Origin of the sequence: Gallibacterium genomosp. 1, assembly GCF_000771875.1 — a bacterium.
Lineage (GTDB): Bacteria > Pseudomonadota > Gammaproteobacteria > Enterobacterales > Pasteurellaceae > Gallibacterium.
This window is the reverse complement of record NZ_JPXX01000013.1, coordinates 1-50,824: the sequence shown is the minus strand read 5'-3', so window position 1 is coordinate 50,824 and position 50,824 is coordinate 1. Positions and strand designations below refer to the sequence as shown.

At 40.2% G+C, this 50,824-nt stretch carries 30 protein-coding genes and 1 pseudogene; 12 read left to right on the top strand and 19 right to left on the bottom strand.

What is annotated here, in order from left to right; translation table 11 throughout:
• Positions 1–68: 68 nt before the first annotated feature.
• The 3 genes from JP36_RS05055 to JP36_RS05045 all read right to left on the bottom strand — a co-directional run bounded on the left by JP36_RS05055 (position 69) and on the right by JP36_RS05045 (position 2,736).
• Positions 69–392, bottom strand: a complete 324-nt coding sequence (locus tag JP36_RS05055) for a hypothetical protein (RefSeq protein ID WP_039135692.1) — start codon at positions 390–392, stop codon at positions 69–71.
• Entirely contained in the window at positions 389–1,672 is a 1,284-nt protein-coding gene (locus tag JP36_RS05050) for an agmatine deiminase family protein (protein WP_039172593.1), read from the bottom strand. The genes JP36_RS05055 and JP36_RS05050 overlap by 4 nt, the downstream gene beginning before the upstream one ends.
• 170 nt (positions 1,673–1,842) lie before the next feature.
• Positions 1,843–2,736 carry a LysR family transcriptional regulator gene (locus JP36_RS05045; protein ID WP_039172590.1) on the bottom strand — a complete coding sequence of 298 codons (894 nt, stop codon included), beginning with the start codon at positions 2,734–2,736 and terminating at the stop codon, positions 1,843–1,845.
• A 181-nt stretch (positions 2,737–2,917) separates the two neighbouring features.
• On the opposite strand from JP36_RS05045, the gene JP36_RS05040 reads away from it, so the two are divergent.
• Complete coding sequence (locus tag JP36_RS05040) at positions 2,918–3,895, top strand: alpha/beta hydrolase family protein (protein ID WP_052119449.1); 978 nt, start codon at positions 2,918–2,920, stop codon at positions 3,893–3,895.
• 133 nt (positions 3,896–4,028) lie between these two features.
• Here JP36_RS05040 and JP36_RS05035 read toward each other — a convergent pair whose 3' ends face one another.
• Positions 4,029–4,538 (bottom strand): GNAT family N-acetyltransferase, encoded by a 510-nt coding sequence (locus JP36_RS05035; RefSeq protein WP_039172588.1) that lies wholly within the window; start codon positions 4,536–4,538, stop codon positions 4,029–4,031.
• Between the two features lie 409 nt (positions 4,539–4,947).
• Here JP36_RS05035 and JP36_RS05030 point away from each other — a divergent pair, with 409 nt between their 5' ends.
• Positions 4,948–5,631, top strand: a complete 684-nt coding sequence (locus tag JP36_RS05030; protein ID WP_039172586.1) for an alpha/beta hydrolase — start codon at positions 4,948–4,950, stop codon at positions 5,629–5,631.
• A 127-nt stretch (positions 5,632–5,758) separates the two neighbouring features.
• On the opposite strand, the gene pnuC is transcribed toward JP36_RS05030, so the two are convergent.
• Positions 5,759–6,442 carry a nicotinamide riboside transporter PnuC gene (pnuC, locus tag JP36_RS05025; RefSeq protein WP_039172582.1) on the bottom strand — a complete coding sequence of 228 codons (684 nt, stop codon included), beginning with the start codon at positions 6,440–6,442 and terminating at the stop codon, positions 5,759–5,761.
• Between the two features lie 236 nt (positions 6,443–6,678).
• On the opposite strand from pnuC, the gene rapA reads away from it, so the two are divergent.
• Positions 6,679–9,597, top strand: coding sequence for an RNA polymerase-associated protein RapA (rapA, locus tag JP36_RS05020; protein WP_039172577.1), 2,919 nt, complete (start codon positions 6,679–6,681; stop codon positions 9,595–9,597).
• Between the two features lie 3 nt (positions 9,598–9,600).
• A pseudogene (gene rluA / locus JP36_RS05015) lies at positions 9,601–10,247 on the top strand (bifunctional tRNA pseudouridine(32) synthase/23S rRNA pseudouridine(746) synthase RluA).
• 4 nt (positions 10,248–10,251) lie between these two features.
• Here the strand turns inward: rluA and phoR are convergent.
• From phoR to JP36_RS04970, 9 genes are all read right to left on the bottom strand, one after another.
• A complete protein-coding gene (gene phoR, locus JP36_RS05010) occupies positions 10,252–11,553 on the bottom strand; it encodes a phosphate regulon sensor histidine kinase PhoR (protein WP_039172574.1) in 1,302 nt (433 codons plus the stop codon).
• 3 nt (positions 11,554–11,556) lie between these two features.
• Complete coding sequence (gene phoB, locus JP36_RS05005) at positions 11,557–12,246, bottom strand: phosphate regulon transcriptional regulator PhoB (RefSeq protein WP_013745898.1); 690 nt, start codon at positions 12,244–12,246, stop codon at positions 11,557–11,559.
• Between the two features lie 28 nt (positions 12,247–12,274).
• Positions 12,275–13,051 carry a phosphate ABC transporter ATP-binding protein PstB gene (gene pstB, locus JP36_RS05000; RefSeq protein WP_039172571.1) on the bottom strand — a complete coding sequence of 259 codons (777 nt, stop codon included), beginning with the start codon at positions 13,049–13,051 and terminating at the stop codon, positions 12,275–12,277.
• A 10-nt stretch (positions 13,052–13,061) separates the two neighbouring features.
• The gene (gene pstA, locus JP36_RS04995; RefSeq protein ID WP_039172597.1) at positions 13,062–13,910 is read right to left on the bottom strand and encodes a phosphate ABC transporter permease PstA; all 849 of its coding nucleotides are present in this window, start codon (positions 13,908–13,910) and stop codon (positions 13,062–13,064) included.
• On the bottom strand, positions 13,910–14,860 hold the full coding sequence (pstC, locus tag JP36_RS04990) for a phosphate ABC transporter permease subunit PstC (protein WP_039172568.1): 951 nt from the start codon (positions 14,858–14,860) through the stop codon (positions 13,910–13,912). Before pstC ends, pstA begins: the two co-directional genes overlap by 1 nt.
• Positions 14,861–14,923: 63 nt before the next feature.
• On the bottom strand, positions 14,924–15,964 hold the full coding sequence (gene pstS / locus JP36_RS04985; protein ID WP_039172565.1) for a phosphate ABC transporter substrate-binding protein PstS: 1,041 nt from the start codon (positions 15,962–15,964) through the stop codon (positions 14,924–14,926).
• Positions 15,965–16,104: 140 nt separating this feature from the next.
• On the bottom strand, positions 16,105–16,950 hold the full coding sequence (rpoH, locus tag JP36_RS04980; RefSeq protein WP_039135686.1) for an RNA polymerase sigma factor RpoH: 846 nt from the start codon (positions 16,948–16,950) through the stop codon (positions 16,105–16,107).
• A gap of 124 nt (positions 16,951–17,074) precedes the next feature.
• Entirely contained in the window at positions 17,075–19,240 is a 2,166-nt protein-coding gene (gene uvrD, locus JP36_RS04975; RefSeq protein WP_039172562.1) for a DNA helicase II, read from the bottom strand.
• Positions 19,241–19,263: 23 nt separating this feature from the next.
• Positions 19,264–20,268, bottom strand: a complete 1,005-nt coding sequence (locus JP36_RS04970; RefSeq protein WP_021461636.1) for a LacI family DNA-binding transcriptional regulator — start codon at positions 20,266–20,268, stop codon at positions 19,264–19,266.
• A gap of 161 nt (positions 20,269–20,429) precedes the next feature.
• Here JP36_RS04970 and idnD point away from each other — a divergent pair, with 161 nt between their 5' ends.
• The 7 genes from idnD (at position 20,430) to JP36_RS04935 (ending at position 41,304) form a co-directional block, all read left to right on the top strand.
• Positions 20,430–21,452, top strand: a complete 1,023-nt coding sequence (idnD, locus tag JP36_RS04965; protein ID WP_031204852.1) for an L-idonate 5-dehydrogenase — start codon at positions 20,430–20,432, stop codon at positions 21,450–21,452.
• A complete protein-coding gene (idnO, locus tag JP36_RS04960) occupies positions 21,452–22,219 on the top strand; it encodes a gluconate 5-dehydrogenase (protein ID WP_267881917.1) in 768 nt (255 codons plus the stop codon). Before idnD ends, idnO begins: the two co-directional genes overlap by 1 nt.
• An 18-nt stretch (positions 22,220–22,237) precedes the next feature.
• Positions 22,238–23,251, top strand: coding sequence for a TRAP transporter substrate-binding protein (locus tag JP36_RS04955; protein WP_021461639.1), 1,014 nt, complete (start codon positions 22,238–22,240; stop codon positions 23,249–23,251).
• 61 nt (positions 23,252–23,312) lie between these two features.
• Positions 23,313–23,846 (top strand): TRAP transporter small permease subunit, encoded by a 534-nt coding sequence (locus tag JP36_RS04950; protein ID WP_021461640.1) that lies wholly within the window; start codon positions 23,313–23,315, stop codon positions 23,844–23,846.
• 2 nt (positions 23,847–23,848) lie between these two features.
• Positions 23,849–25,168, top strand: a complete 1,320-nt coding sequence (locus JP36_RS04945) for a TRAP transporter large permease (RefSeq protein WP_039135691.1) — start codon at positions 23,849–23,851, stop codon at positions 25,166–25,168.
• Between the two features lie 498 nt (positions 25,169–25,666).
• Positions 25,667–26,194: a hypothetical protein gene (locus tag JP36_RS11745; protein WP_039172559.1), complete on the top strand. Its 528-nt coding sequence runs from the start codon at positions 25,667–25,669 to the stop codon at positions 26,192–26,194.
• A complete protein-coding gene (locus JP36_RS04935; RefSeq protein ID WP_234702150.1) occupies positions 26,083–41,304 on the top strand; it encodes an Ig-like domain-containing protein in 15,222 nt (5,073 codons plus the stop codon). The genes JP36_RS11745 and JP36_RS04935 overlap by 112 nt, the downstream gene beginning before the upstream one ends.
• 80 nt (positions 41,305–41,384) lie before the next feature.
• Here the strand turns inward: JP36_RS04935 and hslO are convergent, their stop codons facing one another.
• The 5 genes from hslO to mltF all read right to left on the bottom strand — a co-directional run bounded on the left by hslO (position 41,385) and on the right by mltF (position 46,509).
• Complete coding sequence (hslO, locus tag JP36_RS04930; protein ID WP_209434474.1) at positions 41,385–42,269, bottom strand: Hsp33 family molecular chaperone HslO; 885 nt, start codon at positions 42,267–42,269, stop codon at positions 41,385–41,387.
• 60 nt (positions 42,270–42,329) lie between these two features.
• Positions 42,330–43,523, bottom strand: a complete 1,194-nt coding sequence (gene nhaA / locus JP36_RS04925; protein ID WP_039172551.1) for a Na+/H+ antiporter NhaA — start codon at positions 43,521–43,523, stop codon at positions 42,330–42,332.
• Between the two features lie 90 nt (positions 43,524–43,613).
• Positions 43,614–44,261, bottom strand: a complete 648-nt coding sequence (pyrE, locus tag JP36_RS04920) for an orotate phosphoribosyltransferase (protein WP_039172548.1) — start codon at positions 44,259–44,261, stop codon at positions 43,614–43,616.
• An 18-nt stretch (positions 44,262–44,279) separates the two neighbouring features.
• Positions 44,280–44,999, bottom strand: a complete 720-nt coding sequence (rph, locus tag JP36_RS04915) for a ribonuclease PH (RefSeq protein ID WP_039172546.1) — start codon at positions 44,997–44,999, stop codon at positions 44,280–44,282.
• Between the two features lie 46 nt (positions 45,000–45,045).
• Entirely contained in the window at positions 45,046–46,509 is a 1,464-nt protein-coding gene (gene mltF / locus JP36_RS04910; protein ID WP_039172543.1) for a membrane-bound lytic murein transglycosylase MltF, read from the bottom strand.
• 152 nt (positions 46,510–46,661) lie between these two features.
• Here mltF and purL point away from each other — a divergent pair, with 152 nt between their 5' ends.
• Positions 46,662–50,570, top strand: coding sequence for a phosphoribosylformylglycinamidine synthase (gene purL / locus JP36_RS04905; protein WP_039172540.1), 3,909 nt, complete (start codon positions 46,662–46,664; stop codon positions 50,568–50,570).
• The last annotated feature ends 254 nt before the right edge of the window (positions 50,571–50,824 follow it).

The following is a 50,824-nucleotide window of genomic DNA, read 5'->3' as shown; positions in this document are numbered from 1 at the left end:
ATTTTGTCTACTATGCCTAATAAAAGTGCGGTCATTTTTTCAGTCGTTTTCAGAGGATTGAAGCCTCATCAAATAAACAAGGCAAAAATCAAGCCACCAAAGGTTAAGATGAGACTGGAGAAATAGAGCCGAAAGGTGGTTTGGTAGTGGCTGGCTTGTTGCATTCGCTCAGGGTGGGCGAGCAGGCGGTAAAGCACGCTGAGCATCATCACTAGCCCCACTAATAATGAGGCGGTGATGAGTAAATCAGAGAGGCTATTTACCGCAGGTTGGCTATCGTCTGCAGCCGCCCAGCCTGCGAGGAAGTTCAGCAAAAAGCCCATTACGATGCCGATGGAGGCAATCATCGGCTGGCGTAAGTCTTTGAAATTGGGTTGTTTTTCTTCACTCATTCGGGAATTTCCTGCTGGGTGGCACAATGGATTGAGCCGCCGCCGTTGGCGATGCCGTCTGTGGCGATTTGTAGCACAGTGCGGTCTGGGTGGCTTTGGTTGACAATGTCAAAGGCTTCACGGTCGGCATCAGGGTCGCCAAATTGTGGCAAGATGATGCAGCCGTTGGCAACGTAAAAGCCGATGTAGCCTGCGGCGAAGCCGTCTTCATTGAAGCGGAAGCCTTTGTATTGGCGGGCTTCTACGGCGGCTTGCACGGTTTCGTAATTCGGGGCGTGTAGCTCAATCACATTGCGGTGGTGCTGTTTGAGAACACGCAGATTATCGCGGGTTACTGAATAATCCGGTGATTCTGGTTCATCATCAATAGCACAGAGTACGCTGTCGTCGTCGGTGAAACGGGCGTAGAAATCAATGTGGGCATCGGTGATGTCACGGGCTTTTAAGCCTTTGAGCCAAGTGATGTTGTTCACGCCCAGCACACGGTGTAATTCTTGTTCCACTTCGGCTTTGCTACGGTTGGGGTTGCGATTGTCATTAAGAATGCAGCTTTCGGTACAAATGGCATTGCCTTTACCGTCCACTTCAATGCCGCCACCCTCCATCACTAGCCAGGTTTTCACGAGGGACGAGTGGGTGTATTTGGCGACAAAAGCAGCGACTTTTTGGTCTTTGCCGATGGGCTGATCTACAATGCCGTGTTCGCGTTTAGTTGGGTCTTTTCGCCAGCCTTGCGCACCTGTGTCTGCCTGTCCCCAGCCGTTGAAATTGAAATCCACGGCGGCACGCTTGCCGTTTTCATCACGCACAAACAGCGGAGCGGTGTCGCGTACCCATAAGTCATTGAGCGGTGCGGCGATGAGGTTGATTTTTCCACCTGTTTCGATGTTGGGAATGGTACGCCCGTTGGTGAACACGCCTGTGGCGCTGTATTCACGCAAATCCGATTGTGTCAGCTCGCCTTTCACCTCTGCCAATACGGCACGGGCTTCCTCCATTTCATTGGGGTTCACCAGCATATTCACGGGTTCAAAACGGGAAAGGTTGGCGGCGATTCGCATTAAATCTGCCCGTGCCGCACGGCGTGCCATTCCATACACCCCTGTCGTCCCCCACGCACCAGCTGTTGCACCATATGCCATCCAAGTGGCTTGATGTGGCGCACTTTCAGACGGCATAAAATATTGGATTGCTCCGCTATTAGTTGCTTGAGCGTGTCGTAAGAAATAAGGCGAAATGGCTAATGCACTCGCTCCAAGTAAAAAATCACGACGTTTCATAAGCTTCTCTCTATAAAAAATTCGGCGAATTATACAACGGCATAAAATGGCAAGCGAGGAAAGTTTGAGGGCTGATGACAAAAGTGCGGTGTTTTTTTTTTCGGTGATTTTTTATGTTGAGCAAGGGATTAAAGCACCGCATTTCGCCGTGACGAGATGATTTTCTCACCTCACCCAAACCGCCCTAGCAAAATCTCCGCAAGCAAATCAAATACGCGTTTGACTCGTGGTGGTTCGGCTTGGCGTTTAGGGCGATAGAGGTAACACGGCCATTGTTTGCGGGGCAGTTGGGGGAAAAGTTCCACCAATTCACCGCGTTCAAGATAAGGTTGGCACAGTTGGCGGGGGATATGGGCGACGGTTTGCCCCGCCAGCACGGCGGAAAGTTCGCTGCTGATGTTGTTGGTGAGCAGTTTGGGCGGGTTGGGCTGATGGCGGTGTGTGCCAATTTCCCATTGCCAAATGCGTCCGTTGTTGGGGTTAATCAAGGCACTTAAGGGGTAACGGCTAATGAGGTCTTGCCAGTTTTTTGGCTCGCCATAGTGCTGTAACAGGTTGGGGCTGGCAACGATAATGTCTTGTTCTTGCCCGACTTTTTTCACTATCAGACGGCTATCTTGTGGGTTGCCAAAGCGTATGCCCACATCAATTTTGCCTGCCACCACGTCAATCAAGGCGTTGTCGGTTCGCCAATGCAGTTGAATATCGGGGAAATCGCTTAGGCGGATCAACAGTTGTTGCAACACCTCGTTCATTAAGATGGGGTAATCAGGCAGGGCAATGCGGACAGTGCCACTCAGTGCGTGATTTGGTTGAGGGTGAATCAGCGCTTCGGCATCGGCAAGTAGGCGTTGGGCACGGGGCAAAAACTGGCGGGCAAAATCCGTGAGTTGCACTTGTCGGGTGCTACGCTGAAACAGCACTTCGCCCAAAGATTGTTCCAACTCGCTGATGCTACGGGTAACGCGTTGTGGCGAAATGCCCAGCTCGCGCGCGGCATTTTTAAAATGCAAGGTGTTCGCCACCGTGCAAAAAATATGGAGCAATTCCAGCCTGTTTTTCATCGTCTTTGTTCCTCTTGATGGTGAAAAAAATCATAGCAAAGTTCTTCAATTATTCCAAATACAGAAATAATAAATTCCATTTTCTATCATTTTGTTTGCCATTCTGAAAGGCTATAATGGCGACTGTTCATTCAGGGCGTTATACATAACGCCCTATTTTTTAAAGCCATAAGGAGTATTTATGTTATCCAACCGTTTACCAGCCGACCGCCTTGCTTTGGCGTTGGAACAAGAAAAAACCATTTCCGCCGCCGATTATGAAAAAGTTAAAGCCTTGGCGGGCATTGTTCGCCCTTTACGTAGCTTTATTTTCAAAACCCCAGCCGCTTACGATATGCCTTTTGAAGAATGGGTGATCCCCTCTGAAGACGGTGTGCCGCTCGAAGCGTGGTTTATCCCAGCCAAAGGCGGAATGAGCGATAAACTGGTGATTTTTAACCACGCCTTGCCGATGTGCCGTGCAGGTTTCCCCGGTCATTTCGGGCAGCCTTGGGCGAGCTTTGATGATTGCGAAATCGACTTCGTGATTCAATACAAACACCTCACCAATGCTGGCTACAATGTGCTGACCTACGACATTCGCAACCACGGCAACAGCGGAGCGGCGAATAATGGCGTTTGCGGTATTGGCAACTGGGAATGGCGTGATTGCGTGGGCGTGAAAAAATTTGTCGATGCCCACCCTGAGCTTTCCAAAATGAAAGTGGCACTGTATAGCCAATGTATGGGCGGTAATTCGCAATATCGCGCCATTATGGAACGCCCTGATTTATTTGAAAATGTGCGTTGTATGGTCAGCCCGATGGTGGTATCGATGGCGGCGATTTATGATGCCTTTTCTGAATTGCAAGGCGTGCAACAATATCAACCCTTGATTGATTTAGAATTGCTCAAAATGGGCGGTTTCACCATGGCAGAAATGACCCCGCATCTGTGGGCGCACGCGGTGAAAATGCCCACAATGATTGTGCAAGTGCTGGAAGACGCGTGGACACGCAATCCCGAAGACGGTCAAAAAACCTTTGATCTGCTCGGTGCGAAAGAAAAAGAATTGCTGTGGATTGAAAACACACCGTATCGCTTCAAAGACGGCTATAACTACTTTGGGCGTTACCCTGAAAAAATCCTCGCCTTTATCAATCGTTATATGGCGGATTAAGCAGTAAACGGAAGAAAAAGTATGGTTATTTATAAAAGGCGAACATTTTGTTTTTTATGAGGAAATACTCCATTTTTCAGAATAAGAATAAATAGAAATATAAAATTCCGTAGAAAGAACCATATTTTTCTTTTTAATTTAATCCAAATGCAGTAGCGTAATGAATTTCTCCTTGTGGCACGTTTTTCACCAAGGGTAGCACGCGTAATACGCCTTCAGGTAGCTCAAATGGGGCGCTGATATTGTAGTTCTCTGCTGGCAGATAACCAAAGCGGGCGTAATAATCAGGGTGTCCTAACACTACAATTGCTGCATAGTTCATAGTCTTAATCTGGCGATGTGCGGCTAAAATCAATGCCTTTCCTACGCCTTGCCGTTGCCATTGTGGAGCAACAGAGAGAGGCGCTAATGCTAGCACAGACTGTCCACAAATAGTTGCAGGGCTAAATAAAATATGCCCGATGATTTCTTCTGCTTGCACAGCTACTAATTCTAATACTACATCGTGGTTAGCATTCAAATTGTGAACTAAGAGCGATTCTTGTCCGTCGCTTAAAGGCATATCAGCAAAAGCTGCTTGGATTAAGTTTTCAATCGATTGGGTATCTTCTGGACGAGCTTTTCGAACGGTGAATGTTGTCATTTTGTATCCTAATGATTTTTTTTGATAACTCTGAATTTTAGAGGTTTTGATGGTAAAAGACAAAATAAAATGATGTTATTTCTTTAACATCTGATTTGTGTTCATTTCGCCGTTTTTCACTATGTTTGTGGCAAATAAGCATTGTTGTAGATTGACATTGCACTAATTTCCGACAGAGATGAATGTGGGCAGTCTAGTAAGATGGCGTGTTGTAAATGTTTGAATAGTATATAAGATACACAGGAAGAGTATCGCAATACTATAAAGGGAGTGAACAAATAACTGAGTTCTTAAAATTTAAGAAGATACCTATTAATATCACTGTTAAAAACTTATTTTACCTATGTTGTTCCTACAATAGGGGATAATTTAGAATGAATTCAACAATGTTTTTAATTTGGAGGATAAAATGAATAAACCAGCTATCGTATTAGTTCACGGATTTTGGGGTGGTGCAGCTCATTGGAATTTAGTGATCAATGAACTCAAAAAACAAGGTTATACTGATGTTTTTGCTGTGGAAAATCCACTGACCTCACTTCAAGATGATGCGGAACGAACTCGTAAAATGGTGGCTCAGATTCCACGACCAGTTGTATTGGTTGGACACTCTTACGGTGGAGCAGTAATTTCAGAGATGGGGAATATGCCTAATGTGACGGCTTTAGTGTATATTGCGGCTTTTGCACCTGATGTTGGTGAAAGTGCAGGAGAGATTAGCCAAAAATTGCCACCACAAGCTTTTTCGGCGATTGAAGGGGATAGTGATGGTTATTTATGGATAAAGCGTGAAGAGTATCACCAAAGTTTCTGTCAAGATATTGACGAAACCTTGGCTTATCCGATGTCAATCACACAAAAAGCGCCTATTGCTTCGACTTTCAGTGATATAGTTACACAACCAGCTTGGAAAGTAAAACCGTGTTGGTATCAAATTTCTTCTCAAGATCGAATGATTCATCCAGACAATCAAAGAATGATGGCGCAGAGAATGAAGCCTCGTAAGCTCATTGAATTAGATGCTAGCCACGCCTCTTTAGTTTCGCAGGTTGAAGCAGTGTCTGCTCTTATTATTGATGCCGCTAATTCGTAGCTAAAAGCCGAAAATCACTATACATTTGTTTTTTCATAAAAAACTGCACCTCTTAATGTTGAATAATGAATCCAACTTTTGCGGTGCAGATAATTGATCAAAAAACAGTTTTTATCAAAGCAATAGTTTAAGCATTTGCTGTTTTAGCAAGTTTAGTCCAGTTGTAATAACCATAAAGGGAATTTAATAAATAAGCAGCATACATAATATACATTGCTGCAGTGTCTGCCCATAAGGCAATCGAGAGGACATTGATAATAATCCATAATACCCACTGTTCTCGATAACGTAATAACATTAATAATTGCGCTGCAATTACCATTACGGTGGTAACGCCATCTAGCGATACAGAATTGCCGTCAGTGGTTTTTAAATAGGAGATGAATAGCAAAGAACAGATAGTGATTGCTGAAATGGTGATGAGCCACCCTTTAAAATTCAATGCTTTAGCAGCAACGATTTCACTTTCACCATCTTTCTGCATATTGGCTTTCCATAAAAAATAACCGATAAATTGTGCCGGAATATAAACATACAATGTTGTTGTCATTTCACCGTAAAATTTGTTATCCCAAGCGACATAGAAATAAGTATAAGCAAAGATTAGACCGAAAAAGAAATTACTTATTTTCCCTTTACCAACAAATATAACACATAAAATACCGGCAATACCGGAGATCATTGCTAATAGAGAATCAGGCTGATGGATATAGGTTCCTATCTGTAATGTAACAAAGAGTACTAGCCAGAAACTCTCAAATTTTGTCCAACCTCCGAACAGCTCTTGTTGAATATTTTTTATAGTTAACATAGGTTCTCCAGTGAATATCATTTTTTCTATTACATTCTATATTTTTTGTTGCAAATATGCATTATTTTTTTCTATAAATTAAATGTTTTCTGTATAAATATAGCTGATATTTTACATTGCTCTCAATGTAAGGAGATTACTGATAAATCTTTTTGGTTTTCCAGACTATTCAGAGTACAATCCGCGCTTATTTTTAAATTGAATAATCAATACAAACAAAAGAGAAGAACAATAAAATGTCATTTACGATTGGACAACGTTGGATTAGTGAAAGCGAAAATAACTTAGGATTGGGATTAGTCACTGCTGTAGACCAGAGAACGGTAACATTTTTGTTTCCTGCAGCGGATGAAACACGAGTTTATTCCCTTGCGGTGGCACCGATGACGCGAGTATTGTTTCAGCAAGGTGATGTGATTACTCATCACGAAGGTTGGCAAGCGGAAGTATTGGATGTGATGGAAAATAATGGGGTTGCTCTTTATTTAGCGAAAAGAATCGATACAGACGAAGAAGTTGTAATTAAAGAACTAGAACTAGCGCATCAAATTACTTTTAGTAAACCTCAAGATAGACTATTTTCTGCACAAATTGATAGAAATGATCGTTTTGCATTGCGTTATCACGCATTACGACATCAGCAACAGCAATTTCAATCACCATTTAGAGGGTTACGTGGTACAAGAGCTAGTTTAATACCTCATCAGTTACATATTGCTCAGGAAGTTGGAAATCGTTTATCACCAAGGGTATTGTTGGCAGATGAAGTCGGATTGGGAAAAACTGTAGAAGCAGGAATGATTCTACAACAACAGCTATTCTCTGGTAGAGTTGAACGGGTGCTAATTTTAGTGCCTGAAACATTACAGCACCAATGGTTAGTTGAAATGTTGCGTCGTTTTAATCTGAATTTTTCATTATTTGATGAAGAACGTTGTCAGGATTTTGATCGTAAAGAAGAAAATGGAAGAAGTGTTAAAGTAAATCCTTTTGATACTGAATCATTAGTAATTTGTTCTTTGGATTGGTTAGTTACACAAGAAAATCGGATGACAGAAGTATTGGCAAGCCATTGGGATATGCTGATTGTTGATGAAGCGCACCATCTTGAATGGCACGCAATGGCGCCAAGCCGTGCATATCGTTTTGTTGAGGAGTTGACGCAGAAAATCGCTTCGGTTTTGTTGCTTACGGCAACACCGGAACAGTTGGGGCAGGAAAGCCATTTTGCACGTTTACGGTTATTAGATCCTCATCGTTTTTATGATTACAATGCCTTTGTTGCAGAGCAGAAACAGTACCGTCCGGTAGCAGCGGCAGTGAATGATCTGTTGTCAGATAAAAAATTAAGTGCCGAAGAGCAAAATGTGTTGGCTGAATTACTGCCGGAGCAGGATATTGAACCGTTATTGCGAATTATCAACGGTAGCAACAGTTCTGACGAGCAGATCCAAGAGGCGAAACAAGAGCTGGTTACTAATTTAGTGGATCGCCACGGCACTAGCCGATTATTATTTCGTAATACGCGTCAAGGAGTGAAAGGCTTTCCGAAACGTATTTTACATCAAGTGAAACTGGAATTACCGAAGCAGTATGCTAATGCGATTAAAGTAATGAATTTACTTAACAAGACAGTGCAACAAAATTCATTATATCCGGAAGTTCTATTTCACCAGCTTAATCCGGAGGCGGCGTGGTGGGATTTTGATCCGCGTATTGAATGGTTATTGACCTTTCTAAAAAATCATAGCCAAGAAAAGGTATTAATTATTTGTCAACAAACCGAAACTGTATTGCAGTTAGAGAAGATTTTGCGCGAAAAAGAGGGAATTCGTTCTGCGGTATTCCACGAGAAAATGTCGATTGTTGAGCGTGATCGGGCGGCAGCCTATTTTGCACAACAGGAAGATGGAGCAAAAGTGCTGTTAAGTTCCAGTATTGGTGCGGAAGGGCGTAATTTCCAATTTGCTTGCCGATTGGTATTGTTTAATTTACCACTAAATCCGGATGTCTTGGAGCAGTCTATCGGTCGTTTGGATCGTATCGGTCAAACTAGAGATGTTCAAATTTATGTTCCTTATTTTAATCAAACATCACAGATGATTTTGGTGGATTGGTATCAAAAAGGCTTGGGAGCATTTGAACAGACTTGTCCAATGGGAGCAACGTTATTTGCTAAATACGGTAAACAACTACAGACATTTATTGATAACCCAAATGAAGATGAGGTGGGATTTGCTCTCTTTATTGATCAAGTGGCGAAAGAGCGGATACGTCTGCAACAGGAGCTAGAACAAGGTCGTGATCGTTTATTAGAATTAAATTCTAATGGAGGTGAGAAGGCACAGCAGCTTGCTATAGATATTGAATTACAAGATGGACAACCGGAGTTAATTAATTTCTGTTTGAATTTATTTGATGTGATCGGTCTGGAACAGGAAGATCTTGGTGAAGATTCAATAGTTATTCAGCCGACAGGTCATATGTTGGTTCCTGACTTTCCGGGATTAAAAGAAGAGGGAAGTACAATTACTTTTAATCGTTCATTAGCATTGGCACGCGAAGATCTTGAGTTTTTAACGTGGGATCATCCAATGGTACAAAATGGTATTGATCTGATTACTTCTGGTGATATTGGAAAAACGGCAGTGAGCTTATTGCCACATAAAGGGTTACCGGCAGGTACATTATTGTTGGAGTTAATTTATGTAGTTGAAGTGCAGGCTCCGAAATCATTGCAGCTAACCCGTTTCTTACCACCGACGCCAGTACGCTTATTATTAGATATAAAAGGTAATGATCTAGCAGCACAGGTTTCTTTCCGAGGTTTGGAAAAACAGCTTAAACCTATTAATAAAAATATGGCAAATAAAGTGGTTAAAATGATGAAAACGGAAATTGAGCGTCTGATTAAGCATTCTCAAACGTTGATAGAACCTTATGCTGAACAGATTATTGCAGAAGCTATTGAAGTAGCAGATAAAACATTGTATAGCGAATTACATCGTCTTACAGCACTTCAAGCAGTAAATAAGAATATTCGTCAGGATGAAATTGAACAACAGGAACAATTGATTACGCAATCATTAGCATATCTTCATCAAGCTAGCTGGCGATTGGATAGCTTACGCGTGATTGTTAGTAATAAAGAGTAATTTATGGCATTAATTGAGTACAACCCACCGCAAGGGTTAAATATCTTATATCAGGATAATTATATTGCGGTGATTAATAAACAGAGCGGTTTGTTGTCAGTTCCTGGTAATCAACCACAATATCAGGATAGTGCAATGACACGTGTGGCAAATAAATTTGGCTTTACTGAACCAGCACACCGTTTGGATATGGCCACTAGTGGTATTTTGCACTTTCAAAAGCGGCAGAGAAAGAACTGAAACGACAATTTCGGGAGCGTGAACCGAAGAAACAATACCAAGCTGTTGTTTGGGGGCATTTAGAGCAAGATAGCGGTATTGTCGATTTACCATTAATTTGTGATTGGGAGAATAGACCGCGACAACGTATAGATTTTTTAGTTGGCAAAAAAGCACAAACGCAGTATCAGGTTTTAGCGCGTTATCCGAATAATACAACTAGAGTGAAACTTACGCCGATTACAGGTCGCTCTCATCAATTACGGGTGCATATGTTGGCACTCGGACATCCAATTCTGGGAGATAAGTTTTATTCTCCTCCGGCAGTACGAACAATGGCAACGAGGCTATGTCTACATGCAGAAAGCCTTACTATTGCTCATCCAATTACTAAAGAGAAGATGACATTTACTTGCTTACCAGACTTTTAAATTATTATGCTAAATAGACAATCAAATCGGGTTTAATTATAAAAGAAAATTCACTGCCTTTACCGACTTCGCTTTGGATTTCAAGATAGGATTGATGTTGTTCCAAAGCGTGTTTAACAATGGCTAATCCTAGACCGCTGCCGCCGGTTTTATTATTGCGTGATTCATCCACACGATAAAAACGTTCGGTTAAATGGGCAAGATGGCGAGCCTCAATACCGATACCGTTATCGCTGACACAAAATCTTGCTCCTTGTTTACAACGTTGCCAACTGATGTGAATAATCGCCTCTTCGCCCGCGTGACGAATAGCGTTATAGACCAGATTGGAAACAGCACTTTGTAATTGATGTTCATCCCCAATAATTTTCAAATCCGGCTCGATTTCAAAAATAATTTGCTGTTTTGCTTGATGGATAACGGCAGTATTTTTTTGTAAAGAGAGGATTAATTGTGACATATCAACCACTTCGTGTTCGGCACTATTGATATTTTCAATTTTTGCCAATAAAGATAGCTGTTGTAGCAATGTCGCCATTCTCTCGCTTTGTTCTTTCATCGCTTGCAATGCTTTTTGTTGAAAAGGCGATTTTTCATCGATCTCACCCTCAAACATTTCTAAATAACCTTGCAGAACTGTTAATGGTGTACGTAGTTCGTGGTTCATATTCGCCAGAAAAGTTTGACGGGAGTGCATTAAGCGAATAAACGAGGTCGCATCGCGTGCGATAATTAAATAGGATTCGCTGTCGTAACTATTGATATTAAACTCAATATAGCGTTTATTGTGAGTCAATAAAACTAAAGGGCGATTGCGTCTGTTAAAGGTTAAATGACGAAAATAGTGTTTAAATTCGGAGTAGAAAATCACCTTAAAAACGCTCTTTTTCATTTTTTTATCCCAAATAAATTCAAACATCTCCTGTGCTGCTTGGTTACACCAAGAAATATCGCCGTTGTGTTCACAAATTAATACCGCATCAGGCAAAAATTGAATATTGCGATTTAGCTTGGAAAGTAGGCGTAAAGATTTAATTTTTTCGCGGCGAGTTCGCTCATTGTAGTAGGCAGCGGTTTGTGAAATATGCTCAAGTGCAGTAATTTTCTTTTTGCTTTTAGGTGGTTTATTTGGATTGATGATTTGTAACAAACTGAATTCGTTATAGTGGTGCCAAATCAGCAAAATAATTAGAACAGTAATTAACCAAAAAGAGAGATCTTTGCTGAATAGACTCAATAATGAAGCAATTCCGACAGCCAGCAGCACTTCAATGATTAAATGCTTTAATGACAGATTTAGTTTCATTAGTTAATCCTGAAAATGGTTGGAAAAACGATAGCCGAAGCCACGAACAGTTTGTACATAGCGATCAGCTTGAAAAGGTTCTAAACTACGGCGTAGACGGCGAATATAGGAATCGACAGTGCGATCTTCAACATAAATATCATCGCCCCAAATATGATTCAATAGCTGTTCACGGCTATAGACTTTTTCGGGATGCGTCATTAGAAACAGCAGTAATTTATATTCGGTTGCGCTTAATTCCACAAATTGATTTTCCACGCTAACACGTTGCGCCTGCTGATCGATTTGTAAATTTTCAAAACTGACAATTTGGCTCGGCGGATCATAACTGCGTCGCCATAACGCTTCGATTCTGGCTAATAAAATTTTCGGTGAAAACGGCTTGGTAATGTAATCATCGGCACCGGCGTTCAGACAGGTAATGCAATCCTCTTCCGCACTGCGTGCCGTGAGCATAATGATTGGAATTTTAGCGGTTTGTTCCTGTTTTTTTAGATATTCAATAAACATAATGCCGGAACGACCGGGCAACATCCAATCCAACAGAATAAGCTGCGGTTGTTCCTCAAGGCGATTTACCGCACTTTGATAATCCTCCGCTTCAATCACCTCATAATTTTGCTTCAGTAAGTAAAGTGCAACCATTTCACGGATCGCACGTTCATCTTCAACAATTAAAATTTTGCCCGCCATAAGCCCTCATTTTATTTGAGTTGCTGCTTTAACCCATTCTACCTGTAATGTAATCTTCTGTCCGTTGGAATTTTGGTTTGTCAAAAATTTTACTGGTTTGATCGAATTCAATCAGCTCACCAAGATACATAAAGGCGGTGTAGTCGGAACAACGCGCCGCCTGTTGCATATTATGCGTGACGATGGTAACAGTGTAATCGTGTTTTAATTCGTTGATCAGCTCTTCGATTTTCATTGTTGATATTGGATCGAGTGCCGAGCAGGGTTCATCCAATAACAACACTTCTGGTTTAACCGCAATACCGCGTGCAATACATAAGCGTTGTTGTTGTCCACCGGATAAGCTATCGCCGTTTTGGTTCAGTTTATCTTTCACTTCATCCCACAATGCGGCTTTAGTTAGCGCCCATTCAACACGATCATTTAGTTCTGATTTTGGAAGTTTTTCAAATAAACGAATTCCGAAAGCAACATTATCATAAATCGACATTGGAAACGGGGTCGGTTTTTGGAAAACCATCCCGATTTTGGAACGGATAATGGCGATATCAGTATGTGTGGTTAATAAATTTTCATTATCTAAATTAATTTCGCCGGTAGCGTATTGGTTCGGATAAAGTTCATACATCCGGTTAAATATGCGTAACAGTGTAGATTTACCACAGCCTGATGGTCCAATAAAAGCAGTGACTTTATTTTTTGCGATTTTCAGGTTGATATTTTTTAAAGCGTGAAAATCATCATAATAGAAATTGAGATTCTTAATAGTTAGCTTTGCATCAATTTGATTTGGCGATGTATTCATTTGTTTTTCCTTATTTATGTTTGTTAGCACAAAATCTGGTTAAAATATTCAAAGATAAAACAAAAATTGTAATTAATACTGCACCTGCCCACGCCAGTTTATTCCAGTCATCGAAAGGGCTGGCGGCATATTGGTAAATGACCACCGGCAAATTTGCCATCGGAGCATTCATATCAAAAGAAGTAAATTGGTTTGATAGTGCGGTAAATAGTAATGGTGCTGTTTCTCCGGAAATACGAGCTACAGAAAGTAAAATACCAGTCAAAATTCCGGGACGAGCTACGCGATAACAAATCATAATAATCACACGCCATTGTGGACAACCTAGTGCAACAGCGGCTTCACGCAAATTATTTGGTACTAGATGTAACATACTGTCGGTAGTTCTCACCACAACCGGGATCACAAGCATTGCCAAAGCAAAGGAGCCTGCCCAACCGGAGAAGTGTTTGATTTGAGAAACATAGATAGCATAAATAAATAATCCGATAATAATGGAAGGAGCTGAAAGTAAAATATCGTTCAGAAAACGGGTAATTTTAGCCAATTTGGTATAACGTCCATATTCGCATAAATAAGTTCCTGCTAAAACGCCAATCGGTGTGGCGATAAAGGTGGCAACTGCTACCATCATAATTGAACCGATAATAGCATTGATTAAACCTCCGCTTTCGTTCGGTACAGGGGTTGCTTTTAAGAATAGATCGAAGGAAAGTGCCGGAATACCTTTGATAATTAAAGTGTATAAAATCCAAATCAACCAAAAAAGCCCGAATAGCACTGCCAAATAGGCAAGACTTAACATTAGAAAATTGCTACTTTTACGCTGGTAAAAACGTTGGTTTTTATATTTATTCATCATTTTTTTCCCTCCAGTCTGCTCATTCTTATCACTAATAAACGTGCAATTGCTAATACTAAAGTAGTAATCAAGAATAGGATTAACCCTAACTCCATCAAGGCTGATTTCTGTAAACCGCTGGCTTCATTAAATTCATTGGCAATCGCAGAAGCAATGGAGGTGGATGGTGCAAAAATGGAGTTTGGCAGTTGAAAGGCATTGCCAATAACGAAAGTTACAGCCATTGTTTCTCCCAATGCCCGCCCTAACCCAAGCATAATACTACCGATAACACCGCCTTTAGTATATGGAAGAACGATTTTCCAAATTACTTCCCAAGTGGTTGCTCCTAAGCCGTAAGCGGATTCTTTCAACATTGGAGGTACGACACTAAAAACATCTCGCATTGTTGATGAAATAAATGGAATGATCATAATGCCCAACACTAACCCGGCAGTGAATAGTCCGATGCCGAAAGGTGCGCCGGAGAAGAGAATGCCTATTAAGGGTAAATTATCAAACGTATCAATGATATAAGGTTGAATATATTCTTGAAAAAGTGGTACGAAAACGAATAATCCCCACATCCCGTAAATAATGGAAGGAATAGCCGCTAACAACTCTATTGCCGTACCAATTGGCTGTTTTAACCATTGAGGTGACAATTCAGTGAGGAATGCGGCAATACCGAATGAAATCGGAACGGCAATTAGTAAGGCAATAGTCGCAGAAATCAACGTTCCTATGACCGGTACCAATGCACCATAATTTTCTTGCACCGGATCCCAATCATTTGTCCATAAAAATTTAAAATGAAATTTAGAAATAGAATCCCAGCTACCAATAACTAAAGATAATAAAATAGCGGAGAGAACGATAAAAACAAAGATTGCAAAAAAACGGGTGGTGTTCTTAAAAACATTCTCCAACCAAGCGTGATTTAAACATTTATTATCGATTTTATGCATTTTTTCTACCTTGTAAGGTAAGGGCTATGCGAGAGCATAACCCTTTGATATTTCAATAGAATATTAATAGATGGTTTTTCCTTGCGCATCTTTCACTTCACTGTGCCAACGAGCTTTAATTTTTTCGACAACAGTGTCCGGTAATGGCACATAATCCAGTTCTAAAGCAGCGTCTTTACCGTTTTTAAATGCCCATTCAAAGAAACTGAAGACATTTTTGGTGTTTTCGGCATTGTCGGCATTTTTGTGGATTAAGATGAAACTTGCCGCAGTGATTGGCCAAGATTGATCGCCCGGTTCATTTGTCAAAACTACGCCCATTCCGGCAGCTTTCTCCCAGTCGGCATTGGCTGCCGCTGCCATAAAGCTGTCACGAGAAGGTTGCACAAATTTGCCGGCAGCATTTTGTAAAGTGACCCAAGTTAATTGATTTTGTTTGGCATAAGCATATTCCACATAACCGATAGAATATTTAAGCTGTTTAACGTAAGCGGCAACGCCTTCATTACCTTTTCCGCCTTGTCCGACCGGCCATTTAACGGATTTTCCTTCACCCACTTTTTCTTTCCATTCAGCAGAAACTTTGGATAAATAGTTCGTCCAGCCGAAGGTTGTGCCGGAACCGTCTGAACGGCGTACTACCAGAATATTTTTATCCGGCAAGGCAATGCCGTCATTCAGTGCGGCAATCGCCGGATCGTTCCATTTTTTGATTTTGCCGAGGAATATGTCAGCAATTACCTCACCTGAAAGTTTTAATGCGCCGGCTTTGATTTCCGGAATATTGACAACAGGAACGGTGCCGCCAATGATGGCAGGGAATTGTAATAACTGGTGTTCTGTAAGCGCGTTTGCTTTCATTGGATCGTCTGAAGCACCGAAATCAATGGTCTTAGCGATAATCTGTTGCTGACCACCACCGGAACCGATGGACTGATAATTGATTTTATTGCCGGTTTGTTGTTGGTAAAGCCCTGCCCATTTGGCATAAATCGGATAAGGGAATGAAGCGCCTGCGCCGGTAATTTCGTGGGCATTTGCTTGAGCGATAAAAGGTAATGAAATAGCAACGAGAGCAAGTTTTCTAAGGACTTTCGGTAACATAGGTTTCTCCTAACAGAATGAATTAACATTTGACGTTAGGAAGTTTAGCGATGAAATGTGACAGTTTGATGACAGCGGAAGAAATACAAAAAATAACCCCATATTCCGAGTGAAATATGGGGTATTTTTATAGAGGGAATTTAGAATGTTACTGCATTTCTTAATTTTTTCAATGCATTGCTTTCTAATTGTCTGATACGTTCGGCTGAAACGCCATAATGATCAGCCAACTCCTGCAATGTGGCTTTATTATCATCCAACCAACGGGTTTGGATAATATGACGACTTCTTTCGTCTAATTGTTCCAATGCTTCACTAAGTTGATCGGTTGCTTGATTTTCAAAGTTTTCTTCTTCTAATTCGGCAGCGAAGTTTGAACTTTTGTCTTCTAGATAAAGTGCCGGAGAATAGGTTTCTTCGCTATCATCAGTAGGTAAATCGAAACCCATATCTATACCGCTCATACGTGATTCCATTTCTTGTACGTCTTCTGCAGAAACACCGAGCTCGTTAGCAACCATATCTACTTCATTTGCGTTGAACCAACCTAGACGTTGTTTTGTTTTACGCAAATTGAAGAATAATTTACGTTGAGCTTTAGTGGTGGCGACTTTAACGATACGCCAGTTGCGTAACACATATTCGTGAATTTCTGCTTTAATCCAATGCACAGCAAAAGAAACTAGGCGAACACCAACTTCAGGATTAAAACGTTTCACGGCTTTCATCAAACCAACATTACCTTCTTGAATTAAATCGGCTTGTGGCAAACCATAACCGGAATAACCACGTGCAACGTGAATCACAAAACGTAAGTGGGATAAAATTAATTTTTTCGCGGCATCAACATCTTGATGATAATACAAACGTTCTGCCAGCTCCTTCTCCTCTTCTGCAGTAAGCATTGGATATTCATTAGCTGCTCGAATATAGCCTTCTAAACTACCTTGAGGAACAAGCATCATGTTTTGCATTTCTTTTGTCATTAACTACCTTCTTATATTAAAAAATTTGTTTCCGTTATAGCACAGTTAATGCCTAATGTAAAAACTGTCTTAACTTAACGAACGCTTTATTTGACCTATTATAATGCAAAAAGTTTCATATAGATCACAATTTTTCTAAATTTGCTAAGTGAGCAATTAGCCATTTTATGCCTTGATTTTGAAAGGCAATTTGTAGCCGGCAGTTTTTATCACTACCTTCTACATTAATAATTGAACCATATCCGAATTTATGATGTTTTACGCGTTGACCCGGCTTCCATTCTGAATTTTCTAAAATTGATTTTGCTGTACCAACCGCTGCAAGGTTTACTGCTCTTGTTACTGTACCTCTTAAGCGAATCTCCTGAATATTTTCTTCCGGCAATTCATTAATAAAACGCGAAACAATACGTTTTTCTTCTTGAGAATAAACACGGCGTTGTTCAGCATAACAAAGCGTAAGTTTTTTCCTTGCACGAGTGATACCGACATAAGCCAAACGGCGTTCTTCTTCGATTCTGCCTTCTTCTCCTGAAGCACCGCTCGGGAATAAGCCCTCTTCCATTCCAACGATGAAAACACGATCAAATTCCAAACCTTTTGAAGAGTGCAACGTCATTAAATCGACACATTGTTGATGTGGCGAGGCTTGTCCTTCACCGGCTTCCAATGAAGCGTGAGTCAGAAAAGCAATCAGGTCGCTCATATCTTCCGCCTCATCTGGTTTTTGAAAATCTCTTGCAGCGAAAACCAGTTCATCTAGATTTTCTAAACGCACTTCACCTTTTTCGCCTTTCTCTTTTTGGTACATCTCTTTCAGACCGGAGTGTTCAATCACGAATTCGGTCTGTTCTGTCAACGGTAGATCAAAAGTGTCATTATCTAAGGCGTTGATCAATTCGATAAAACGCAACAAAGCAGAAGCAGCGCGACCTTGCACCAATTTCTCTTCCAATGCTAAATGCGTTGCCTGCCAAAGCGTTAATGTTCGTTTACGAGCAATATCTCGCAAAATTTCAAGTGTTCTATCGCCAATGCCACGGGGTGGTGTGTTGACTACTCGTTCAAAGGCAACATCATCTTGACGATTTGCTAAAAGACGCAGATAGCCGAGAGCATCCTTAATTTCTTGACGTTCAAAGAAACGTAAACCACCATAAATACGATAAGGCAGACCGGATTGTAAAAATGCTTCTTCTAAAATTCGTGATTGGCGGTTACTGCGATATAGCACTGCACATTGATCATAATTACCTCCTTCATCTACCCACTGTTTAATCTGTGAAGTCACAAAACGTGCTTCATCGTGTTCATTAAATGCACGATAAATTCCGACAGGATCGCCTTTATTGCCTTCCGTCCAGAGATGCTTACCTAAACGTCCCTCGTTATTAGCGATTAACATATTAGCAGCTTGTAAAATATTTTCCGTAGAACGGTAGTTTTGTTCCAAACGGATCGTTTCTGCATGATAATCAGTTAAAAAACGATAGATATTATCAATTTTTGCACCACGCCAACCATAAATAGATTGGTCGTCATCACCGACAATCATCACATTGGCACTATTTCCAGCTAATAATTTAACCCATTCATACTGAATATTATTGGTGTCCTGAAATTCATCCACCAAAATATGCTGAAAACGTTGTTGATAACGTTGCAGAATCAACGGCTTTTTCTGCCAAAGTTCATAAGTTCTTAATAATAATTCGGCAAAATCGACCAAACCGGCACGATCACAGGCATCTTGATAAATTTTGTAAATTTCAATCCAACTGTGATCTTCTTTATTGTGAATTTCAATTTGATCTGCACGTAAGCCAAGATCTTTCTTGTTATTGATATACCAACAAATCTGTTTAGGTGGATACAACCCTTCATCCAGATTGTAGGATTTTACTAATCGTTTTACTAACCGTAGTTGATCTTCAGAGTCTAAGATCTGAAAATCTTGTGGTAAACCGGCATCCAAAGCGTGGCGACGTAAAAGACGATGTGCCAAACTGTGAAACGTTCCGACCCACATTCCGAAAGGTGGTGTGATTTGATCCTGTAATAAATTTTCAATGCGATGACGCATTTCAGCAGCTGCTTTATTAGTAAAGGTTACCGCAAGAATGGCATTGGGGCTGATATTCTCAACACCGATTAACCAAGCAATGCGATAAGTTAGTACACGTGTTTTTCCACTGCCGGCTCCTGCGAGTACTAAATAATTAGCTAAAGGAGCTGCAACTGCTTCACGTTGTCGTTCATTTAAACCATTTAATAATTCTGAAAAGTCCATAGGAGATCCTGTTATTGTTAGACCTAAGCACTTTGTCTGCGCATAAATCTAAAAGGTAATTCAATGATTTGTTGAGAAGGGAGTTGTTTAGATGTTAAAAATTGAATTAATATTTCGGCACCCATTTTTCCTATTTCAAATCTAGGTGTAGCAATTGTAGTTAGGCTCGGATTGAGTACTTTGGAAAATTCTAAATCATTGAAACCGACAATATCTAGCTCCTTACCAACCTTAATATCTCTACGGGAACATTCCATAATTGCTCCCGCTGCAATGTCATCATTAATGAAAAAAATCGCATCTGTATCAGGCCAACGATATAAAATTTCAATGAGTGCTTCGGCACCACTGGCAAAAGAAGTTCTTTGTTGCATTTTAAAATGTCTATCTGTGATAAGATTGTTCTCATTTAAAACAGCTTCCCACGCATTTTTTCTTAATAATGCTCTGCTATCTAACCAAGATGAGCATAATGCAATGTTTTTTCTATGTTTTTCTTGTACTAAAAAACGAATTAACTCTTTAGCAGCAACATATTGATCGATGCCAATATTCGCAAGAAAGTTAGGATTATCATAGATATTCATAATTTCTACTGTCGGAATATTAGCTGTTTTTAATAACTCTATCGTTTTTTGTGTATGAAATGTTTCTGTGAGAATAAAGCCATCCACATTTTGTTGCATATATTTTTCAATAATGTGTTGTTCTTCCAATGGCGTATAAGAGAAATCACTGATTAATAAATTATAGTTCCATTGGTCGCAAATTTCTTTTACACCATCAATGACTTCTTTGAAAACATCATTACTGAAAGATGGGATAAGCAATACAATAGAATTTGTAGATGATGACGCAAGGGATTTGGCAATATTATTAGGAATATAGTTCATTTTTCTACACATTTTCTCGATTTTTTCTCTCATTTCTGTGGAAATTAAAGAAGGATTATTAATTGCCCTAGAAACAGTGGATTTATTAACTCCTAAAGCTTTCGCTATGTCATCAATTGTTGTGCGTTTTTTCATAGATAACGGTTCTTAATCAATTAATTCTGTTGTTTTATATTTTATCTGAAATCATTTATTTTTTGAAACTGATCACACTTTGAACAAAATGTTGTTGCAACACTTTTTAATAAATATTACGTTAATGCAATCGGTTGCATTGATGGTTAAAGAGGTGAAGAATGACAGAAATTTATAAGTCAGAATGTGTGAAAGTATCAGGAATACATCAAATACAAATTACTACGACAGAGGTATCCACTAAGGAAAGTAATGAATCTATAGTTAAAATAAGCAGAGGGGGAATATGCGGTTCTGATATTCATTACTATCAAGAAGGGGGAGTAGGACACTTCAGTTTAAAACATCCTATGATTTTAGGTCACGAAGTCGTTGGTATTTTAGAAAATAAAAAGCAAGCGGTTGCAGTAAATCCAAGTAAGCCTTGTTTAAAATGCAAATATTGCCTGAGTGGAAAATCCAATCAATGTTTAAATATGCGTTTTTTTGGTAGTGCGATGTTGAATCCACATGTGGATGGCGGTTTTTCTCAATATGTTGCTGTAAGAAATGATCAAATTGTCCCTTATGATAATCGGATACCAAGCAAAATAATGGTATTTGCTGAACCGTTAGCTGTTGCGATTCACGCAGTTAATCAAGCAGGTTCTTTGGTTGGAAAGAAAGTTTTAGTGACAGGTTGCGGACCAATTGGTTCTCTTGTGGTTGCTGCTTGTAAGAAAGCTGGTGCGGTTGAAATTGTTGCCTCTGATATACAAGAATCTTGCCGAAATAGCGCTATTGCTATGGGAGCAACATCTGTGATTAATCCTTTGGAGGATCAAGAACAGTATTTCCAAGATAAAGGTTATTTTGATGTGAGTTTTGAAGCTTCCGGAGCAAATAGTGCTATCAACTTTGCAATTGATGCAACTAAAGCAACCGGCACAATTATTCAAATAGGAATGGCAAAAGGAGATGCCGCTATTCCGATCACAAAATTCTTAGCGAAAGAACTTACTTATAGAGGGGCCTTCCGTTTTACTAATGAATTTGAAGTAGCAGTACGTTGGTTAGAGCAAGGATTGATTAATCCGTTACCGTTGCTTTCTCATGAATTTTCTTATCAAGATGCAGAAAAGGCATTACAAATAGCGAGTGATAAAAGTGTTGCTATAAAAGTCCAACTTAAATTTGAGGAATAATTATGAATAATTTATTTGATTTAACAGGGAAAAGAGCTTTGATAACTGGCTCTGCTCAAGGGATAGGTTTTTTACTTGCAAATGGATTAGCTCAATATGGTGCAGAAATTATCATTAATGATATTAACGCAGAAAAAGCGCTAGTCGCTGCTGAACAGTTAAAAAAGAAAGGTTTTCTTGCTCATTCAGTTCCATTTGATGTGACTAAAAAAAGCGAAATTGAGCGTAATGTTGCGGAAATCGAAGAAAAAATAGGGGCAATTGATATCCTAATTAATAATGCTGGTATTCAACGGCGACATCCTATTTTGGAATTTCCTGAACAGGAGTGGGATAACGTTATTGAAATTAACCAAAAAGCGGTTTTCTTAATGATTCAGGAAGTTGGCAAATATATGGTGAAACGTAATGCAGGAAAAATTATCAATATTTGTTCAATGCAGAGTGAGTTAGGACGAGATACTATCACGCCGTATGCAGCTTCTAAAGGTGCAGTAAAAATGATTACTCGTGGGGCGTGTGTTGAATTGGCTCGTTATAACATTCAGGTAAACGGAATTGCACCAGGATATTTTAAAACGGATATGACTAAGGCATTAGTAGAAAATGAGCAATTTACACAATGGTTATGTCAGAGAACGCCTGCTAATCGCTGGGGAGATCCAGAAGAATTAATCGGTTCAGCTGTTTTCCTTTCTTCTAAAGCTTCCGATTTTGTCAATGGCCATCTGTTGTTTGTTGATGGTGGAATGTTAGTTGCTGTATAAACAACGAGGAGTTTAATTATGAACTTTAAAAAATCTTTATTATTCATTTCATTAGCAAGTTTGATGTCATTTGCAGTATCGGCAGCGGAAATTAATTTGAAATTTGAAAGCTCAAATTTTGCTGGAGAGAAAGTATATGAGATCCAAAAACAGTGGACTGATAATGTAGAAAAAGCCTCAAATGGAAGAATCAGCATTGAATTATTACCGTTAGATTCAGTATTAAAAACAAGCGATATGCTTTCTGGAGTGAGAAATAAAATTATTGATGGTGCAGTTGCTACTGCGGCAATGTATGCTGGTACTGATCCTGGTTTTGGCTTGATTGGTGACACTATTTCTGCGTGGAGTAGCGATGAGGATATTCTTAGCTTTTATTATAATGGAGGAGGTTTTGAAGTCGTTGATAAAATCTTTCAACAATATGGGGCTAAATTAATTGGTGTATCGGTAACTGGTTCAGAGTCACTACCTTCCAAAGTGAAAATTGCAAGTGTTGCTGACTTTAAAGGCGTTAAAGTTCGTGCGCCATCAGGCCCAATTCAGAAATTATTTGCGAAGTTAGGAGCTGCTCCTGTCGGTTTGCCAGGATCGGAAATTTACACTAGTTTAGAAAAAGGAATTATCGATGCGGCAGATTTCTCCACTTTTGCTAATAATCAAGCACAAGGTGTACACGATATCGCAAAATATCCTATTTATCCGGGTATCCATTCTTCTCCTGCAGTTCATATGATAATGAACTTGAAAACTTGGCAATCACTCTCTCCTCAAGATCAGGATTTTCTAGTGTCCTATTTTAAAGGAATGGCTTTGGATACACTGATTAAAGCCCATTATGAAGATAAAATCGCATATAAAGAAGCGTTAGATAAAGGCGTTCAGCCAGTGGCTTGGAGTCCGGAAGAAGTTGCGAAAGTTCGTGCTGCGGCAAGAGAAATCTGGCAGGAAACAGCTCAACAATCTGAAATAGGTAATCAGTATTATCAAGCCTTATTAAAATTCCTTACTTCTCAAGGAATGATGCAATAATCGTAACTATAGGCAAGGCTGGGTTGGATCACATTCAGCCTTGTTTATTAAGGAGTTGAAAATGTCTTTTTCTCAACGCTTACTATTTTTATGTGATCGGTTTGATCAATTTTTTATCAAATTAGGTTACTACGTCTCTTATCTTTTCCTTTTTATTGTTGCGATTGGGTTTTATGAAGTTATTGTGCGATATATTTTTTCCAGTCCTACAATTTGGGTACACGAGGTCACTACTTTTCTTGTCAGTTTATCTTTACTTTATGGTGGTGTTGCTTGTTATGCCAACAATAAACATATTGCTATGACATTTATTCGACAACAATTTTCAGCTCGAGTGAGATGGGGATTGGAATTGCTCGTTGAAATATTCGTTTTTATTTTCTTTGTTTTATTAAGTTATGGTTCATATCTTTCAGCTGTCGAAGCATTTTTTACTCCTATGGGAACATTTAAGATGCAAACTTCCGGTACTGTATTGGATACGCCATTCCCTGCGATTGAAAAAGGGTTCTTTTTTATTTCGTGTTTGATGGTGTTGGTACTTTCAGTGTTGCATATATTTCGTCATTTAGTGACTAAAAATCAGGAGGGATAATTATGATTAGTGGTTTAGGAATAGGTGTAGGAACATTAATTATCTTTCTAATGATGATTTCGTTGTTATTTATTGGTATGCCATTGGGTTTTTTAACCGGCTTAATTGCTTTAGTGATTTCCTATTTATGGTTTGATACTGCGGCAATAATGCAAATGGTTGCGGCAAGGGTAACAGATTTTACTTCTTCTTATACATTTGTTGCAGTGCCAATGTTTGTATTAATGGCAACATTATTGGATAGAACAGGCATAGCGCGTGATTTGTACAATGCTATGCGTATTATTGGGGGTAGGTTAAGAGGGGGGATCGCCATTCAATCAATGTTTGTTGCTATTTTATTAGCAACAATGTCAGGCATTATCGGTGGAGAAACTGTCTTGTTGGGAATGTTGGCGTTGCCGCAGATGTTGCGTTTAGGGTATAACAAAAACCTTGCTATAGGTACGGTGGTTGCCGGCGGTGCATTAGGGACAATGGTGCCTCCAAGCATTGTCTTAATCATTTATGGTATGACGGCAAACGTGTCTATTGGTGGACTATTTTTAGCTGCAATTCCTGCGTCAGTTTTATTATCTTTACTTTATATTTCCTATATTTTGTTATTATGTTATTTACGGCCAAATTATGGACCAGCAATGGCTGCAAGTGAAAGGCAGGCATTAACAAAAAAAGATATTAAGAAAATTATTCACGATATTGCTATTCCTGTAGCAATTGCCACTTGGATTTTAGGCAGTATTTATGGTGGGATTGCTTCTATTACAGAGTCTGCTTGTATTGGTGTAGTGGGTGTTATTCTAGCGGCTTTTTATCGCAAAGAGTTGAACTTCACGATTATTAAGGAATCGCTTAAACATACAATTAATACTGTTGGAATGATTATTTGGGTAGGTATCGGAGCAACAATGATCATTGGTATTTATAATCTAATGGGAGGAGATCGTTTTATTTCAGGTTTATTTGCCAGTTTGAATGCTCCGCCGATTTATACCATTATCATTATGATGATTATCTTATTGATTTTAGGAATGTTTTTGGACTGGATTGGTGTAGCGATGTTAACAATGCCTATTTTTGTTCCTATTATTACTGCACTTGGCTATGATCCGATTTGGTTTGGTGTTTTATTTTGCGTAAATATGCAAGTGTCATTCCTTAGCCCTCCATTCGGACCGGCAGCATTTTATCTTAAAAGTGTAGCTCCGGAAGGCGTGGAATTAACAGATATTTTTAAATCTGTCTGGCCATTTATTAGCTTACAAATTTTAGTTCTGATTTTACTATTAGCTTTTCCCGAAATTACCTCATTATTTCTTTAATCTTATAAAAGTTCTTCCTTTAATAAAGGGAGAACTTGTTCGCCTATTTTCTGATAGATATTTCAGAGAGTACGGGATAGTTATAACGAGTATTAAATATTCGACTTTTCATTCCATATAATGAGCGACTTTATGTCCAAATAAATTTAAGGAATTATATAAAATGTTAGTTTATTTCTGTGTAATTTTATAAGTGTAAAGTTGTTGGTTGTAAAATTATACATCTATTTTGGATACGAATATTTAATAGCTTCTTTAATTCATTATTTCAAAATTATAAATAAAAATAATATTTTGACATCAAAGAAATACAAAATATCATATAAACAACAATTTCTTAAATTTTAAATAAAGTTTAAATTGACTTTACGCTTGCTTTTGATAATATGCGTCGATTTATTGCTTTTCGTTCTTACTTTTATGAGGGTGGCTGTTCATACTTGTTGTTGGAATGAAAGGGAGCTTAGTTAATTCTATAAAGACGTATTGGGAGAAATTATGGGGCTTATCCTCGTTGAGAAAAAATCAGGCAAACGCATTGATTTATCAAAAGTTTTAAAAAATGGTAAATATACGGAATTGGCTGTGCCGGGTGAAGAGTACTATCTCATCGACCGCGCAACCGGCAAAACACCAGAAGATATTAAAGTTACTCGTTCCGGAAATGATCTTATTTTAAAAAGTGAAAAAGAGAATGTAGAAGTTATCATTGATGATTTCTGGGGTAAATGTGATGATGAGCAGCAATGTTTCGCAATTTTTGATGTTGGTGCATCGGAAGGCGTAGATGCCGGACAAGTTATCGTTACACAGGTAGGTAAAGAATTTTCTTCTTTCTCTGAAATTGAAGCGGGAATGACTGGTACTTTAGCAGAAGGTGATAGCTTCCGTCCGTGGCTTTATGGTCTTGCTGGATTAACTGTTCTCGGCTTGGGTGCAGCGGCCGCAGGTGGTTCGGGGGGGGGGGTAGTTCAGCACATTCTGCTCCGTCAGATACCACGCCTCCGTCTCAACCAACAGATGTAGTTATTAAAAATGATGGTAAACAAATTACTGGTAAAGCCGAACCCGGTAGTAAAATTACTATTAAAGATGACCAGGGTAATGTGATTGCGAATGGAAAAGCTGATGAGCAAGGCAATTTTTCAATTGATCTTAACCCACCAAAAAATAACGGCGAAAAAGTAGAAGTTACCGCAACAGATAATGCCGGTAATACGTCAACCCCAACAGATGTAATCGCATCTGATAGCACTCCACCAGCAAAACCAAAAAATCTTGATGTGTCTGATGATGGGACACGTGTCACCGGTACAGCTGAACCAGGTAGCACTGTAACCGTGAAAGATGAAAATGGCAAAGAAATCGGTACAGCAACAGCAGGTGATGATGGTAAATTTGATGTGACTATTAACCCACCAAAAACCAATGGTGAGGAATTAACAGTAGAAGCCAAAGACGAAGCCGGTAACCCTTCACAACCGAATACGGTTAAAGCAGACGACAGCACTCCACCAGCAAAACCAGAAAATCTTGATGTGTCTGATGATGGTACACGTGTCACTGGTACGGCTGAACCAGGTAGCACTGTGACTGTAAAAGATGAGAAAGATAATGTAATCGGTACAGGAAAAGCCAATGAAGAGGATGGTAAATTTGATATTACATTGGATGAACCAAAAACAGCACTAGAAGAGCTTTCAGTAACAGCCACAGATAATGCTAATAATGAATCCAATTCTGAGAAAGTAACAGCTCCTTTAGTTGTTCCGAAGACTAAACCAGATTTTGACTATGCTGTGCCAGTTGCAGGAGTAGATAAATTATACAACGCAAAAGAAGTTGGAACAGACGGTACTATTACTGTTAAAGTGATTCCAAACGCAAACATTGGTGATAGCATTTCTATTACGCGTGATGGTAAAACGGAAGTCTTTAAAATTACTACTGATAACAAAAATGGTATTGAGGTAGAAGTAAAACCGGGTAGTGAGATTTCTGCTTTTATTATAGGAGCAAATGGAGTAGCAGGTGAGATAGCTAGTCAAACTTTGCAGCATGCAGATGTAGATGTGCCAAATGTGAAACCTATAATCACATTTGAAAGTACGGGTACAGATAACATTTACAATATTGAGGAAGTTAAACAAGGCAAGCCAAATACTATTACTGCTACCGTAAAATTCCTAGATGCTCAAGTAGGTGATATTGTTGTTGTCAACGGTCAAGAAACTAGAATTACAACTGAAAACTTAAGATCAGGTGTAGAGGTTGAAGTTGAACCTAATACAGAAGTAAAAGCCTACATTAAAGATGATGCAGGCAATCAAGGTTTTATTAGCACAAGTATTGCTCCAAAAGCAGATTTAGAAAAACCGGATGCACCAATAAAAGTTGATGTGGCGAGTGATAATAGCCCGGCAGATAATGTATTAACACGTAATGAGATCAATAAAAACGGTGAAGTACCTGTTAGAGTTTACTTACCTCAAGGGCTTGAAGAGGGCGATAAACTTATCGTTACACCTTTAACAGAAGATAAAAAAGGTTCTCCGATTGAACATCCACTTACTAAAGCAGAGATAGATCAGGGCTATGCGATTGTTGATGCACCTACTGGTGTTGATGCCTTAGGGCGAGGCAAAGTTTCTTTCACTGCACAACTCATTGATAAAGCAGGAAACTCATCAACTGAAAAAGACTCAGATAATTATGATGTGAAACGTACTTTATTGGGTAAGCCTTCTGTCGAATATCTCGATGATAAAGATAATAATCAAGTTCTATTAGGTGAAGAATTAGTTGGTAATACTACTTCAGTTAAAATTAATCTTCCGTATATTGGTGAAGGCGATAAAGTTTCTATCACTATCAATGGTGAAAAATATTATGTTGATGTAAGTCAGCAAAAAGTAATACACAATGATAAGAGCTTTGTCCTTAAACCTGCTATAGATGATGATGGTTATACTGTTACTATTAATGATATATCTATAGCCGATGGTAGTGTATCAGAGGTTGTAACAAATGTTGTGGTAACTTCGGATAATACTACGTTAAAAGCAGATGGAACAGTTCGTATCGATCGCTCTCAACCGGGTGGTACAACCGATGCCGATAGCGATGGTAAAGGTGATGATAAACCAAAACTTGAAATCCCTGAAGCAGTTAATCCAAGCCTAGAAAAAGACGGCAACATTAATGCCCAAGAGCTTTCTGATGGGGTTGTAGCGAAAGTAACCTTGCCTGAAGGCGTGCAAGCCGGTGATATCATTGTCATTAAAAACAATGGCAATGAACTTTATACCTACACCATTCCTCAAGGCACAACCACAACAAAAGGTAGTGTGATTGAGTTCTCTATTCCTAAAGAGAAACTCTCAAGCGGTGCTTATGAATTAAGCGCTTCGGTGAAAGAACCAGACAGCTATGGCGATAAAGCACGTGAATCCGAAGATTCTAATACCATTGCCTTTAAAGTCGATAAATCTATCCCTGGCGATAGCAACGGTGATGGTGTAGTCAATGGATCGGATGAAAATAGCGGTCAACCGATTGTGACGGTGAAAGATTCCCATACAGACGATGGACAAGATAAACCAGTCGGTAATAAAGACTTAGAAAACGGTATTCAAGTCGAAGTGACTATACCAAAAGGCACAGAAGCGGGTGATACTGTAGAAGTAACAGTTAAAACACCTAATGGTGAAGTTAAAAAGACCGCCAAAGTCGAAGAGGGTGATTTACCCGAAAACGGCGATGGCAAAGTAACTGTCACTGTGCCTACAAAAGACTTACAAGATAATAACGGCAAAGTCCCTGATGGCGACTACAGCGTAACCGCCGTGGTCACTGACCCTGCCGGTAATAGCAGTGCGACTAGTGATGAAACTAAATTTACTGTTGACACCACTGCGCCGGGCGATAGCAATGGCGATGGTAAAGTAGACAGAGATGATAAAAACGGTGGTAAACCTGTCGTGGCTGTCCCAGAAGCGACAGATGCAGATGGCAATACCATCAATGCTGGCGATCTTAAAGATGGTGTTCAAGTGGAAGTCACTCTACCAGGTGGTGTGGCAGCAGGTGATGTTGTCACTTTAGAAGTGAAAACACCGAATAGCAATGATCCTATTAAAGTGACCAAAACCTTGGAATCCGGGGATATCACTGCAGGAAAAGTCACTGTAGATATTCCTAAAGCGGATTTGCCAAAAGATAGCGACGGTAAGGTAGATGGAGCTTACCAAGTCACTGCCACTGTTTCTGATAAAGCGGGGAACACTAGTCTGGTCAGTGATGCGAAAGGCTTTACCATCGACGCCACTGTCCCAGGTGATGTCGATGGTAATGGCGTAGCAGATACCAATGATATCAACGGCAAACCAAGTGTTTCTATTCCTGAAAATGCGGATGGCGGTATTACTGCTAAAGAATTTAATGATGGTGTTCAAGTTCAAGTCACCTTACCAGCAGGTACACAAGAGGGTGATACCATCACCTTGACCGTGACACCAAAAGGCGGTGAAGCCTTTACCGTTATTTCTGCTATTAGCGATAGTGATTTATCGACTGAAACTGCAACTGTGACTATTCCTAAAGATCAATTCCCTGAAACACCAAAAGGGGATTACACCGTCTCAGCACAAATCAAAGATGCTGCTGGTAACCAAAGCCTTCCAAGTGTTAAAAAAACATTTACAGTCTTGGATACTGTGGTTCCAGGCGATACCAATGGTGACGGTGAAGCCGATGCGGATGGTAAACCAAATGTTTCGGTGGTGGATGCCCACACTAGTGACAATCAAGACAAACCAGTCGGTAGCGATGACTTAAAAGACGGTGTTCAGGTCGAAGTCACCTTACCAAAAGGCACAGAAGCGGGTGATACCGTGACAGTGACAATGACAAAACCGGATGGTTCAACCGTTACTGCCACTGGTACAGTAGCAAAGGGTGATTTACCAGGAACAGGTGATGGCAAAGTGATAGTCACTGTGCCTAAAGATCAATTCCCAACTGATGGGAAAGGCAAAATCACCGGGGGAGATTACAAAGTGACCGCAACCGTGAAGGATGCGGATGGTAATACCAGCCAACCGAGTGATAACGCAACATTTAAGGTTGATACCACCGTCCCAGGTGATAGTAATGGCGATGGTGTGGTAAATGAGCAAGATGCTAACGGTGGTAAACCTGTCGTGGCTATCCCAGAAGCGACAGATGCAGATGGTAATACCATCAATGCTGATGATCTTAAAGACGGTGTTCAAGTTAAAGTGACTTTACCAGCAGGAACACAAGAGGGAGATAAAGTTTATCTTACTCTTACTCCAGAGGGTAAAGCTTCTATCGCTATTGAACCTCCATACGAAGTAAAAGCTGAGGATCTTAACGGAGAGCGTACAGTTGACATCACCATTCCTAAAGATACCTTGCCAAAAGACGCTGAAAGCGGAAAAACTCTTGATGGCAACTTTACGGTGACTGCACAAGTTAAAGATGCAGCTGGTAATACTAGCCAACCGAGTGATAAAGCGTCATTTACCGTAGATACCGTTGAAATCAGTGGTAAACCTGGAGTGACTATCCCAGAAATGGATAACAACAGTGTCAATGCGTCTGAGTTTGCAACTGCCCAAGGGGTAGATATTAAGGTAACTCTTCCTGAAGGTACGCAAGCTGGGGATACCCTCACCGTGACTGTATCTGCTGACGGCAAAGCACCAATTACCATCACTAAAAAATTGACAGCAGAAGATTTGAGCACTACAGACGGCTTAACTATCCATATTCCAGCAAGTAAAGAGAGCAATCAAGCCAATAGTTTCCCTGTTAAAGCGGATGGTTCCTATATCGTGGTGGCGAAAGTTAGCGATGGCACAAAAACGGTTGAAAGCACTCCTACTTCATTGGTTATCGATACCACCGTTCCAGGTGATAGCAATGGCGATGGCTTTGCTAATGGTCAAGGGGATGATAATGATGGTAAACCAGTGATTACTATTCCTGAAGCTAAAGATGGTGTTAACGCCTCTGAATTAGATAATGGTGTTCAAGTTAATGTGACCCTACCGAAAGGTACGCAAGTAGGTGATACGGTTACCTTGACCGTGGAACCTGAAAATGGTGATGCGTTTACTGTGCCTTATACCGTTAAAGAAGTCGATGATGTTTCTGGTAAAGGTACCCCAGTATCTATCACTATTCCTAAACAACATAAGGATAAAGACCTAGACGGCGCTTACACCGTAACTGCTGTAGTGACTGATGCTGCCGGCAATAGCAGTGCAACCAGCGATAAAGCGAAATTTACTGTTGATGCGACCGTCCCAGGTGATACTACGGGTGATGGCGTTGCAGATGACGATGGTAAACCAGTCGTGACTATCCCAGAAGCGACAGATGGTGTGAATGCAGACGAGCTTTCAGACGATATTAAAGTTCAAGTCACCTTACCAAAAGGTACGCAAGTAGGCGATACCGTGACCTTGACTGTGAAAGCAGATGACGATACAGAAAAAGAAGTTACTTATACTGTTCAATCAGGTGATGATGTCACTGGTAGCGGTAAACCAGTAGAAATTCCTATTTCTAAAGATGATTTGCCAAAAGGTGCCGACAATTCTGTAGATGGTGCTTACACCGTCACCGCCAAAGTCACGGACCCTGCCGGTAATAGTAGTAAAGACAGCGATCCAGTTAACTTTAAAGTAGATACCACTGTCCCAGGTGATACTACCGGTGATGGTGTTGCGGACGACAAAGATGTTAACAGTGGCAAACCTGTGGTTTCTATTCCTGAAGCTAAAGATGGCGTCAACGCCTCTGAATTAGAGAACGGTGTTCAAGTCAATGTTACCCTACCACAAGGTACGCAAGTAGGCGATACCGTGACCTTGACTGTTACGCCAAAAGAGGGTCAATCGTTTAAAGTGACACATGAAGTCAAATCAAGTGATGATTTGACCGGTACTGACCCTGTCACCATTACTATTCCTAAAGATAACTTGCCAAAAGATGAACAAAGTAAAACCCTTGACGGTGAGTTTACCGTAACCGCCAAAGTCACTGATGCTGCCGGCAATAGCAGTGCAAGTAGCGATGAAGCGACATTTACCGTCGATGCGACTGTTCCAGGCGATACCGATGGTAATGGCAAAGCCGATGACGCAGATGATAATAAAGGCAAACCAACTGTCACCATCCCAGAAGCGACAGAAGCCGATAAGCATATTGTCAATGCAGAAGACTTTAAAGACGGTGTTCAAGTTCAAGTGACCTTACCAAAAGGCACAGAAGCAGGCGATACTGTGACTGTGACCGTGACACCAAAAGAGGGTCAATCATTTGAAGTACCTTATACTGTTAAAGATACAGACGATGTCACAGGTTTAGGATCCGTCACTGTCGATATCCCGACAACAAAATTCCCAAGCAATCCTGATGGCGCTTACACGGTAACCGCCAAAGTGACTGACCCTGCTGGCAATAACAGTGCGACGAGTGATGCGGCAAACTTCACTATTGATATTACTGCTCCAGGTGATACCAACCCTGCTGTATCGGGTGTAGAAGAAGCACCTGAAGTCAGCATTCCAGAAGCTGACAAGGGTGTGAACGACACCGAATGGAATGGTGGTGAAAATCAAGAAGGCGCAGGCATTCAAGTGAAAGTGACCTTACCAAGTGGCACAAAAGCCGGTGATACCGTCACCTTGACCGTGACAAATGCAGACGGTACGACAACGGTATTTACAAGTGAACCTTACAAAGTTAAAGAAAGTGATTTAACAAATGGTGCAACCATTACCATTCCAACCTCCAGCAACTTAACAGATGGAGATTATCACGTTACTGCGTTGGTCACCGATCAAGCCGGTAATGCAGGTAAAGCCAGTGATCCAGCAGACTTTACTCTTGATACTACAGCAACTGGTAAACCAACTATCAAAGGCTTTGTGAGTGATAACAACCCACAAGACAACATTATTACTCGTAATGAAGTGGCAGAAGACGGTAGTGTCCAAGTCAAAGTGACATTACCGGATGATGTGAAAGCAGGCGATGTGCTTTATATCACTCCAATCACTATACCACAAGAAAAGGGGGTAGAGGGTCAACCTGTAGCGGGAGAATCGATTGCGCATACTATTTCTGATGCAGAAGCAAGCAGTAAATCGGCTATTGTTTCTGTGCCAACTGGTGTTGATGCTGAAAAAGAAGGTGTATTATACGTTGTGGCTAATATATTGGATAAAGCTGGAAATAATTCAGAAGTTTCTAATTTCGAGAAAATAACTGTAAAACGTGCTTTAGAAGGTAAGTCAAAAATTGTTTACACCTCAGATGCCGATCAAAATGGTGTCTTAATGGGGGATGAAATCGCTAATAATGTGGTTTCTGTTAAAGTCAATCTCCCAACCGTGAAAGCAGGTGATACTGTTGCAATCACTATCAACGGCGATAGCACTTACTCTGTCGATTTAAGTGGTGATACCAAAGTCATCAAACACGGTGATAAAACTTATACTTTAACTACCGAACAAGTTAATGGCAAAACAGAGTACACCACAACTATTGATGATGTGGTTGTGGATAAAAATGCAACTTCAATTACCTCTAGCATTGTGGTAACACCAACAAGTGGTGAGAAAACAGAAGCCACACAATCTATTCAGATTGATCGTAATCAACCGGGTGGTACAACCGATGCCGATAGTGATGGTAAAGGTGATAATAAACCAATCATTACCATTCCTGAAGCTTCTAATCCAAGCTTAGCAGAAGACGGTAAAATCAATGCCGCTGAGCTTTTCGATGCCGATGGCGTAGTGATCAATGTCACCGTACCAGCAGGCACAGAAGCTGGCGATATCATTGTAATTAAAAACAATGGCAGTGAAATTTATACCTTCACCATCCCAGCAGGCACCGCTATTGATACCGCGATTGCCGTGACCGTGCCTAAAGACAAGTTCGCTGATGGCGAAACTTATAACATCACAGCTTCGGTGAAAGAGCCTTATAGCAAAGGAGCGCGTGAATCCGAAGATTCGGATCAAGTCACATTTACTGTAGATACCACTGTCCCAGGTGATAGCGATGGTGACAATAAACCTGATAATGCTGGTAAACCAGTCGTGACTCTTCCAGACGGTGTAAAAGATGGTGTGAACGTCAAAGAGCTTTCAGACGGAATCAACGTTCAAGTTACGCTACCAAAAGGTACACAAGAGGGTGATACCGTAATCTTGACCGTAAAAGCAGATGACAGTACAGAACAAGAAGTCACTTATACCGTTAAACAGGGTGATGATGTTAATGGTACAACCTCAGTAGAAATTCCTATTACTAAAGATAATTTGCCAAAAGATACAGATAACGCTGTAGATGGCAACTACACCGTCACTGCCAAAGTCACTGACCCTGCCGGTAATAGCAGTAAAGACAGCGATCCAGTTAACTTTAAAGTAGATACCACCGTCCCAGGTGATACTACCGATGATGGTGTTGCGGACGACAAAGATACTAACGGTGGTAAACCTGTGGTGGCTATTCCAGAAGCGACAGAAGCAGACGGCTATACCATCAATGCCAAAGAGCTTGCTGATGGTGTTCAAGTTCAAGTGACCCTACCACAAGGTACGCAAGTAGGCGATACGGTTACCTTGACGGTGAAACCTGAAAATGGTGATCCGTTTACTGTGCCTTATACCGTTAAAGAAGGTGATGATGTTTCTGGTAACGGTACACCAGTATCGGTCACTATTCCTAAACAACATGGGGGTAAAGACCTAGACGGCGCTTACACCGTAACTGCTGTAGTGACTGATGCTGTCGGCAATAGCAGTGCAACCAGCAATGAAGCGAAATTTACTGTTGATGCTACCGTTCCAGGTGACACTAACGATGATGGCGTTGCGGATGATGATGGTAAACCAGTCGTTACGATTCCAGAAAATGCAGATGGTGGCGTGAATGCGACTGAATTTAATGATAACGGTGTTCAAGTCAATGTGACCCTACCGAAAGGTACGCAAGTAGGCGATACTGTGACTGTAACTGTGACAAAAGATGGTCAATCATTTGAAGTACCTTATACTGTTAAAGATACAGACGATGTCACTGGTTCAGGATTCGTCACTGTCGATATCCCGACAGAAAAATTCCCAAGCAATCCTGATGGCGCTTACACCGTCACTGCCAAAGTCACTGACCCTGCCGGTAATAGCAGTAAAGTCAGTGCGTCGGCTGACTTTAAAGTAGATACTACCGTCCCAGGTGATACTACCGGTGATGGTGTTGCGGATGATGATGGTAAACCAGTGATTGAATCAATTCCAGAAGCTACTGAGGCGGATGGTTATAGCATCAATGCGACAGAATTTTCTGACGGTATTGAAGTACAAGTTCGCCTACCACAAGGTACGCAAGCAGGTGATACTGTTACCTTAACGCTTCAACCACAAATAGGGAAAGCTATTACCGTTGACTACAAAGTTCAATCTGGTGATTTAAGTGGTACCGATCCTATCGTTACCATTCCTGTGGAAAAAGAGAAATTCCCAAAACAAGCAGATGGTGAGTACACTGTCACCGCGCAAGTCAAAGATCCAGCCGGCAACAATAGTCTAGTGAGTGAGGGCAAAACCTTTACCATCGATACACAAGCGCCGAATGTAACAGCACCAGAAGCCAAAGAAGACGGTAGTGTGGTGATTACACTTCCTGATGATGCGGATAAAGTAACTGTTACCGTACAACCTGAGGGTGAAACCAAGCCACGTGATATTACCTTAACTAAAGGTGATGATGGCAGTTGGACTTCTAGCGATCCTGCTGTAGTGCCTAATGTACCTAATGGTTCAACCACAACCACTATTCCAAATGATAAAGTAACAGATGGTTCAGAAGTAACTGTGTCTGCCCAAGACAAAGCTGGTAATAGTCATTCAGCAAGTGTTGATGCGGTAGATGTAAATGATGCACCTGTATTGACTATTAAACCAGAGGATATAGTGGAAACAGGTTTTACTAAAGGTCAGGCAACAGCAGGCAAACTAATTGCGACAGTAACAGCAACGGATCCAGATAAAGGTGATACCGTAACTATTCAATTGTTAAACAACGATGGTTATTTTGTGCTTGATAGTGGAACAGGAGAAATTAGTTTAACTGAGAAAGGGGCTACTTTTGTTAATGAAGGCAATAACTTACCAAGTATTCAAGTTCAAGCAATTGATAATGGATATCTTGCTAGTGAAGCAAAAACAGTAAATATTGCTGATACTATAGATACAAGTAACACCTTAAAAATTAATTCAAATGATGGTGAATCTGTAACAGGTACTACTGATCCGCTTAGCACGGTGGAAATTCGTAATGCGAATAATGAAGTAGTTGGTCGTGGAACAGCTGGTAGCGATGGTCAGTTTACTATTACATTAACACACGAAGAGGTAGTGAGTTTAGGAACTGAAAAGGCTAACCAAGATATTCAAGCCGATCATAATGGTGATGGTGAGCCTGAAACTTATCATACAGATGAGGAAGGTAATTATCGTTATACTGTTGATTCGCCAATTAAAACTGGGGAAACGTTAACAGTAACATCTACTAATAGTTATGATAATCGTGCGACTGAGCAAAGTCCAACGCCGGATAAAATAGCACCTAGTGCACCGGTAATTGAGATTAATGAGCAAGGAACGGTTATTAGTGGAATTGCCGAGCCAGGTAGCACTATTGTGTTGCAGGTGACAAGTAAAGATGGTCAAACCACGCAAGTTACAACAGATAAAAACGATAAACCGATCATTGCTAATGAAAAAGGTGAATTTATAATCGAATTAAAAGATCCATTAATCGATAAACAATCTATTACAGCAACGGCTGAGGATAAAGCTCATAATACTTCTCCATCATCAGATTCAATTACTGCACCTTATTTCAATAATGAGTTGGAGGATGTAGAGATTGGCTTACGAAATGATACTGGTATATCTAATAGTGACAACATTACCAATGATGGTGGCTTAAAACTTGTGGGTGATGATAGTGCGATGATTACTAAAGTGGAATACAAAGATGCTGAGGGTAATTATCAAACTGTGCCTTATGTTGAAGGTGTTTATATTTTACCTGAAGGTGAATATGCAGCGGGAACAATTCGCATTACTCAACAAGATAAAGACGGTGCAATTAAATACAGCACTAATGCTAAAAAATTCGTGATTGATACCACAGCACCTGATGCCGCAACAGCAGTTAATGATCAGAATGGTAATGTTACCATTACCCTTCCACATAATGCACCTCAAGGTGATTATGTAGAAGTAATGGTAGGTAATAAGAAGGTAACCTTAACCAGTGATGGTAATAATGGTTGGGAAAGTGACAATACTAAACTTGTACCAACACCGAGAGATAATGAAGTTACTATACTACATACTGTTGCACCATCAGGTACAGGCGTGTCGGTACAATCCTTTGATATTGCAGGTAATAAAGCGGATAAAGATAGCGATAATACCTTGATAGATCGTACTAAAATTACTGTGGCTTTGGAACATCCAGAGGTTAATAGTAACTTAATGAATGATACCGATACGACAATGGTGCTTAATACTGCTGAATTAGAGGCTAGCGGCTCTCCATCAAATGTAACGGTAAAAATTTATTTACCAGATTCTGCTCAAGTAGGTGATTATGTTGAGTTTCCTTTTGGCTCTTCAACTCTGAAAGCACAAGTTAAGCAAACTGATATTAAGAATGGATATTTTGAGGTACGAGCAGGTGTTCCAATGAATTTTGCACTTGTCCAAGGAGAGAATCAATATAAGGTGAAATTGTATCAATCAGATAAAACTACTGTTAAGTCTGAATCTGAGCCGTTGTTGATTGATGTGGATAAACTTACTCCGGATACGCCAGTAGTGACATCCGAAACGGGAGGCAAGGTTAGTATTACTCTACCGACTGGAGGACGCAGTAACTTTGATCCTTCCACAAGTATTGGAACTCAAGCTGAAGTAGGTGATTGGGTTATTATTACCGCAGGTGATCAAAGCGTTAAATTAATCAAAACCGCTGATGATGGCTGGTCTAAACCTGACGGTGCAAATTGGATTACGATTAATGGCAATACAGCAACCATTCCAACTAATATTGAGAAGTTCCCGTATGGTACAACAGTAACTGCACAAGCCTTTGATAAAGCAGGCAATCAATCTGAACAAGGTGTTGGACACGTTGTGAAAGATCCATTGAAATTTACTAATTTTAAAGTGAATAATCAGGATTTGGATACCACTACACCAAATATAGTAGATACTAATCAAAAGGCAATTTACTATAAGGCAACAGTGGAAGGGCAAGAAGCCGAAGAAGCGATAATTCGAGTGCGCTTAATGAAGGGGAATCAACAAGTTGAGGTGCATTATCTCGATATTTCGTCTGATTCCAAAACATATACAGGGGTGTTTAATAATCTCAGTGCAGATTATGAGCAATACAAAGTCATTGCAGATATTGTACATCAGGATAAGAGCACAGGATTTAATGATGCTAATTTACCGGAAAGAAGTGTGGATGTTATTGTGGATAATGTTGTTCCACAGTTGGCTCTCTCTAAGATTAAATCAGATGTTTCTGATGGCCCTAACAGGAAGCCAAATAGTGTAACGATAGTCGCAACCGATGGTTCTCACACTCTGAAAGATGGAAATAATACGGTTTCAGATGCAGCAGAAATGACGATGAAACTAGATTTCGGTAATGCACAGAGTGATAAACAACGCATTATTACAGATAAATTAGGTAATAAAGTTGTTGTGTATAATCCAAAATTAGACTGGATGATGCGTAAAGATGACGATGATGATACATCAAGAAATGAATATCATAATGATCATGCTCAAGGTTGGGGATTTGATACCAAAACTGCTGTAATGTATAACCAAGATAAAGCGTTATTTTATAAGTGGAATGGGGATAATGAAGCAGCTGATATTATTGTTTCAGGTATGTCACGAACTGATGAGTGGTGGAGCTATTATAATCGTAGAGGATGGATTGGTGCAGAGAATTCAGGTAGTTCGACAAGCTTAACTAATAAAACGATGACCCAATTTATTATGGATACATTAGGCGGTGGAAATGACTACATTTCTGCACCAGCAATTGCCGGTAATGTTGTGATTAGAACCAATGATGGTGATGATATGATTACGACAATGAACCTACAAGGTCGATATGATTATTATATCGGATTAGGGTATTCACGCCCTAATGTTGATGGTAGTAACCAAATCTATATGGGTGATGGTAATGATACTTTTGAAGTTACCGGCACTGCAAAAGACACAGAGGACCCAAATAAAGCAGGAGCTGTAAGAGATGAGATGAAATATGCTTCACTCTATGCAACGAATGCCAAAATAGATATGGGTGCTGGTAATGATAAAGTATCCATTAAATGGAATGTGTTCACCGGCTCGCAACAAGAGTCAGGTAATTACTTTAACCTTGGCGAGGGTGATGACACAATGACTGTGGGTGGAAATGTTTTGGGGCAATTGCGTGAAACCTCTTATGAAGGCTCTACGATTATTAATTTAGGTTCAGGAAATGATACCTTATCCTTAGCAAAAATAGAGCGAGAGTCAAATTATTCATCACCATTGGCGTTAATTACTTCTAAAGAGAGTGCAGATGTTACTATTGGAAATGTTCAAGATGCTCAGTTGTCTATGATGATGGGTGATGGTGAAGATAATGTCACGATTAAAACCAACCTCATTCTTTCCGGTAAAAAGTCGGATTGGATTAGTCAGGTATTCTTACACAATGATGAGTATGCACGACAAGGTATAGAACGTTACAAAAATTTCTATGATCAAGCATTGAAAGATCAAATTAATTCAAGCTTAGTGCGTGCAATTGATTTGATAGCGACAGATAGCCAAGATAGAAGTGCGACAGGTGGTAGAGACGTGGTTGGCGCAGATAGAGTTGCTACCTCAACAAGTGAACGCATAACTGAAATTATTGATGTGTTAGATCTTGGTGATGGACAGAACACATTATCGGTAACAGGTAAAATGTTCGGCGTTAATTACTTTGGTGGCAAAGATGTGGATACCATTCGGTCAGGTGTCACTGAAAATAGCCGTTTCTGGTTAGGTTTGGGAGAGGATAGCGTTGTGCTTGCTCAAATGGCGAACTCTGCAATTTATGCCGGTGCTGGTGAAGATAAAATTACCGTTGGTGGCATAGCGAAACAAGAAGGACGCGGTAGTATTATTAGTGCAGAAGATGGTAATGACACCATTATTATTAATAAGTTAAATTCATCGGTAGCGTTGGAAGCCGATAATTCTCGGATTTCTGGTGGTAAAGGCGATGATACTATTACGATCAATGGAGATTTATTCGGTACTGGTAACCAAATATTGGGCGAAGCGGGTAATGATACTATTACAATTAATGGCAATATTCGTGGATCTAATAATTTGATCGATGGTGGAGCAGGTAACGATACCATTACTCTCAATGGTGAGGTTCTGAAAGACCTAGGTGGAGTATTCACAATTCAAGGTGGTGACGGCAATGATACTATTTCTGTAGGTAATATTAGTACAGAAAATGCGGTGAGTATTTTAGCTGGATCCGGCAGTGATACTGTTACTATTAAGAATGTTAAAGGTGATAACAAAAGCCTTATTGACTTAGGGGAAGATGGAAATAAGACAGATTACGACATTTTGACTTTAAACAGTTCGTCATCTGATACCTATAATAACCAATTTAGTATTGGAGGTACGCCTTCAAATCACACTCAAATTTGGGGAGCAGAAGAAATTCGGTTTGCTGGTACGGGTGTAACTGTGAAAATTGTAAGCGGTAATCTTGTTAATAATAACACCGGACTGCCTCCAGCTGGACAAGATGAGTTGTTTATCCGTAATGATGGCGGAGATGCGACGAATAAAGTTGTGCTTTCAGGTTGGACGAAGAGCCACACAGAAGAACATAGTTTTAATGGTGTGTCTTATCAAAATGTTGATGTATATAAACATTCATCAAGTGAAGATATTTTATATATCCAACAAGGTGTGAAAGTAATTATCTAATTGCTTGTTATTTAATTAAAACCCTTTATGCCGAGAGGCATAAAGGGTTTGTTTTTGTATCAATGAAAGTAGTAGCTGTATTAGTGGAGACTTTGCTCTTTTAGTTTTCTGACCATTTCTTCAGTAAAGATATAATGAGTACCACAACATTCACATTGCATATCTAAAGTTGGTTTTTCTGCAAAAATTTCACTGATTTCTTCATCAGAAAGTAAAGCAATTGCTGCTCCAGAACGTTCTTGCGAACAACCGCAGAAAAACTCTGTATGATGTGGTGGATAAATTTCAACAGTTTCTTCGTGATATAGACGATAAAGCAACTCTTCTGCGCTTAAACCAAATAATTCTTCATCTTTTACTGTTGCTGTTAATGTTGCTAAATGTTCAAAATCATCTGGTGAACCTTGTCCATCTGGCATAATTTGTAATAACATTCCGGCGGCAACAGCTTCGCCTTGATATTCACCGAAGCGGATAAATAATTGCGTTTGTAATTGTTCGGAACGGATGAAATAGTCTTCTAAGCATTCAGTAATGGTTGGTTTATCTAATGCAATAACACCTTGGTAACGTTCACCTTCTTCCGGAATAATGGAGATAACTAAAACGCCTTTACCCACCATCTCACTTAAGCTCATTTCATTGCTAATTTCACCCTGTAAGCGTGCTAATGCACGTAACTGTTGTTGATCGTTGCCGTTCACTAAAGCAAGTTTTAATGGCCCATCGCCTTGAATTTGTACGGTAATATTGCCTTTAAATTTTAAGGTGGCGGTTAATAAGCTGGTGGCAACCAATAATTCGCCCAATAAATTTTGCACCGGAGTCGGGTAGTGGTGTGTGTTCAGTGTTTCAGTGAAAGTTTTGTTTAAACGCACCCATTCGCCACGAACGGCACGGTTTTTAAAAAGAAAACGGTAAAGTTTGTCGTTGTCCTGTTTATATAAATCTGTCATATCTGTCATAAATCTACCTCAAAAATAATTTCACCCCTATATAGGGGTGAAATTATTGTTTACAAGCGTTTAATTGGATGAAATAGCTTGGTTATTTTTCGTCACTTGTTTAAGTACTAAAAAGCCGAGAATAGCTGAGAGTGATGAGGCGGCTAAAATGCCGATACGCGCTAAAATATTGAGCTGATGCGATTCTTGTTCAAATGCCAAACCGGAAAGGAACATTGCCATTGTAAAGCCGATACCACACAATAGCGATACGGCAAAAATATGGCGGAAATTAATCCCTTCGGGCAATTTGGTTAGTTTTAATTTTATTGAAAGGTAACTGATACCGAAAATACCGAGTGGTTTGCCGATAAATAAACCGAGCATCACTGCGAACGGCAGCGGCGACATTAAGGTTTGCCAATCCACGCCTTGGAAAGAGATACCGGCATTGGCAAAAGCGAATAACGGCAAAATCATAAAAGTTACCCAAGGTTGCAAGCTGTGTTCCAGACGGTGTAATAGGTGATCACCATTTTTAGCCTGTAGTGGAATAGAAAAGCCGATAATTACGCCGGCAAGTGTAGCGTGAACGCCCGATTTCAACACGCAAACCCAAAGAATAGTGCCGACAATGCCATAAGGAATTAATGAACTCACTTTAGCACGATTGAGCAAAATTAGACCAATAATGGAAATGCTAGCACCAATTAAAGCAACTGTCCCTAAATCGTGGGAAAAAAAGAGGGCAATAACAATAATTGCACCAAGATCGTCAATAATTGCTAATGCTAATAGAAAGACTTTTAATGATGTAGGAACATTTTTACCAACTAAAGCCATAATACCGAGTGCAAATGCAATATCGGTTGCCATTGGAATTGCCCACCCTTTTGTTAATTCGGGATGAGTCAGCGTGGCAGTATAAAATAGCAGCGCAGGTACAATCATTCCACCTAAAGCAGCAATAGCAGGGAAAATAGCAGTTTTAATATTTGATAGTGAACCTGTTAATAACTCTTTTTTTACTTCTAAACCGATAGACAGAAAAAAGATTGCCATTAAGCCATCATTAATCCAAAGTAATAGCGGTTTATGTAATTGAAATTGACCGAATTGAAAAGCAACAGTAGTATTCAACAAGCCCTGATAGCAATCAGTCATAAACGGCAAGTTAGCACAAAAGATGGCGAGAAATGTTGCTATTAATAATAAAATACCGCCAGCAGGTTCACTCTGAAAAAAGTGTTGGATTCGTTGAGACAGTTTTTGCATTTACACTCCCTTTGAAAATAGAAAAATAAAAAGAAATTAAATCTTAAAGAAAAAGGTTTCTGCCCGTAGCTATCTCGGGCAGAAAGAGAATTATAAATTAATGCCATATTGTTGGCGATAAGCCAACATTTTCGGTAAAAACTCAGAATATTGTTCGGATTGTTGTAAATAGGTAAGCAAATGTTCAAGTGTAATAATAGAACTGACATGGCAGTGGTAATCACGTTCTACTTCTTGAATAGCGGATAGATCACTTTTGCCTTTTTCTTGCCTATCTAATGCTATCATTACACCTGCTAATGTCGCTTGATTTGCTTCGATTAATTGCATTGATTCACGGATTGCAGTGCCGGCAGTGATAACATCGTCAATTAATAATATTTTTCCTTGCAATGGGCTACCGATTAAATTACCGCCTTCGCCGTGATCTTTCGCTTCTTTGCGATTAAAACAAACCGGTTTGTTTAAGCCGAATTGGTGATAAATTGCTGTTGCTGTTGCAGTAGCAATCGGAATGCCTTTATAGGCGGGTCCAAAAATCACATCATAATCAAGCTGTTGCGCATAAATAGCCTGTGCATAAAATTCGCCGAGTTTAGCTAAATCTTCTCCGGTATTGAATAATCCAGCATTAAAAAAATAGGGGCTGATACGCCCAGATTTAAGGGTAAATTCGCCAAATCTTAGCACGTTACGGCTGAGAGCGAACTCAATGAATTGTTGTTGATACTGTTGCATATTTCTTCCTTAAGCGTGTTACTCTGTTTGTAGTGCCATTTTTTGTGCTTGATTAATTTGTGCGATTCCTTGTTTAGCTAAATCAAGTAAAGATAATAATTCATCGTGACTGAATGGCTCTCCTTCGGCTGTTCCTTGTATCTCAATCATTCTACCGTCGTCTGTCATCACCACATTCATATCAGTTTCTGCATTGGAATCTTCAACATATTCGAGATCGCATAACTGTTGTTGATCAACAATACCGACTGACACCGCCGCAACCAGATTTTTGATTGGATTTTGGTTGATTAAACCTTTCTCCAATAAGGTTTGGATCGCATCGTGTAGTGCAATCGCTGAACCGCTGATCGCTGCGGTGCGTGTACCGCCGTCCGCCTGAATGACATCACAATCGAGAGTAATGGTGCGTTCTCCAAGTAGGGTGAGATCGACCATTGCACGTAAAGAACGACCGATCAAGCGTTGAATTTCCATCGTGCGTCCACTCTGTTTGCCCTTTGTTGCTTCTCGTTGGGTTCTAACATTGGTAGCACGCGGCAACATTCCGTATTCGGCGGTAATCCAACCTTGGTTTTGCCCTTTTAGAAAACGAGGGACAGTTTCTTCAACGGTAGCGTTACAAAGCACTTTTGTGTCTCCGAATTCGATTAATACTGAACCTTCAGCGTGTTTGGTGTAATGACGAGTGATTTTGATAGGGCGCATTGCGTGATTATCACGATTATTCGGGCGCATAATAATTCTCCGATTATCTAAAAATAATTGGAGATTTTAGCATAATTTATAAGGACGTTGGGGTGGACATACTTGGATTTATGGGTGTTTGATCAAGATTTTCTTCTGCTTCTTCATTGTTTTCGTTCTCTTGAGATTGTTGTTGTAAGCGGTAGTAATTAATAATACTGTTATGATAACGGCGAATATTTTCAACGTATTGATAGGCCTCGTAACCACGGGCATAACCGAATTTCAATTTGCTATAATATTTTTTATCCGCCAATAATGGTAAATTGTTTTTCACATCTAGCCAATTATTGGGATCACCGCCGAGAGATTCGGTTAAGCGACGTACATCTAGTAAATGCCCTAATCCTAAATTGTAGGCAACCAATGCGAACCAAATTTTATCCTCTTCGGCAATGGTTTCCGGCATTTTTGTTAGTAATAACTGTAAATATTCCGAGCCGGCTTTAATGCTCTGTTCCGGATTATTGCGATCCTCAATCTGCATTCGAGCAGCAGTTTCTTTGGTCAACATCATAATACCGCGAACGCCAGTTGGTGAGGTGGCATTGGCATCCCAATGCGATTCCTGATAAGCGATGGCTGCCAGTAATTTCCAATCAAGCGGATTAGCATAACGTTGAAACAGTTCCAAATAATTCGGCAATGTGTTTTCGATCGCTTGGATGTAAGTTCGGGCATCAACATAATCAAAGCGAGAAAGATGACTAAAATATTTTTCCTCAATGCGTGAAATTAGCCCCGATTCTTTCGCCTGGTTCATAAAATCAAGTAGCGCAGCCTGTAATTCATTGTAAGGATTATGTGGCAAATACCAGTTTACAGAGGTTTCTTCACTTAAATCGAAACCGACCGCAATTGTTGGTTTCACTTGCTGAATGGAGGCAATATCCATTGAACTGGCGATAGTGTAATCTGCTTTACCATCAGCTACAGCCAATAATGTTTCTTCAATAGATAGAGCATTGTTTGTTTGCCATTCCAATCGAGGATATTGCTGTTTTAGTTGTTGTAATTTCTCTTGTAGATTGCGGTCATTGGCAATGAGTAATTTGCCTTTTAATTGGTTGAGATCGTAAGGTCGAGTTGTATTTTTTCGATAAACAAGTTGCCAAGAAGAGGAATAATAGCTTGGCCCGATTTGAAAATATTCCGCTTTTTCTGGTTGATACATTAAATTTGCAGCGGCAAGATCAATTTCATTATTTTCTAAAGCATCAAATAGTTTTTCAGAAGAATCGAAAGTTTTAATATTGAGTTCAACATTTAAATAATCAGCAAAGGCTTTTGTTAATTCATATTCTAAACCGGCAGCACCGTTAGGACTGATGAAATATGAAAATGCATTATTAATGGTACCAACTACTAATTGTTCTCTTTTTTGTATGGAGGTAAATAAATTATCTTCTGAACGCATAATTTTTTGCCACGGAAAAACCATATCAATTGCCCAAAGCAATAGAAGTACAGCTAAAAAAATGCGTAAAGACAAACCTTTCAATGAAACCTCAAGCTTAAATTTGCAAAATGCGCATTGTATAAGATCTAATCGCTAAGTACAAATAAGAGTTTACGCAAACGTTTCCGTTTAAATGTAAGTTTAGGTATAATAAACAGCGATTTTTCATTTTCTAAATTTTAGGTGATATTGCTATGATGCTGATTTTCCGTGGGGCGGCAGCCCTTTCTGATTTCCGAGTTTCTCGCCTTTCCTCACAACTTGCTGAACAACAGATTTCACTTCAAAGTTGTCAAACATATTATCTCTATTTTGTTGAGGTATCTGAGAGATTATCGGCACAACAGATTGAACAACTAAACCGGTTATTTGAAGCAAATGCTGTAATGTCATTTCCGGCAGTGTCAGAAAAAGAGAATTTTTTGTGCGGACAGATTGTTATTCCTCGCTTCGGTACAATTTCACCTTGGTCGTCAAAAGCAACCGATATTATTCATAATTGTGGCTTAAGCATTGTGGTGCGTGCAGAACGTGGCATTTTATATGATTGCCGATTTGCTACACCATTAAATGATGTTCAACAAGCAGTTTTTGCGAAATTGATTCACGACAGAATGATGGAAGATGTAGTTTTTGATTTTTCTCAATTACCACAATTGTTTGCACAACAAGAGCCAAAACCGTTTAAAACTATTGATATATTAGGTGGTGGCAGAGCAGCATTGGAGCGAGCTAACGTGGAGTTGGGGTTAGCGTTGGCAAACGATGAAATGGATTATTTATTGGAACAGTTTGCATTATTAAAACGTAATCCGACAGATGTTGAACTTTATATGTTTGCACAGGCGAATTCTGAGCATTGTCGCCACAAAATTTTTAATGCAGATTGGACAATTGACGGTAAAGCACAACCGAAATCACTGTTTAAAATGATCAAAAATACTTACGAAAAAACACCGGATTATGTGTTCTCTGCATATAAAGATAATGCAGCGGTAATGGAAGGTTCGGTTGCAGGTCGTTTTTTCCCAGATCAGGACGGCACTTATCGTTACCATAATGAATCGATGCCCATTTTGATGAAAGTAGAAACACATAATCACCCTACAGCTATTTCACCATTTCCAGGCGCAGCAACCGGTTCAGGCGGAGAAATACGCGATGAGGGGGCGACAGGGCGTGGTTCTAAACCAAAAGCTGGTTTAGTCGGTTTTTCCGTTTCTAATCTATGTATTCCAAATTATCAACAACCTTGGGAAGGGACTTTATCTAAACCCGATCGTATTGCTTCTGCACTGGATATTATGATTGATGGGCCACTTGGTGGAGCTGCATTTAATAATGAATTTGGTCGCCCGTCTTTATTAGGTTATTTCCGTACTTATGAACAAAAAGTGAATAGTTTTAACGGTGAAGAAGTGCGTGGTTACCATAAGCCGATTATGCTTGCCGGCGGTATGGGTAATATTCGTGAAGACCATATCCAAAAAGGCGAAATTCCGGTTGGCGCAAAATTAGTGGTGCTTGGTGGGCCGGCAATGAATATTGGCTTGGGCGGCGGTGCAGCTTCTTCGATGACATCAGGTAAATCAGCAGAGAATTTGGATTTTGCTTCTGTTCAACGTGATAATCCGGAAATGGAGCGCCGTTGTCAGGAAGTGATTGACCGTTGTTGGCAAATGGGAGCGGATAACCCGATTCTGTTTATTCACGATGTTGGGGCAGGCGGTTTATCTAATGCGATGCCGGAATTAGTGAATGATGGTGGCCGCGGAGGTCGTTTTGAATTACGTAAAATTTTAAGTGATGAGCGCAATATGAGTCCGTTGGAAATTTGGTGTAATGAATCGCAAGAACGTTATGTTTTAGCGGTCAGTGCAGAAAAATTGCCATTATTTGAACAGCTTTGCCAACGTGAACGTGCACCGTATGCTGTAATTGGCGAAGCGACAGAAGAAAAACAGCTAACATTACACGATAATTATTTTGCTAATCAGCCTATTGATTTACCTATGAATGTGTTGTTAGGTAAAGCACCAAAAATGCAACGTAATGAAGTATCTAAACAGGTTAATTCACAACCATTGCAAACCAACAAAATTGATTTAACCGAAGCGTTACATCGTGTATTGCGGTTGCCGGTGGTGGCAGAAAAAACATTCTTAATCACTATCGGCGACCGTTCAGTAACTGGAATGGTGGCCCGTGATCAGATGGTTGGTCCGTGGCAGATTCCGGTTGCTGACTATGGTATGACAACCAGCAGTTTCGACAGTTATCACGGTGAAGCAATGTCAATGGGTGAACGTGCGCCAGTGGCATTATTGGATTTTGCTGCATCTGCACGTCTTGCAGTAGCGGAAGCGATTACAAATTTAGCCGCAGTTAATATCGGTGATTTGAAACGAGTGAAACTTTCTGCGAACTGGATGGCGGCAGCAGATCATCCGGGTGAAGGTGCTGGTTTATATCAAGCGGTTAAAGCCATTGGGGAAGAGCTTTGTCCAGCATTAGGCTTAACCATTCCGGTCGGAAAAGACTCAATGTCAATGAAGACAACTTGGCAGGAAAACGGTGAGCAAAAAACGGTAACCGCACCACTATCATTGGTGATTAGTGCATTTTCTCGTGTGGAAGATGTGCGTAAAGCGGTTACTCCTCAATTAAGAACGGATAAAGGGGAAAGTGAGCTGATTTTTATTGATCTTGGTGAAGGGAAAAATCGTTTAGGTGCGACCGCTTTAGCACAAGTATATCAACAACTTGGCGATAAACCGGCTGATGTGGAAAATCCACAACGATTAAAAGCTTTCTTTGATGCAATGCAACAGTTGGTGCAACAGCAAAAATTATTAGCGTATCACGATCGTTCCGATGGTGGATTAATTGTGACTTTAGCAGAAATGGCATTTGCTGGTAATTGTGGCGTTGATGTTAATCTTCAGTCATTAGGTCAAGATAATCTTGCTGTGTTGTTCAACGAAGAATTGGGTGCGGTATTGCAGATTCGTCAACAGGATCATCAAGAAGTATTTGATATTTTATCGAAATATCAATTGGATGACGTGGCAACTGTATTAGGTTCGGTCAATAATGAAAATGCTATTGTAGTGAGAAATGGCGAACAGGTAGTATTGCAGCAAGCTCGTTCTGAATTACGCCAAATTTGGGGTGAGCTAACCTGGCAAATGCAACGCCTACGCGATAATCCGGCGTGTGCGGATCAGGAATATCAAGCAAAAGCGGATGCCGATAATCCGGGCTTATCCGCCAAATTAAGTTACAACCCGGATGAAGATGTTGCTGCACCTTATATCGCCGTTGGAATAAGACCAAAAATTGCGATTTTACGTGAACAAGGTGTTAATAGCCACGTGGAAATGGCAGCAGCATTTGATCGTGCCGGTTTCCAAGCGATTGATGTTCATATGAGCGACTTGATTGAAGGTCGCCATAACTTGGTACAATTCAATGCTTTGGTCGCTTGTGGTGGTTTTTCTTACGGTGATGTGTTGGGTGCAGGCGGTGGATGGGCAAAATCTATTTTGTTCCATAATAATTTACGTGAACAGTTTGTCCGCTTCTTTGCGGATCAGAATAAAATTGCATTAGGTGTTTGTAACGGATGCCAAATGATTTCTCACCTTAAAGAGATTATCCCTGGCGCAGATTTGTGGCCGAAGTTTGTACGAAACCGCTCTGAACGATTTGAAGCGCGTGTAGGATTGGTCGAAATTAAAGAGAATAATTCATTATGGTTTTCAGGAATGGCAGGATCACATATGCCGATTGCAGTTTCTCACGGTGAAGGGCGTGCCGAATTTGTTTCAGATGAACAGATCAGTGCATTGCAACAACAAGGACAGATAATTGCACAATATGTGGATAATTATTTGAATCCGGCGGAACACTATCCTGCAAATCCGAACGGTTCACCACTTGGAATTACAGCTATAAGCAATGTTGATGGACGTATTGCAATTATGATGCCGCATCCAGAACGAGTATTCCGTTCTGTAACAAACTCTTGGTATCCGGATGATTGGAGTGAAGACGGTGCGTGGATGAGATTATTCCGCAATGCAAGAGTGGCATTAAAATAGCCGTAAAGTCTGTATTTTAATCGTTTCGCTGAAAAAATCAGCGAACGATTAAAAAAATCAAAAATAGGGTTGCAAGGCATAAAAAAATCCCTATAATGCCGCCTCACGCAACAAGAGAGGATAAACATTGGCTCAAAAGCGAAGAGAATATCCCAGAAAGTGAAAAAAAGCTTGAAAAAGTCTTGTTGACAATAAAGGTCAAGAAACGTAGTATAGACGACCTTGTCGCAATAATGCGACCTGTTCTTTAAAAA

Coding starts and splice junctions, on each gene's coding strand:
- JP36_RS04970 (WP_021461636.1), bottom strand. CDS start 20,268: ATGAAAAAACGCACAACAATTGATGACATAGCGAAAGCTTTAGGAGTT.
- JP36_RS04955 (WP_021461639.1), top strand. CDS start 22,238: ATGAACTTTAAAAAATCTTTATTATTCATTTCATTAGCAAGTTTGATG.
- rph (WP_039172546.1), bottom strand. CDS start 44,999: ATGCGCCCGAATAATCGTGATAATCACGCAATGCGCCCTATCAAAATC.
- nhaA (WP_039172551.1), bottom strand. CDS start 43,523: ATGCAAAAACTGTCTCAACGAATCCAACACTTTTTTCAGAGTGAACCT.
- JP36_RS05050 (WP_039172593.1), bottom strand. CDS start 1,672: ATGAAACGTCGTGATTTTTTACTTGGAGCGAGTGCATTAGCCATTTCG.
- JP36_RS11745 (WP_039172559.1), top strand. CDS start 25,667: ATGGGGCTTATCCTCGTTGAGAAAAAATCAGGCAAACGCATTGATTTA.
- pstA (WP_039172597.1), bottom strand. CDS start 13,910: ATGAATAAATATAAAAACCAACGTTTTTACCAGCGTAAAAGTAGCAAT.
- JP36_RS05045 (WP_039172590.1), bottom strand. CDS start 2,736: ATGAAAAACAGGCTGGAATTGCTCCATATTTTTTGCACGGTGGCGAAC.
- phoR (WP_039172574.1), bottom strand. CDS start 11,553: ATGAAACTAAATCTGTCATTAAAGCATTTAATCATTGAAGTGCTGCTG.
- JP36_RS05040 (WP_052119449.1), top strand. CDS start 2,918: ATGTTATCCAACCGTTTACCAGCCGACCGCCTTGCTTTGGCGTTGGAA.
- rapA (WP_039172577.1), top strand. CDS start 6,679: ATGTCATTTACGATTGGACAACGTTGGATTAGTGAAAGCGAAAATAAC.
- pnuC (WP_039172582.1), bottom strand. CDS start 6,442: ATGTTAACTATAAAAAATATTCAACAAGAGCTGTTCGGAGGTTGGACA.
- pyrE (WP_039172548.1), bottom strand. CDS start 44,261: ATGCAACAGTATCAACAACAATTCATTGAGTTCGCTCTCAGCCGTAAC.
- pstC (WP_039172568.1), bottom strand. CDS start 14,860: ATGCATAAAATCGATAATAAATGTTTAAATCACGCTTGGTTGGAGAAT.
- JP36_RS04950 (WP_021461640.1), top strand. CDS start 23,313: ATGTCTTTTTCTCAACGCTTACTATTTTTATGTGATCGGTTTGATCAA.
- phoB (WP_013745898.1), bottom strand. CDS start 12,246: ATGGCGGGCAAAATTTTAATTGTTGAAGATGAACGTGCGATCCGTGAA.
- JP36_RS05030 (WP_039172586.1), top strand. CDS start 4,948: ATGAATAAACCAGCTATCGTATTAGTTCACGGATTTTGGGGTGGTGCA.
- idnD (WP_031204852.1), top strand. CDS start 20,430: ATGACAGAAATTTATAAGTCAGAATGTGTGAAAGTATCAGGAATACAT.
- rpoH (WP_039135686.1), bottom strand. CDS start 16,950: ATGACAAAAGAAATGCAAAACATGATGCTTGTTCCTCAAGGTAGTTTA.
- pstB (WP_039172571.1), bottom strand. CDS start 13,051: ATGAATACATCGCCAAATCAAATTGATGCAAAGCTAACTATTAAGAAT.
- purL (WP_039172540.1), top strand. CDS start 46,662: ATGATGCTGATTTTCCGTGGGGCGGCAGCCCTTTCTGATTTCCGAGTT.
- pstS (WP_039172565.1), bottom strand. CDS start 15,964: ATGTTACCGAAAGTCCTTAGAAAACTTGCTCTCGTTGCTATTTCATTA.
- JP36_RS05055 (WP_039135692.1), bottom strand. CDS start 392: ATGAGTGAAGAAAAACAACCCAATTTCAAAGACTTACGCCAGCCGATG.
- uvrD (WP_039172562.1), bottom strand. CDS start 19,240: ATGGACTTTTCAGAATTATTAAATGGTTTAAATGAACGACAACGTGAA.
- JP36_RS04945 (WP_039135691.1), top strand. CDS start 23,849: ATGATTAGTGGTTTAGGAATAGGTGTAGGAACATTAATTATCTTTCTA.
- JP36_RS05035 (WP_039172588.1), bottom strand. CDS start 4,538: ATGACAACATTCACCGTTCGAAAAGCTCGTCCAGAAGATACCCAATCG.
- hslO (WP_209434474.1), bottom strand. CDS start 42,269: ATGACAGATATGACAGATTTATATAAACAGGACAACGACAAACTTTAC.